Genomic DNA, 44,263 nt, shown 5'->3' with positions numbered 1-44,263 from the left:
TGCGCCAGCAGGTTGGGCTCGGCAGCAGGCGGCGCGCCCGGAGGCGGCGCGTCCTGCGGGACCGGCTCCTGCTGCGCGAACGGGGTCGCCGGCTCCGGCGGCGCCTGCGGGCGCTCGGCGGACCAGTCGGGGAACGCTTCGAGCAGGGCTTCCCGCCACCGCGCGCGGGCTTCCGCTCCGAGCGTCGGCGCCGGGTCCTGAGCGACCGCGCCGGGCACGGCGCCGGCCGAGGCGACGAGGGGGTCCGATGTCGGTGCGGTGCGCAGGCCGCCGAGGACGACGCTTCCCGAGACGAGGGCGGCGACGGCTGCGACCGAGGCCGCCCTCAGCGCGACGCGGCGCAGGCTCGCGCTCGACCGAAACCGTTGCGCCTGTGGGCCGGAGGAGGGATCTTCGACCATGCGGGCACCGCCTGTTTCCAAACGGATGCCGTCGATCCGATCCCGCGACTGCCGGACGTATCCGTGCAAGCGGGCTGATCCGCACCCTCCCGGCCCGATCGGCCGAGCGGTGAGATGGCTCAGCCCGCCCGGTTTTTGTGGGGCGGCTTTATGGTTAACCGGCGACGAATCGTGGCCGTTCTCGGCCAGGGTTCGTCGCCGTGGCGGCCTGTCCGATCGCCGAGGTCAGTCCCCGTCGATCTGCCGGCCCATCAGGGCGATGGCGCGCTGGTACACCGAGGCGGCGTTCCAGCCCTGGAGCGCGGCGAAGTTGGGCTCGCCGGGCTGGTATCCGGCGCCGGCCTGCCAGCCGTGACCCTTCAGGAAGTTCGCCGTCGAGCTGAGCGCCGCGCCGACGTTGTTGAGGTCGCCGGTGCCGTAGGTCAGCACGTTCTTGGGCAGGAACTGGGTATGCCCGATCTCGCCGTGGGCCGCGCCGCGCGTGGCGGACGTGATCAGGCCGCGGTCGACCAGGGTGAGGGCCGCGTAGAGCTGGTCGGTGAAGTAGGCCGAGCGGCGGCAATCGTAGGCTAGCGTTGCCACCGCGGACAGCGTGTTGACGTTGCCGCGCACCGCGCCGAACCCGGTCTCCATGCCCCAGATCGCCAGCAGCGGGCCGGGGGGAACGCCGTAGCGCTGCTCGATCTGCGCGAACAGCGCCGCGTTCTGGCGCTTGAGCGCCCGCCCGCGCGACACGATGGTGGTGGCGCCGCGCTTGGCCAGGAACTGGTCGAGCGAGAGCTTGAAGCTCTTCTGGCCGCGGTCGGCCGAGATGGTCGGCGTCGAGTAGGAGGTCTCCTGCAGGGCGGCGAGGCTCGCGGCACTCGCCCGGCCGCGGGCTTCCTCGGCGAACTGGGTCTTCCAGGCCTCGAAGCCGCTCGCCGAGTTGCCGCACTGGGCCGCCTCGGCGCCGCCGGCGAAACAGGCGAGCGCCACCGCGGCAACGGCCGCCAGGGAGGCGCGGCGCTTGGGGTCGGTCACGGAGATCTCCATCGACAGTCGGTTGGGTTGGGGGTTGGGTCGGGCTGGGAAACGCGGCACGGTTCGGCCAGAACGGCGCGGTGCCGGCTTCCTGCGGTCTGGCTCGCTATGTAGCGGGCGTTGCAGCCGGACATAACCCCGCGCCCGCCACCGAGGACAAGTTCATGAAGGTTGTTGCAGATCTGTGCATCGTGCCGATGGGCGTCGGCCCCTCGGTCTCGTCCTACGTCCGCGAGATCAAGACGATCCTGGAGACGAGCGGGCTCGACGCCGAGATGCATGCCAACGGCACCAACATCGAGGGCGAGCTCGCCGACATCTGCCGGCTGATCGAGCTGTGCGAGGAGCGGCTGAGCCAGATCGGCGTGCAGCGCGTGTTCTACACGATGGCGTTCTCGTCGCGCCGGGACAAGGCGCAATCGATGGCCGACAAGCTGACCGCGGTCTCGTAGCGCTCGGAGATCCCCACCGCGCGCGGCAACCGGGCCGGCTCAGAGATAGTGGCGGAACACCGTCTGGCCGACCGTCGACTCGTGCTCCGCCGACAGCAGGTCGGCGAGGCAGCGATAGGCCAGCAGCAGGCCGGTCGCGAGGGCGGCCAATGCCAGGAGGAGCGGGTTGGCGAGCGGCGTGACGGCGAAGGCCAGGGCCACGAGGACGACGGGAAGACGCAGGAGCCGGGTCGCGATGGTCATCTGTGCTGCCTCGCCGTCGTCGGGTCATCGAACGCACCCACGGTAGGCGCCGCGGGTTGCACGAATGTTTCCTGCGCCCGACGCAGCCGCTTCGGGGTGCTCCAGCGCACCTCGGCTCTCCGAAGCCGGAAATTTCGTGCCGAATGCGTCGGCGCAGCCCGTCGAGCCCTCGTCGGGCCGGCGCATCGGCAGGATGCCATCGCGACAGCTCGACCAGTCGTCGGCGTTGCTATTGCTGCCCGCCCCGCCGAGACGTTGTGGATTGCCGGTATGATGCGAGACAAACGCCACGGTCGAGAGACGCTCGAGACCGAGGGCGCCGCGCCCCGGGGGGCGGCGCAAAACCTAAAGTCAGCGGTCCGTGGCGGAGGGAGCGGGATTCGAACCCGCGATACCGTTTCCGGTATACACACTTTCCAGGCGTGCGCCTTCAACCACTCGGCCACCCCTCCGTGCCCGGCAAGCGTCGGCGCCGCGCATCGCGCGGGCGGCGGACGGTTCGACCGGGTGGCGTGCTGTACCCGCCGCGTCGCCCGGGTGCAAGCGGCTTGACCGCTCCGGTCTAGGAGCGTGCGCGGCGCGACACGAGCGTGGTGGTGGCGATGGCGAGGCCGGTCCCGAGCATCGCCGCGCCGCCCTTGACGACGAAGTCGGCGAGGCGACCGTGCCGGGTCAGGGTGAGGCCCTGCCCGAGCTCCAGGATGGCCGCGAGAGCGACGACGCCGACGAGGACGACGAGCCATCGGCGCGGATAGGCGAGGGCGAACAGCATCCCGAGCGCGCCGTAGGCGAGCGCGCGCTCGACGTTCGCGGGCGCCACGGACGGCCGCAGATCGATCGGCGACAGGGTGACGAAAACGAGCGCGGCCACCACGAGCCAGGCCGTGACGCGGAAGAAGGATTGCATCGGGTCGTGTCGCCCGAGACCGGCCTGCGGGTCAATGCAGGCGATCGATGAGCTTGGCGTGCCAACGCGAAATCAAGTCACCGCCCGTGGGCGATCGGCCGCCATGGCTGCCGAGCCTCACGGTTCCCGATGCGGGCGCCTGACGCTCCGGCCGACGCCCACGGTCGCCGGCGAGCCGCCTCGGACGTCGGTGCGGCAGAAGGGACCGTCGCGGCCGGACGCGCCGACGGTCGGCGCGCGCTCAGAACCAGGACCGCGTGGCGAAGGAGTAGTCGACCTTCAGTCCGAACAGGAACTGGTCCGGGTTGCCGAACGGGCGCCGCACCAGCGGGCTGTCGCCGGAGGAGCCGAGGATGCGCGAGTAGCCGGCGTAGCCGGTATAGGCCCAGGTCGCGTCCTGGGTGTAGGTGACCGCGCCGAGCACGCCCGCGGAGAAGAAGCTGCCGGGGTCGTAGGCGGCGACGCGACCGTTCACGGCGGCCTCGTCGGCGGTGACGCCGAAGTACTTCCGCGCGTAGGAGGCGTCGCCGATGTTCAGGCGCGGTCCGATCGAGAACTGGAAGCGGTCGACCGGCAGGATGTAGTCCGCCCCGACCGAGCCGACGGTGCCGTGGTGCCCGTACACGCCCTGCCGGACTTCCACCCGCGTGCGGATCGACGGGATCGGGTAGAACTCGATGAACAGGCCCGGCTCGACGGCGAAGCGCGCATCGCGGAAGCCGAACAGGTGCCGGCGATCGTCGCCGTAGTAGCGGCCCGGCACGAAACGCGCGGTCGGGCCGATGCGGAACACCGCGTTGTCGTAGAGCGAGAAGCTGAACCCGTCGTCCGGCGCTGAGAAGCGGCGCGGCTCGCCGGCGCGGCGCACGTCGATCGCCGGGTAGCCGATCACCGTGTAGTCCTCCGAGCCGGGATAGCGCGGCGTGAACTGGAGGTTGCCGGTCAGGGTCACGATCCAGGTGTCGGGATCGGCCTGGGCGAAGGTCGGCACCGCCCGCGGCATGATCGCGCCGAGGTCGGCGGCGAGGGCCGATCCGCCGAGGCCGATCGCGAGGGGGAGGGCGAGGAAAGCCGCACGCGGCTTCGAGGAGGGGCGAACCGCATTGCTCATGGCCGATCTTATAGACACGCCGAACCGCGCTCCGCCCGCGTTTCATCCCGTCGCGGCCGCAAAAACCCCGATTGTGTCCGCGCCGCAACGAACGCTTGCAACCGGCCGAACGGGTGATCGCGTCCGGTGCCTCTCAGGATTGCAGGGCTTCGGGTCGAAGGGTCGGGATCATGCCCCGAGCAGCGGCGGCGGCCGGCGCGAGACCCAGCCGGCCGCCGCGTCGTAGGCGGCGCCGAGCTGCAGGCAAGCCAGCTCGCCCTGGTTGGGGCCGACGATCTGGATGCCGGTCGGCAGCCCGCCGGGGCCGAACCCGGCCGGAACGTTCAGGGACGGCAGGCCGCTCATGGTCGCCGGGATCACCACCTGCATCCAGCGGTGATAGGTATCCATCGTGCGGCCGCCGACCTCTTTCGGCCAATCGAGGCCGATCGCAAACGGGAACACCTGCGCGCTCGGCATCACCAGGAAGTCGAAGCGCTCCATGAAGGTCCGCACGGCCTCGTACCAGGCGGTGCGGCCCTCCTGCGCCGACCTGATCTGGTCGGCGGTGAGGGCCAATCCCCGCTCGACCTCCCAGATCGCCTCGGGCTTGAGCAGGGCGCGGTGCGCTGGGTCGTCGTAGAGCGGGCGGAGGCTCGACGCATTCATCCAGGCGCGCAGCAGGACGTAGTCCTGCCACAGCCGCTCCATGTCGAAGGCGGGCCGGGCGTGCTCGACGCGGCAGCCGAACGCCTCGAAGGCCGATAGCGCCTCGACCCCGCATTCCAGCACCCCGGGATCGAAGGGCAGCTGCCCGTCGAGGTCGCCGAGCCACGCGATCCGCGTGCCGGAAAAATCGCGCTTCAGGTCCTCGGCGAAGATCGCCGAATCCTGCGGGATCGAGAATGGCACGCGCGGGTCGGCGCCGACCTGAACCGACAGCATCAGGCCGATATCGGCCGGCGAGCGGCCGATCGCGCCGGAGACGCCGAAGCCCGGCGTGAACACGTCCGGTGCGGCGATCGGGATCCGGCCGTAGCTGGTGCGCAGGCCGAACAGGTTGTTGAAGGCCGGCGGGTTGCGAAGGCTGCCGGCATGGTCGCTGCCGTCGGCCACCGGCTGCATGCGCAACGCCACCGATACCGCGGCGCCGCCGCTCGAGCCGCCCGCGGACCTGCTCTGGTCGTAGGCGTTGGCGGTGGCGCCGTAGACCGGGTTGAAGGTGTGCGAGCCGAGGCCGAATTCCGGGACGTTGGTCTTGCCAATGAACACGGCGCCGCCGCGGCGAAGCCGTCCCGCCATGATCGAGTCGGCCGGCGCGATCCGGTCGCGGAAGATCGGCGAGCCTTGCGTGAACGGTAGGCCGCGGACCGCATCGAAGTCCTTCACCGCCAGGGGAAACCCGTGGAGCGGGCCGGCGCTCTCGCCGCGGGCGAGGCGGGCGTCGCGTTCCGCGGCTTCCGCGATCAGGCGGCCCGGATCCTGCAGCGCGACGATCGCGTTCACCGCCGGGTTCAGCCGCGCGATCCGCGCGAGCGTGGCTTGCATCACCTCGACGCAGGACACCGCCTTCCGGTGGATCGCGGCGGACAGCGCGACCGCGCTCATTTCGAGGATGTCGGACGGCGCGCTGGATGTCATCGGAACTCCACCGGGCAAGCGGTCAGGTCAGCCGCCCTTCCTGATAGGCGTGGCAGGCGACGCCATCGATCAGCGCCGGCACCTCGGCCCGGCAGCGGTCGTCGGCGAAGGGGCAACGCGGGTTGAAGCTGCAGCCCGGCGGCGGGTCGATCGGGTTGGGGATCTCGCCGGAGACCGGCGTGCGCTGCCGCCCGGTCAGGCCGATATCGGGCACCGCGTCGAGCAGCATCCGGGTGTAGGGATGCTTCGGATGCGTGAACAGCTCGCGCCCGCCGCCGATCTCGACGACGCGGCCGAGATACATCACGCCGATCCGCGTCGCCATGTGGCGCACCACGGCGAGGTTGTGGCTGATGAACAGGTAGGTCAGCCCGAGCCGGTCCTGCAGGTCGCGCATCAGGTTGAGGATCTGTGCCTGCACCGACACGTCGAGCGCCGAGGTCGGCTCGTCGCCGACTAGGAACTCCGCTTCCGAGGCGAGCGCGCGGGCGATGGCGATGCGCTGGCGCTGCCCGCCGGAGAAGGCGTGCGGGTACTTCACCCGGTCGTCGGGATGCAGGCCGACCAGCGTGAGCAGCTCCCCGACGCGGTCGGCGATCGCCGCCTCGCCCCGGATCAGGTCGAAGGCCCGGATCGGCTCGGCGACGATCCGTCCGACACGCCAGCGCGGGTTCATCGACGCGTAGGGATCCTGGAACACCATCTGGATGCGTCGCCGCAGCCGGCGGCGGGCTGCGTTCTGCGCCGGATCGGTCATCGAGACGCCGGTGATGCGGACGTCGCCCGCGCTCGGCGGAAGCAGGCCGACCACCATGCGCGCGACCGTCGACTTGCCGGAGCCGGATTCGCCGACCAGGGCGAAGGTCTCGCCGCGCTCGATCGTGAAGGCGACGCCGTCGACCGCCTTCAGCCACTGCTTCGGCTGCCGCTCGATCATCCGGTTGAGCCACGGCTTCGACACGTCGAACAGCCGGCGCAGGCCCTCGACCTCGACGTACGGCGCGGGCGCGCTCATGCCGCCACCTCGGCGCGATCGTAGAGGTGGCAGGCGACGCGGTGCCCGCCCACCGGGATCGGGTCGGGCCGCTCGACGCGGCAGCGGTCGAACACCTTCGGGCAGCGCGGGTTGAAGGCGCAGCCGGCGGGAATCGCGGTCAGGCGCGGCATCGCACCGGGGATCTGCGCCAGCCGCCCGGTCTCCTGCGTCAGGGTCGGGATCGCGCCCATCAGGCCCTTGGCGTAGGGATGCAGAGGGTCGCCGACCACGGCGCGGACCGGGCCGATCTCGGCGATGCGGCCGGAATACATCACCGCGACCCGGTCGGCCGCCTCGGCGATCACGCCCATGTCGTGGGTGATCAGCATCACGGCGGTGCCGTGATCGCGCCCGAGGCGCTTGAGCAGGGTGATGATCTGCGCCTGCACCGAGACGTCGAGCGCCGTCGTCGGCTCGTCGGCGATGATCAGCTCAGGCTCGGCCGCCAGCGCGAGGGCGATCACCACGCGCTGGCGCATGCCGCCGGAGAACTCGTGCGGATAGCCGTCGATCCGCTGCTCGGGCGCCGGGATGCCGACCTCGGCGAGCAGGTCGATCGCCCGCGTCCGCGCGGCCTTGGCCGAGAGGTCGGTATGCGTCTGCACGGTTTCGATGATCTGCCGTCCGATGCGGTAGAGCGGGTTGAGGCTGGTCAGCGGGTCCTGGAAGATCATACCGATGCGCCGGCCCCGGATGCGACGCAGCCGCTCGGGCGGCAGGTCGTCGATGCGTTCGCCGCCGAGCCGGATCTCGCCGCCGCTGATCCGGCCGGGCGGGTCGATCAGGCCGATCACCGCCGCGCCGGTCACCGATTTCCCGGCGCCGGATTCGCCGACGACGCCGAGGATCTCGCCGCGGGCGATGTCGAAGGACACGCCGTCGATCGCCTTCAGGATGCCGCGCCGCGTCGCGAACTCGACGCGCAGGTCGCGGACGGAGAGGACGGGTTTTGTCATTGCAGCTTCGGGTTCAGCGCGTCGCGCAGCCAGTCGCCGAGCAGGTTGATCGCCAGCACCAGCCCGGCGAGCGCCAGGCCGGGGAAGGCGACGATCCACCACTCGCCGGAGAACAGGAAGCGGTTGCCGGTGCGGATCAGCGTGCCCAGCGACGGCATGGTCTCGGGCAGGCCGGTCCCGAGGAACGACAGCGTCGCCTCGGTGATGATCGCCAGCGCGAGGTTGATCGTCGCGATGACGAAGACCGGTCCCAGCACGTTCGGCAGGACATGGCGGACCATGATCACGGGCGACGACAGCCCGATCAGGCGCCCGGCCTGGACGTAGTCCTTGTTCTTCTCGACCATCACCGAGGAACGGACGGTGCGGGCGTACTGCACCCAGAACGACAGCCCGATCGAGACGACGATCAGCCCGATGGTCGCGTTGGTGTCGAGGCCGCCGCCGGCCGCGGCCTTCGCCACGCCGTCGACGACCAGCGCGATCAGGATCGCCGGGAAGGTCAGCTGCACGTCGGCGACGCGCATGATGACCGTGTCGACGAGGCCGCCGAAGTAGCCGGCGATCAGCCCGAGCGCGAGGCCGAGGCCGCCCGAGACGAGCACGCCGAGAAGGCCGACGACGAGCGAGAGGCGCAGCCCGTAGAAGACGGCCGAGAGCACGTCGCGGCCCTGGTCGTCGGTGCCGATCAGGAACGGCGCCTGCCCCTCCGCCGACCAGATTGGCGGCAGGTTCGAGTTGATCAGGTCGAGCTCGGCCGGATCGTAGGGATTCTGCGGCGAGATCCACGGCGCGGCAATGGCGAGCGCGAAGAACAGCACCGTGACTGCGAGCGCCGCCATCGCCAGCTTCGAGCGGCGGAAGCTCGCGAAGACGTCGGAATCGAGGAACCGCGCCCAGCGCGAGGGCGTCGCGGCGAGGGCGCTCATGCGGTGCGTCCCGCCAGCCGCAGGCGCGGGTCGACGATCGTGTAGAGCACGTCGACCGCGAGGTTGATCGCCACGAAGATCGCCGCGACCAGCAGCAGGTAGGCGGCCATGATCGGGATGTCGACGTTCTGCACCGCCTGCACAAAGAGCAGGCCCATGCCCGGCCACTGGAACACCGTCTCGGTGATGATCGAGAAGGCGATCACCGAGCCGAGCTGAAGCCCGGCGATGGTGATGACCGGGACGAGGGTGTTCTTCAGCGCATGCCCGAAATGGATCGAGCGGGTGGTGAGGCCGCGCGCCCGGGCGAAGCGGATGTAGTCGGCGCGCAGCACCTCCAGCATCTCGGCGCGGACGAGCCGCATGATCAGGGTCATCTGGAACAGCCCCAGGGTGATCGAGGGCAGGATCAGGGCGCGGAGCCCCGAGACCGTGAGGAAGCCGGTGGTCCACCAGCCGAGGCGCACGGTGTCGCCGCGGCCGAACGACGGCAGCCAGCCGAGCGTCACCGAGAACAGGAAGATCAGCAGGATGCCGATCAGGAAGGTCGGCAGGCTGACGCCGGCGAGCGAGATCGCCAGGAAGAGCTTGGCCAGCGCCGTCTCGCGGTGCAGCGCGCAGTAGACCCCCATCAGGATCCCGACGATGAGGGCGAAGATCGTGGCGCACAGCGCCAGCTCGAGGGTCGCGGGCATCCGCTCCGCCAGCAGGTGCGAGACCGGCTGGCGGAACTGGTACGAGATCCCGAAATCGCCTCGCAGCACGTTGGCGGCGTAGCGCGCCGCCTGCACCGCGACGGGGTCGTCGAGCCCGAGGTTCCTGCGGATCTCGGCCCGCTCCGAGACCGGGGTGTCGACGCCGACGATCTGGTTCACCGGGTCGCCGGCGAAGCGGAACATCGAGAACGCGATCACCCCGACGACGGCCAGGACCACGACCGATTGCAGCAGGCGGCGGAGGATGAAGGCGAGCATCGGGTCAACCGTTCACGCCGCGCCTCAAGGCTTCTTCGACACCCAGTAGAGCAGCAGGAGGTTGTCGGGCCGCTGCGTCAGCGTCACCGTCTTCGAGACGCCCCAGGCCAGCGCCTGCTGGTGCAGCGGGATGACGGCCCAGTCCTTCTGCAGGATCTCGAAGCCCTCCTTGATCTCGGCGTCGCGCTTGGCCTGGTCGGTCTCGCCCTCGACCTGGTCGGCGATGGCGTCGAGCTTGGTGTTGCAGTAGCCGCCGAGGTTCCAGCCGCCGCGGCTCGACTTCGGATCGGTCCGGCAGCCGACCATCTCGTAGAGGATGTTGTGGCTGTCCTGTGATGACGGCGTCCAGCCCAGCAGGTAGAACGCGGTGTCGTAGTTCGGCGCCAACACCTTTGCGAAGTACTTGGCCTTCGGCTGGGCGTTGAGGTTCACCTTCACGCCGACGCGGGCGAGCATCGACACGACCGCCTGGCAGATCGCCTCGTCGTTGACGTAGCGATCGTTCGGGCAATCCATCGGGACGGTGAAGCCGTCCGGGTAGCCGGCCTCGGCGAGCAGGGCCTTGGCCCGCTTCGCGTCCGTCGTCGGGCGCTTGAACTCGGCCGAGCGCGCATAGAGCGAGGGCGCAATCATCAGGGCGGTCGGCGTCGCCTGCCCGCGCATGACGCGCTTGGCGATCGTGTCCTCGTCGATGGCGAGGTACATTGCCTCGCGCACGCGCACGTCCTTGAACGGGTTCTTGCCCTTGATGCTCGAGTCCTTGAGCTCGTCGCGGACCTGATCCATTCCGAGGAAGATCGTGCGCAGCTCCGGCCCGGTCATCACCGTGGCGTTGCCGCTGGCGTTGACGCGCTGCTGATCCTGCAGCGGCACCGGGTCGATCCAGTCGACCTCGCCGCCGAGCAGGGCCGCGACGCGGGTGGCGTCGTTCGAGATCGTGGTGAACACCGCCTCGTCGAGGTTCGACTCGACCTTGCCCCAGTAGCCGGGGAACTTCTTGAAGATGGTGCGGACGCCGGGCTGGTGCTCGGTGATGACGAACGGGCCGGTGCCGTTCTCGTGCAGGGTGGCGTAGCTCGGCGACGCCGCGCTCACGGGCGAGGGCGCGACGGCGTTGTTCTTCTCCGCCCAGGCCCTCGACATGATGTACCAGGTCGAGAACTGGTAGACCGCGATCGGGTTGGGCTTCGACAGCACCATGTCGACGGTGTGGTCGTCGACCTTCACGAACTTGGCGTCGGACGGGATGTTGGTGGTGAAGCTCGATCCGGCGGCCCGGACCCGGTCGGCGGAGAACAGCACGTCGTCGGCGGTGAAGGGCGAGCCGTCGTGGAAGCTGACGTTCTTGCGCAGGTGGAAGCGCCAGCGCGTCGGCTCCGGCGTCTCCCACGATTCGGCGAGGCCGGGCGCGAGGTTGAGATCCTTGTCGCGGGTGATCAGCGCCTCATAGACTGCGGCGTGCATGCCGATCGTGAAGCTTTCCTTCAGCGAATACGGATCGAGGGACTTGATGTCGCCCTGGAAGGCGAAGCGGAAGACGTTGGCCGCCTGGGCCGGCGCCATCCCGAAGGCCAGGGCAAAGCCGGCGGCGGCCGCGAACGTCCGGATCCGTGACATCGACAAACGCAACTCCCTGAAGCGACCGGTCTCGGCGGGATCGACGACCCTTGGATGCCTAAGAAAACGGCACCGGGTCAACCGCCCGTCATATCATTCGGGATGATCCGTCGTTTCGGCGCCCGCCGCGAGGGCGCGCACGCATGGATCGCCATGCACCATGCGGGACTCGTGCCAGCGGTTGCGGATCGCCGACCGCGCCGGATCGATCTCGGCGGTGCATGACCTTTCCGAGGCCCCTCGACTCTCGATGCACCGTCGTCCACGGCTCTTCGCGCGCGCCGCGATCGGCGACGGGGGAGGTTGTCTTGAGAAACATCATTGCGACGACGGCGGTTCTTGGATTCCTTTTCGCAAACCCAGCATCCACCGCGTCGGCGAAGCCGTTCGAGCTGCCCGACACCAAGCCGATCGTGACGATCGACCTCCCTAACGCGTGGTCGCCCGAGGAAATCGAGAAGGGTGCCCAGGCGACGTCCCCGGATACGTCGATCTACGTCGCTTTCGAGGTGCAGAACCTTAAGAACCTCGAGAACGCCATCGTCGAAGGCGTGAAGTTCTTCGCCGAGAGCGGTGTGAAGATCGATCCGAAGTCGCAGAAGAAGTCCGAAGCCAAGATCAACGGCTTCGACGTGGTCGATCTCGGCTGGGACGGCGTCGACAAGGACGGCCCGACCAAGGTGAGCCTGTCGATCATCGTGCTGTCGGAGACCAAGGTCGGCATGCTGTCCTACTGGGGCTCGCCCGCCGGCGAGACGAAGTACGCGGCGCAGCTCAAGGCGATCGCCAACAGCATCCAGCCGCTCGGCCGATAGGCGACTCGCCGTCGCCGGGGCGGACCTAGCTCGCCGGGCCGGACCTGCCCTCGCGGCGGTCCGGCCCGGCGCCGCCGCACAGGTGCCGGGAATCGCCGAGCGTCCGGAAATCCTGCGTGCGCAGGTTGGTCGTCGTGAAGACCTTGCCGCGGTCATCGCCCTTCGGGATCGAGACCGGGCAGGTCTTCACAGGATCGCCGACCTTCGCGTCCGCGACCGCCGGGACGAAGACGTAGGACACGCTTCGACGCCGTTTCCAAGCTCGACGCCGGTGCCGTCGTCGGTGGCCTTGCTCTTGGCTCTCATCAGCGGAGCGCCGAAGCGCCTCCCGATCGCGGGAATCACCGTCGTCGCGCAGGCCCCGACCCGCCTCGGCATCGCATCGCCGGCGACGGTGGGTCCGGCAAGGCGTGCGGCGATCACGACGGCGACGGCGAGGGGCGTGGGCGTGCCCGCAGCGTATCGCCCGCGGCCATCGTGTGCAGCGGCTCCGAACGGCCGTGTCAGTGCGCCGGGATCGGGGCGAGCGCGTCGGCTTCGTCCTCGTCGGCCTCGATCTCCGCATCGGCCTCGGTCTCGTGCCCGGTCAGCCCGCCGGCCTCGGCGAGTCCCTTGGCGGCCTTGCGCAGGAGCTTGCGCAGGCGTCGCCGCTCCTTGTTGTCGAGGCCGGCGAGCAGCTCCGCTTCGACCGCGTCCCAGATGCCCTCGATCGCCTCCGCCTTGGCGAGCCCCGCCTCGGTGAGGCGCACGCGCACGATGCGGCCGTCACCGGCCTCCGCGCGCCGCTCGACGAAGCCGAGGGCGGCGAGCCGCGAGATCGTCTTCGATGCGGTCGGCGGGCGCACGCGCAAGGTCGCGGCGAGGTCGCCCATCGTCATCGTGCCGGAGGCCGCGAGCACCTGCACGACCTGCTCCTGGCCGGCGAACAGGTCGAGCGTCGCCAGCCGGTCGCCGATGCGGGCGCGATGCAGGCGCGCCGCCTGGACCAGCGCCCAGCCGACGCTCTTGGCGCCCGGCGGCTTCGATCCGGGCCGCTTCGCGACCGCCGTTTCGGGGCTCGGAGCCGGGACCTCACCGGGGCGCTCAGCCGAGGCGTCGCGGCCCTTCCGCTTGATCCGCGCCGCGTCGGGAGAGGGCCGCCCGTCCTTCCGGTTCTTCGCCTTGCCGTTCACGGGCAGCCCCGGGTTCTCGATGACCGGCGCGGCTGCCGGGATCTCGTCCGCCGCTGACATCCCATACCCCGCGCTGCACGACCGAACACGCCGAAAATCCGGCCCCGGAAACGGGACCGGCCTCGTTCGCGGCCGGCTGTGCCTCGGGCGTGTGAAGCTGGGATGACGGTCGGGGCGGCGATCCCCTGCTCAGCAGAGCATGAGGCCTCAGCAGGGCATGAGGCGGCGGAGCTGGTCGAGGATGTCCTCGCCGCTGCACGGGCGGGCGATGAAGTGCGCGCCGGCCGGCATCCGGGCCGGGTCGGGCGCGGCGCGGCCGGAGACGATCAGGATCGGCAGCTTCGGCCGCGCCTCGGCGACGGAGCTGGCGAGGTCGAAGCCGTTGGCCTTGCCCGAAAGCTCCACGTCGGTGACGAGGCCGCAGATGTCCGGCCGCGCCTGAAGGATGCTCATCGCCCGCTCGGCCGATGCGCATTGCACCGTCTCGTAGCCGCCACCCTCGAGAACGTCGCCGAGATCCATGATGGTCAGCGCCTCGTCCTCGACGAGGAGGATCACGGGCCGGTCTTCCTGGGGACTCGTCTGCTCGCTCGTCACGATATGCATCTCCAGCGTTTCGGTCCGGGAGCGTCGCCGGGACACGCCCCCCGCCGCACCCTCATCCTGGATGTCCAACGGCAGAGGGGCGTTCCGGTTGCAGCGACGCTGGCCGGTCCTCGAGGCGTCCGTGGCAGGTCGAATGCCACCGACATCGGGTCGGAAAGTCTTTCCCATGGATGACGGCCGAAGGTCGTCGCTCCGCCCTGCAACGATCCGCCGCCGATCCGGCGATGTCCCCGCTTCGTGCCGGCGACCCGCACCGCGGCGTTCGGCGACACGGGCGGCCGCGATCTCTGTCGCTAGGTAATCATTCCGTGATAATGGAGCGCCTCCGGATCGTCGATCTCGGCGCGGTTCCGGCCCCCGACCGCGACGACGGATCGGAGGATGCCATGAGACGGCGTGACCTCGAGCAACTTCTCCCCCTCGCCATTCTCAGCATTTCCACAGTGCTGGCCGTACGACACGACTCGCGGCCTGGAGCGCTGGCGACCGCCGCGAGCGCCGCTTGTTCGCCTCTGATGAAATGGTGGCTGGAAACCCGGCGAATGCCATCGGCATCCGATGACGGACGGGCGATCAGGAAGAGGCCTATCATCATCGCAGCGGGTTGGACGCTCCTCGGTACGGCGATCGCCGCGCGGCCGCTCTACGACCTCGTCGCCGCGTTCGATGGTGGAATCACGATCGGATCGGCCGTTTGCGTGGTCTGGAGCGGCACGCTGTTCTGGATCCTGAGATCGTGACGATCAGCGCGGTACCGCCCGTCCGTGCGGGTCGGCGAGATGCGACATCCGGCGCGGCCTTGAGTGGGTGGGATCCCATTCCTTCGCGAAGCACCGCCCTCCTCGCCGCAGCCCGCGTCGTGGTGCCCGTCAAATCGCCCTGTGCGACGCGACCCCCGTGGATACCGAGACGACGGATTCGATGAGGTGGTCGAGGTCGTCCCGGCCGATGGTCAGCGCCGGCGTCAGGTAGACGACGTCGCCGAACGGGCGCACCCAGACGCCGCGCTCCACGAGCCGCGCCTTGAGCGTCGCGAGGTCGGGCGGCTCGGCGAACTGCACCACGCCGATCGCGCCGAGCGTGCGGATGTCGGCGATGCCCGGCCGCCCACGGAGCGGTTCGAACCCTTCCGCGAGGCGCGTGCCGATCGCGCGGGCCTGCTCGAGCCGCGGCTCGCGCGCGAACAGGTCGAGGCTGGCATCGGCGGCCGCGCAGGCGAGCGGGTTCGCCATGAAGGTCGGGCCGTGCATCAGCGCGGCGCCGGGATCGTCCGACCAGAAGGCGGAGAACACCTCGCTGGTGGCGATCGTGGCCGCGAGCGCCATCGTGCCGCCGGTCAGCGCCTTCGACAGGCACAGGATGTCGGGCACGATGCCGGCCTGCTCGCAGGCGAACAGCGTGCCGGTGCGGCCGAAGCCGGTGAAGATCTCGTCGACGATCAGCGGCAGGCCGTGGCGGCGGGCGAGGCGCGCGATCGTCGCCAAGACATCGGGCGGATGCATCCGCATGCCGCCCGCACCCTGCACCAGCGGCTCGACGATCACCGCGGCGAGCTCGGTGCGGTGGCGCGCGAGGATGCCGTCGAGGGCGGCCGCCTCCGCCTCGGTCCGCGGCAGGTCGGAGAAGAACTGGCTCGGCAGGAAGGCGCCGAAGCGGCGGTGCATGCCCTCCTCGGGGTCGCAGACCGACATCGCCCCGACCGTGTCGCCGTGGTAGCCGCCGCGGAACGCGAGGATGCGGGTGCGGCCGGCCTCGCCGCGGTTCAGCCAGAGCTGCACCGCCATCTTCAGGGCGACCTCGACGGCGACCGAGCCGGAATCGGTGAAGAACACGTGGTTCAGGTCGCCGGGCAGCAAGCCGGCGAGCCGGCGCGCCAGACGCTCGGCCGGGGCGTGCGTCAGCCCGCCGAACATCACGTGCGGCATGGTGCCGAGCTGCTCGGAGACCGCCGCGGCGATGTGGGGATGGTTGTAGCCGTGCACCGCCGTCCACCACGAGGCGATGCCGTCGACCAGCGCCCGCCCGTCGGCGAGCACGATGCGCGAGCCGTGCGTGCGCACCGCTTCCAGCGGGGGCGCCGCATGCTTCATCTGCGTGTAGGGGCGCCACAGGGGCGCGGCGCTCGGATCGTCGGTCGGCATCCGCAGATCGATGCGGGCATGCCGCGCGACGGTCAACCGGGCGCGAAGCCGGACTTGACTCCGGCCGGCGCCGCGGGGCTTTGAGGCCCGATGTCGAGCCTCGAATCCTTCGCCCGCGACAAGCTTTCCGGCCTGGATGCCGCCGCCCTCCGCCGCCGCCTAGTGCCGACGATCCGCGCCGCCGACGCGATGGCCGAGCGCGGCGCGCGCCGGCTCGTCTCGTTCTCCTGCAACGATTATCTCGGCCTGAGCCACGACCCGCGGGTGATCGCGGCCGCGCAAGCTGCCGTCGCCGCCTACGGCGCCGGCTCCGGCGGGTCGCGGCTGGTGACCGGCAACCATCCGCTGCTGACCGCGCTCGAAGCGCGGCTCGCCGCGCACAAGGGCACCGAGGCGGCGCTGGTGTTCGGCAGCGGCTACCTCGCCAACCTCGGGATCACCCCGGCGCTGGTCGGTGCGGGCGACCTCATCCTCGTCGACGAACTCGCCCATGCCTGCATGTGGGGCGGTGCGCGGATCTCGGGCGCGACGATCCTGACGTTCCGGCACAACGACGTCGCCGACCTCGGCCGCCTGCTTTCGGCGCATCGCGCGCAGCATCGCCGGGCGATGATCCTGACCGAGCGGGTGTTCAGCATGGACGGCGACCGCGCGCCGCTCGGCGACATCCTCGGGCTCGGCGACGCCCACGACGTCTGGACGCTGGTGGACGACGCGCACGGGCTCGGCGTCGTCGAAGGCGGCCCGCGGGCGCCGCTGGAGATGGGCACCCTGTCGAAGTCGCTCGGCTCCTACGGCGGTTATCTCTGCGCGTCGCAGGCGGTGATCGACCTGCTCACCAGCCGCGCCCGCAGCTTCGTCTACACCACCGGGCTGCCGCCAGCCTCTGCGGCCGCCGCCCTCGAAGCTCTGGCGATCCTGGAGGCGGAGCCGGAGCGGGGTGCCAAGCCCCTGGCGCTCGCCCGCCGCTTCACCGCGCGGCTCGGATTGCCGGAGGCCGAAAGCGCCGTGGTGCCGGTGATGGTCGGCGAGGCGCAGGCCGCGCTCGCGCGCTCGGCCGCCCTCGAAGCGCAGGGCTTCCTCGTGGTGGCGATCCGGCCGCCGACCGTCCCGGCCGGCACCGCGCGGCTGCGGGTGGCGTTCTCGGCGGCGCACGACGCGGCGCAGGTGGACGCGCTGGCCGACGGCATCGCCGCCCTGCGCTCGGCGTGACTTGACCTAAGAGGCGACGGCACCCGATCGCGGCGAGGCGCCCCATGGATCGGCCGCGCCGCTCGCGCGCGACCGGGCGACGATCAGCTGGGACATGCGGATCGTCTGGCTCAGGCGATCGATCGAGTCGGAGACGGCTGCGCGCAGATGCACCGCCCGCACCATCTCGCGGCGCTGCGTGGCCGACGAGACGGGAAGAAGCCGACGCCTGCTTCGGAGACCCTTGCTCAGCATCTCGCGGAACGGGACGTCCATGAGCAGGAGGCCGTCGGCATCCGTGATCTCGAAGGCGTGGGGCATCGGGTCGTGGCCGGACCGTGCCAGCTCCGCCGCCATGTCGAGGATGGCGCGGCAGACCTCGAGATACGCCGCATCGAGGTCGGCGAATTCCAGCCCGATCTCGTCGCGTTCATAACCGCTCGGGCCACGTAGATGACAGTAGAAGTACGGCATCCGACGAAGTGTGACAGGTTTCGAGCGCCGGCGCCATGGGTGTTCCTCGGTCCGATGGCGGCAAAGGTCGTCATTTTCCTGTCGCTTTCACCCTACGGTCTTGGTTATCTCGGCTGTTCGCGCGGTGGTGGTCATCGCGATCCGAAACGAAGAACGCCGCGCTCTCGCGCGGCGTTCTTCGTTCGAGCAAACCTCGGGCTTCAGTTGAACAGCGAGCCGACGCCGCCCTGCACCCGGCCGAGGCCCTGGCGGGCGATCGGGTTGCTCGGGTCGATGGTGGAGGCGCGCTGGTAGTTCTCCATCGCTTCCTTCTTGCGGTTCGATTTCTCGTAGGCGAGGCCGCGATAGGCCCAGGAGGTCGCGTCCTTGTTGTTCACGTTGAGGGCCGCGTTGTAGTCCTCGATCGCCTTGTCGTACTGGTTCGTGGCGATCAGGCTCTGGCCGCGGGCGGCGTAGGGGGCGCTGACGAAGGGATTGCGGTCGATGGCGGCGTCGAAGTCGCCGATGGCGGCGGTGTTCTGGCCCTGCTTCTGCCGGACCAGGCCGCGGGCATGATACGCCTCGGCCGATTCGGGCATCAGGCGGATCGCCACGTTGAGGTCGCTCATCGCGCCATCGAGGTCGCCCTGCGCCCGCAGCACGTTGGCGCGGCCGATATAGGCGGGGCCGTAATTCGGGTCGGAGGCGATCGCCTTGGTGAAGTCCTGCAGCGCCGCGTCGTTGCGGCCGGTCTGGCGATAGGCCAGCGCGCGGTTGTTGTAGGCCGAGCCGGAATTCGGGTCGATCTGCACCGCCTTGGTGAAGTCGCCGATCGCTTCGTTGAACTGGCCCGCGCGGGCATAGGCCGCGCCGCGGGTGTTGTAGGCGGCGGCGTCGTTCGGGTTGCGCTGCACCACCTCGGTCAGCGAGGCGATGTTGACGTTGGTCGCGCCCGTGGTGTCCGCCTCGAGCACCGCGAATTGCCGCGGGCCGGCAGCGCTCCCCACGGTCTCGCAGCCGGCGAGCGCCACGCTCGCGAGCGCAGCGAGGCCGAGCAGGGCCGACCGTTGAAACCGCACGCTGTCTGACGTCATCGCCCCATTCCCCTCGGCACGGTGCTCAAGTCTGCAGCACGCCCGAACCTTGATCCACGCACCCCGAGCGGCGCGGCCGACACGGAACCGGTCCGATCCGGTCGCGTAGGCTCCGGCACGTTCGCGCATCGCGGTGAACGCCCGATTAAGCACGGGCGACGGACCCGTTGATGCGGGCCGATGTGGCGAACATATGGCTCGACTGGAAAAGACCTTGCGATCTTGGGAGCAGGGCGCACGCGAAGCATCCGCTGTTGTGCGGATGCATCGGATTTCAGGGCTCGAGGCGGGTGACGTGGCCCATCTTGCGGCCTGGCCGGGCTTCGCCCTTGCCGTAGAGATGCAGATGCGCGCCGGGCTCGGCCAGCAGCGACCGCCAGCCCGAAACCTCGTCGCCGATGAGGTTGCGCATCTCGGCGCGCAGTCCGCCGGGGCGGGACGGATCGCCGAGCGGCCAGCCGCAGACCGCGCGCACGTGCTGGGCGAACTGCGAGGTCGCGGCGCCCTCGATCGTCCAGTGCCCGGAATTGTGCACCCGCGGCGCGATCTCGTTGACGACGAGCCGCTCGCCGCCGTCGGCCTCGCGCACCAGGAACATCTCGACGGCGAGCACCCCGACGTAGTCGAGGGCGTCGGCGATCGTCCTGGCGATGGCGAAGGCGGCCTGCGCCGTCTCCGGTGCGATCCCCGGCACCGGCGCGCGGGTGACGGCCAGGATGTGGTTGCGGTGCTCGTTCTCGCACAGGTCGAAGGCGGCGAAGCTTCCGTCGGCCGAGCGCGCGGCCACCACCGAGACCTCGCGCTCGAACGCGACGAAGCCTTCGAGGATCAGCGCCGCGCCGCCGAACTCGGCGAAGATCGCGTTGCGATCCGATTCGGCCTCCGTCCGGATGATGCGCTGGCCCTTGCCGTCGTAGCCGAAGCGGCGGGTCTTCAGCACCGCCGGGCGGCCGATGGCGTCCAGCGCGCGGGCGAAGTCGTCCGGCGTGTCGACGGCGCGGAACGGCGCCGTCGGGATGCCGAGGCGGTTGATGAAGTCCTTCTCCGACAGCCGGTCCTGCGTCGTCGCCAGCGCCGAGGCGCTCGGGTGAAGCGGAGCGTGCGCCGCCAGCAGGTCGGCGGTCTCGCGCGGGATGTTCTCGAACTCGTAGGTGACCACGTCGACGCTTCGCGCGAACCGCGCCAGCGCCTCGGAGTCGTCGTAGGCCGCGCAGGTGGTCGCGGCCGCGACGTCGAAGGCCGGGCTGTCGGCGTCCGGGCAGTAGACGTGGACCTTGAGGCCGAGATTCGCCGCCGCGAGCGCGATCATGCGGCCGAGCTGGCCGCCCCCGACGATGCCGAGGGTGCTGCCGGGCGCGATGGTCTTCGTGGTCACGGGGTCTCGGTCTCCGGCCGTTCGGCGACGGATGCAGTCTGGGCCGCGCGCCACGCATCGAGGCGGGCGGCGAGGTCGTCATCGGACAGCGCGAGCACGGCGGCCGCCAGGAGCGCGGCGTTGACCGCGCCGGCCCGGCCGATCGCCAGCGTCCCCACCGGAATGCCGGCTGGCATCTGCACGATCGAGAGCAGGCTGTCCTGTCCTGACAGCGCCTTGGATTCGACCGGCACGCCGAAGACCGGAAGGCTCGTCATCGCGGCGGCCATGCCGGGCAGGTGCGCGGCACCGCCGGCGCCCGCGATCACCACCTGGAAGCCGGCCGCCTTCGCGCCCTTGGCGAAGGCCACCAGACGGTCCGGCGTGCGATGCGCCGACACGATGCGCGCGTCATGGGCGACGCCGAGCGCGTCGAGCGTCTCGGCGGCGTGCCGCATGGTCGCCCAGTCGGACTGGCTGCCCATGATGATCGCGACCGCAGGCGCCGGCACCATCCGCGTCAAACCCATTCTCTGCGCGAAGGAGGCCCGTGAGCCTGAATCCGCCGCTGGCAAGCTCGCCGCTTACAGGCGCGGGCCCGATGCGGCAAGGCGAGGCGCGGCGGCATCCACCGGCATCAGGCGATGATGTCGGGGGTGATCTGGTCTTCCACGAAGGCGATCCGGTCGCGCAGCGTGAGCTTGCGCTTCTTCAGCCGCTGGATCTGCAGCTGATCGCCGGCGACGTTGCGCTCGAGGGCGTCGATCGCGTCGTCGAGGTCGCGGTGCTCCTGCCTCAGCCGCGCCAGCTCGACGTCCAGTTCGGACTGCTCATCCGGGACCAACTCAACCGTCATCGTCGCCTTCGAAACCCGCCGCGTGCCTGGAGCGAGCATGCGTCAGGCACGCCCGAGCGGCAAGCATTCGTGAGGCATAGGCTGAGGATTGCCTTCGACAGCCGGCTCGACATGTGCGAGATTCGACCGGTCGGAACGATGACAGGAGACACGACTCATGTCGCTGCAGACGCATCTGAGCCAGCTCACCCGGAAGCACGAAGCCCTCGAACGGGAAATTCACCAGGCGACGCTGAGGCCGTCCGAGGACGACCTTCGCATCGCGGAGCTGAAGCGGCGAAAGCTTCTCCTGAAGGACGAGATCAACCGGTTGCAGGCCGACGTCGACACGCTGCACTGACGCGCCTGATCCCTAGCACGGCACCGAGGTCCGCCGCGCCGTCCCTGACGGCGCGGCTTTTTTGTGCGGTCCGCCGATCCTGCGGCGAGCGCGAGTCTGCTAGGCTCGCCCCGTAAGGCCCCCCGTGAAGAGGTCGCCCCGAGGAGCCGCCATGCCGACCGACCCCTCCGCCGATGCGCCGTCGTGCTATGCCGACGTGCACGCCGCCGCGATGCGCGATCCCGAGGGGTTCTGGCTCGACGCGGCGTGGGCGATCGATTGGGCGACCCGGCCGACGCGGGCCTTCGACGCCGCCTCCGGCCCCTACGGCCGCTGGTTCCCGGACGGATCGCTGAACGCCTGCTGGAACGCGGTCGACCGCCACGTCGCGGCCGGCCGGGCCGACCAGGTCGCGATCCGGTACGATTCGCCGGTGACCGGGACCAAGCGCGCGATCACCTACGCGGAGCTGCTCCGCGAGGTCTCCGCCCTGGCGGCGGTGCTCGGCGACCTTGGAGTGGTGCGCGGCGACCGGGTGATCCTCTACATGCCGATGGTGCCCGAAGCCCTGTTCGGCATGCTGGCCTGCGCCCGGATCGGCGCGGTGCATTCGGTGGTGTTCGGCGGGTTCGCCGCCAACGAGCTCGCCGTCCGGATCGAGGACGCGGCGCCGAAGGTGGTACTCGCCGCTTCCTGCGGCATCGAGCCGAGCCGGGTGGTCGCCTACAAGCCGCTGCTCGACGCGGCGCTCGCCGCGGCCAAGCACAAGCCCGCCGCCTGCCTGATCCTCCAGCGTCCGCAAGCGGCCGCGAGCCTCGTCGAGGGGCGCGACCGCGACTGGGCCGAGGCGGTCGCCGCGGCCTCGGGACGGTCGACGGACTGCGTCGCGATGACGGCGACCGACCCGCTCTACGTGCTCTACACCTCCGGCACGACGGGCAAGCCCAAGGGCGTGGTGCGCGACACCGGCGGCTACCTCGTGGCGCTGGCCTGGTCGATGCCGAACCTCTACGGCGTCCAGCCCGGCGAGACCTACTTCTGCGCGTCCGACATCGGCTGGGTGGTCGGGCATTCCTACATCGTCTACGCGCCGCTCCTGCACGGCTGCACCACGGTGCTCTACGAAGGCAAGCCGGTCGGCACCCCCGATCCCGGCGCGTTCTGGCGGGTCGTCGCCGAGACCGGGACCGTCTGCCTGTTCACCGCGCCGACCGCGCTGCGGGCGATCAAGAAGGAGGACCCGAAGGGCACCCACGTCGCCGGCCACGACCTCTCGCGCTTCCGCACCCTGTTCCTGGCCGGCGAGCGCGCCGACCCGGATTCGGTCGCCTGGGCCGAGCGGGTGCTCGACCGGCCCGTCATCGACCACTGGTGGCAGACCGAGACCGGCTGGCCGATCGCCGGCAACCCGGTCGGCCTCGGGATGCTGCCGGTCAAGCACGGCAGCACCTGCGTGCCGATGCCGGGGTACGACGTGCAGGTGCTCGACGAGGGCGGCAAGCCGGTGCCCGCCGGCACGATGGGCACCATCGCGATCCGCCTGCCGCTGCCGCCGGGCTGCCTGCCGACCCTGTGGGGCTCCGACGCCCGGATGCGCACGAGCTACCTCGAGACCTTCCCGGGCTGGTACGACACCTCGGACGCGGGCGTGATCGACGCCGACGGCTACATCACCGTGCTCGGGCGGACCGACGACATCATCAACGTCGCCGGCCACCGCCTCTCCACCGGCGGGATGGAGGCGGTGCTCTCCGCCCACCCCGACGTCGCCGAATGCGCCGTCATCGGCATCCGCGACGCGCTCAAGGGCGAGGCGCCCTGCGGCTTCGTCGTGCTCAAGGCCCAGGTCGCGCGCGATCCGGCGGAGATCGAGCGTGAGCTCGTCGCCAAGGTCCGCGACGAGATCGGGCCCGTGGCCGCGTTCAAGCTGGCGCTGACGGTCCAGCGGCTGCCGAAGACGCGCTCGGGCAAGATCCTGCGCGCCACGATGAAGCGCATCGCCGACCACGAGCCCTGGACCATGCCGGCGACCATCGACGATGCCGGCGTGCTCGACGAGATCGGCGAGAGCCTGAAGGCCCGCGGGATCGGGGAGGGGTGAGCCGCCCCCTGCTACGGCGCGAAGGGCCGGCATGAGGCGGCGAGCTGGCGTCCGTCCCGAGAGTGCGGCACACAGCCGATGCCCCCGCAACCCGGAGTTGCCGATGACCGCCCGCCTGTTCGAACCGCTGACGCTCGATGACATGACGCTGGAGAACCGCATCCTGATCGCGCCGATGTGCCAGTACTCGGCCCGCGACGGCGAGGCGACCGACTGGCACATGATGCATCTCGGCCAGCTCGCGATGTCGGGCGCCGGGCTGCTGACGCTGGAGGCGACGGCGGTGTCGCCCGAGGCGCGGATCACCGCGTGGGACCTTGGGCTGTACTCCGACGGCTGCGAGCGCGCGCTCGGTCGGGTTCTGGCGGCGATCCGCGAGTACGCGCCGATCCCGGTCTGCATCCAGATCGCCCATGCCGGCCGCAAGGCGTCGAGCCGGGCGCCCTGGGACGGCGGCCAGCAGATCGCGCCGGATCATCCCTACGGCTGGCGCACCGAAGCCCCGTCCGCCCTGGCACACGGCGACGGCGAGATGGCCCCGCACGCCCTCGACGGCGCGGACCTCAAGCGCATCCGCGACGACTTCGTCGCGACCGCCAAGCGCGCGGTGCGCCTCGGGATCGAGGCGTTCGAGCTGCACGGCGCCCACGGCTACCTGCTGCACCAGTTCCTCTCGCCGTTGGCCAACCAGCGCACCGACGCCTACGGCGGCAGCCTCGAGAACCGGATGCGGTTCCCGCTCGAGCTGTTCGAGGCGGTGCGGGCGGTGGTGCCCGCAGGCCACCCGGTGTGGATGCGGGTCTCGGCGACCGACTGGGTCGAGGACGGCTGGGACCTCGAGGAGACCGTGGAGCTCGGCCAGCGCCTGAAGCGCGCCGGCGCCCCCGCGATCCATGTCTCGACCGGCGGCGTCTCGCCGAAGCAGGCGATCAAGCTCGGGCCTGGCTACCAGGTGCCCTATGCCGAGCGGATCAAGGCCGAGACCGGGCTCGCCACCATCGCCGTCGGGCTGATCACCGAAGCGGACCAGGCCGAGGCGATCCTCGCCGAGGGCCGGGCGGACGCGATCTCGCTCGCGCGCGCCCTGCTCTATGATCCGCGCTGGCCCTGGCACGCGGCGGCCGCGCTCGGCGAGACGGTGCGCGCGCCCAAGCAGTACTGGCGCTCGCAGCCCCGCGAGCACAAGGACCTGTTCAAGGATCCGACCTTCGGCCAGCGTTGATCGCACCTATACCTGAGCCTGGGCCCGAGCCTCGGCCCGGGCCTCGCCTCGGGCGTGCGTTTCCGTTATCGGCTCGGGCCGCAGGCCGGCCGCGGCCTGTCCTGGATGTGCGTGATGCTGGCCATCGGCCTGACCCTGTTCCACCCGAGCCGAGACCAGGTCGACGACATCGTCCGACGCTATGCCGGCAGCCGGCATCCGGTCCTCGCCTTCGACAATGGCGGCCTCGGCCCCGTGGATCGGATGAAGCTCGAGGCGGCCGGCGTGCGCTTGCTGTCGGCCGGGAGCAACGTCGGCATCGCGGCCGCCCTCAACGGCGTCGTCGAGGCCGCGACGCGGGTCGGCGCGGACGGCGTCCTCCTGCTCGACCAGGATGCGCAGGTCGGGCCGGAGATGATCGGCGCGCTCGCCGATGCCCGCACGCGGCTCCGTGCGGAGAATCGGCCCTGCGCGGTGATCGGACCGGTGCCGGGCCGCGCAAACGCCGAGGCCAAGCCGCCGCGGTTTCGGCGCCGGCCCCGGCAGGCGGCCGTCGGCACGCTGGTGCCGGTGGAATTCCTTGCGACCTCGGGCTCGCTCGTCGACGTCGCGGCGTTCCGCGCCGTGGGGCCGTTCCGGGCGGACTACTTCATCGACGGGGTCGAGCTCGAATGGTGCTTTCGCGCCTGGGATGCGGGCTACGGCTGCTGGATGGCGCAGGACGCCGCGATCGGCCACCGCGTCGGCGGCGGCACGATCCGCGCGCTCGGCATCGAGACGCCGCGCCAGCCGCTGTTCCGCATGGCGACCTACCTGCGCAACTCCGTCTACGGCTGGCGCCTGCGGCACATCCCGCTGCCGTGGAAGTTGCGCCAGGTCGCCTACCTCCCGGTGCAGACCCTCCTGTACTGGCGCGACAGCGGCTACCGCCCGGCGGTGCTGCGGCGGCTGGCCGGGGCGGTGCTCGACGGCTTCCGCGGTCGCCTCGGCCGCCCCTTCGACGCGCCATGACGACGCCCCGCACCGATCGACCGCCCGCAATCGACGTCGTGATCGTCAACTGGAACGGCGGCGCTCTGGTGCGCGCCTGCCTCGCCAGCCTGGCCGCCGCCGGCGACGATCCCGCCACGGACGTGGTCGTGGTCGACAACGCCTCGACCGACGGCTCCGCCGACGGCCTGGAGCGGCCGGACCTGCGCCTCACCGTGATCGCGAACGCCGACAATGCCGGGTTCGGGCGCGCCTGCAACCAGGGCGCGGCGGTCGGCCGGGCGCCGGCGATCCTGTTCCTCAACCCCGACACCGAGGTCGGGCCGGATGCGCTGCGGCTGACGCTGGCGGCACTCGAAGCCGATCCGACGGTCGGCGTCGTCGGCGCACAGCTGGTCGACGAAGCCGGCCGTGTGCAGCGGATGTGCGCAAGGCGCCCGACCGTGGGCAGCCTGATCGGCCAGGAGCTTCATCTCGACCGGGTGATGCCGAGCCGGGTGCCGACGCATTTCATGACGGAGTGGGACCACGCCGCGTCCGGTCCGGTCGACCAGGTGATGGGCGCCTTCCTGCTGATCCGCCGGTCGCTGTTCGAACGGCTCGGCGGCTTCGACGAGCGCTTCCACGTCTATTACGAGGATGTCGATCTCTGCGCCCGCGCCTGGGATGCGGGCTTCACGGTGCGCCACGTCGCCGAGGCGACGGTCCGGCACGACGGCCAGGGGACGACCCGGCAGGTGAGGGCGCGGCGCCTGTTCTACATCCAGCGCAGCCGCATCCTCTACGCGGCCAAGCACCAGGGTGCGGCGACCGCCCTCGCCCTGCTGGCGGCGACCTTCGCGGTCCAGATCCCGTTGCGCCTCGCCCTGGCACTGTGTCGCCGGTCGCTGCGCGAGGCCGGGCAGGTCGTCCACGCGGCGGCGCTGCTCGGCGGCGCCGTTCCCGCCCTCTTCGCGCGGCTGCGCCGCGCCGATTGACCCGACCACAAGCGCGACGGACCGTCCCGACGCGCGCCGACGTCAGCAGGATCCATGCTTCACGGACAGAAGATCGCCGTCGTCCTCCCGGCCTACAACGCGGCCGCGACTCTTCAGAAGACGTTCGACGACATCCCCAAGGACATCGTCGACGATATCATCCTGATCGACGACGCGAGCCGCGACCGGACCGCCCTCATCGCCGAGGGCCTCGGCATCCACACCATCCGGCACGAGCGCAACCGCGGCTACGGCGGCAACCAGAAGACCTGCTACGAGGCGGCGCTGGCGCGGGGCGCCGACATCGTCGTCATGCTCCACCCCGACTACCAGTACGCGCCGCGCCTGGTCACCGCGATGGCCTCGATGATCGTCTCGGGCGAGTACGATGCGGTCCTCGCCTCCCGCATCCTCGGCAAGGGCGCCCTCGTCGGGGGCATGCCGCGGTACAAGTACGTCGCCAACCGCGTGCTGACGCTGCTGCAGAACCTCCTCATGGGCCAGAAGCTCTCGGAATATCACTCCGGCTACCGCGCCTGGAGCCGCACGGTGATCGAGACGATCCCCCTCGACCGCTGCTCGGAGGACTTCGTGTTCGACAACCAGATGCTCGCCCTGGCGATGCAGGCCGAGTTCCGGATCGGCGAGATCTCCTGCCCGACGCGGTACTTCCCCGAAGCCTCGTCGATCAATTTCCGCCGCAGCGTCGTCTACGGCTTCGGCGTGCTGCGGACGGCCTTCGCCTACCGCCTGCACCGCCTCGGGATCCGCCGGGAACCGCTCTTCGCCCGAACCGGGACGCCGCGGCGATGAACGCCGCACGTACCCGCCTCGTCCTGGCGGGCGGGGTCCTGCTGGCTGCGATCGCGGTCCCGATCGTGCTCGGAGCGGTCTTCCCCGGAACGATCCTCGACCTGCTCAACGCAGCGATGAGCGCCGATGCGGCCTTCGGCGTGGCCGGATGGGCCTGCCTCGTCCTCGCGCAGACCCTCGTCGCCACCGTCGGGATCCTGCCGGCCTCCCTCATCGGCGTGGCGGCGGGCGCGCTCTACGGGCCCGGCCTCGGTTTCGCCCTCGCGACGGCGGGGACGCTGCTCGGCGCGGGCGCGAGCTTCGCCATCGGCCGGTCGTGGCTCCGCCCGCACCTAGCGGGCTGGGTTTCGGGCGGCCGCCGGCTGGCTGCCATCGACCGGATGATCGTTGCCGACGGTTGGAAGGCGGTCGGCCTGATCCGCCTGTCGCCGATCCTGCCGTTCGCGCCGACGAGCTTCGCCCTGAGCCTCACCACCGTGCACGCGGGCGCCTACGCCATCGGCACGCTCGCAGCCTTGCCCGGCCTCTTCGTCTGCGTCCTCACGGGCGCGGCCGGGCGCAGCGGCGTCCTGGCCGCGACCGGCGGAACGGCATGGCTCTCGCCGATCCTCCTCGGGATCGGGATCGCGGCGACCCTCGGCCTGACGATGAGGCTGCGCAGCGCGCTCGGGCCGTTCGAGGGCGCCGAGCGATGACCCTCGGCTCGGTTTCCGGCCGCGCAGCCGACGACCTCCGTCTCTGGCTCGGTGCGTTCCTGCTCCTGGCGATGCCGCTCAGCCTAGCGCTGGCGCTGGCGATCCCCCTCGGCGAGGTGGCGGACGAGCCCGCCCACCTCATGCGCGCGGCGAGCCTCGTCGACGGGCAGATCATCGGGCATCGCGAGACCATCGTCGGCCCCGACGGGCGATCCGCGATGGCGGCGGGCGTCCGGGTCGATCCCGTCTGGGAAGAGCTGGCGCGCACCCGCATGCCGAACAACGCCAAGATCGCGGCGCCGCCCGTCGATCCGGCCGTCGGCACCGGGCCCTGGCGCCGGACCGGCGCCTTCGCGCCGCTCTACACGATCGCCACCTATTTCCCCGTCTTCTACCTGCCGTCGGCCGCCGGCCTCGGGATCGGTCATGCCCTCGACCTGTCGGCCCGGGCCTCCGCCCGGCTCGGGCGCCTGTTCGACGTGGCGGCCTATGCGCTGATCGGCCTCTGCGCCCTCGCGGTGGCACGCCGCGGCCGGGCCTGGCTGTTCGCCCTCCTCGCGTTGCCGATGACCCTGTCGCTCGCCGCCTCGTTCAACCAGGACGGGCTGATCGTCGCCGTCGCGATCCTGGCCGTCGCGCTGCTCACCCATGAGCCGGACGACCCGCGGGCGCGGCGACGCTTCGCCGGCGCCGCCATCCTGATCGCGCTGATCCTCCTGGCGAAGCCGCCCTACGCTCCGATCGCGCTGATCCTGCTCCTGCCGCTCCCGCGCGGAACCGGGCACCGGATCGGCGCCGGCCTGTTTTCGCGCCTGGCTGTGGTCGTGGCGGTCGTCCTGCCGGCCGTGCTCTGGACCGCATATGCCACCGCGACGATCGCGACCCCGGTTCCACGGCCGCCCTACGAGGCCGGCCCGCTCTGGCCGGGCGACCGTCCGGCCACCTTCCACGGCACCGACCCGGCGGCGCAGCTTCGGGTGCTGATCGCGGAGCCGATGCGCTTCCTGACCGTGCCGTCGCGCTTCCTGCTGACGGTGAAGCACGCCGCGACGATGACCGAGGGCGTCGTCGGCATCCTGCGCTGGCACGACCGCCACCTTCCGGCGGTGCTGCACGCGCTGTGGATTCTCGCCCTCGCGGCGGCCCTGGCCGGCACCGGGCGAGCCCCTGGAAGCGGCGCCACCCTCGCGCTGCTGGTTCTCGCCGCCGCGCTCGCCCTGTGGCTCGTCCTGATCTCGCAGTATCTCAGCTGGACCAATGTCGGCGATCCGCGCATCGACGGGCCCCAGGGACGCTACCTGCTGCCGATCCTGCCGATCTTCGCGCTGGTCCTGAGGCCGGATGCCGAGGCGGGCGCCGCGCACCCACGACGCCTCGTTCGCTACGCGGCGGTCGCCGTCGCGGCCCTCGGCCTCGTCGTGGTCCCGATCGTGGCTTTGTGAGCGGCGGCGCGGGTCAGGCCGCGCGCCAGCGCAGGGCGGCGCCGTTGCCGAAGGCGCGGCCGTAGAGGGTGCCGTAATTGGCCGCGGCATCGTCCCAGCCGAAGGTGCGCGACATCGCCGTGCGGCGCATGGCGTTCAGGCGCTTCTTCTGGCCGAAGGTGTCGAGCGCCCGGCGGACGGCCCCGGTGAAGCCCTTCGACGAGGTGTCGGCGAAGGTGAAGCCGGTGACGCCGTCCTCGACCGTGTCGGCGAGGCCGCCCGTGCGGCGCACGATCGGCAGCGAGCCGAAGCGCTGGGCGTACATCTGCGCGAGGCCGCACGGCTCGAAACGCGACGGCATCAGCAGGAAGTCGCTTCCGGCGAACATCCGCCGCGCGTCGCGCTCCTCGAACCCGACATGGACGCCGACCGAATCGGGGTGCCGCCGGGCGAGGCCGCGCAGCGCATCCTCGAACCGCGCCTCGCCCTGGCCGATGGCCACGAGCTGCCCGCCCTCCGCGACGATGGTCTCGGCCGCCTGGATCGAGAGGTCGATGCCCTTCTGGTGCACGAGCCGCGAGACGATGGCGAAGAGCGGCCCGCGCGAGACCGCGAGCCCGAACTGGCGCCGCACCGATTCCGCGTTGGCGCGCTTGCCCTTCCAATCGTCGGCCTCGAACCGCGTCGCGAGGTGCGGATCGGTGCGCGGGTCCCAGCTCTCGTCGATGCCGTTGAGGATGCCGGCGAGCCGCCCCTGCGCCGCGCGCGTGCGCAGCAGCCCGTCGAGTCCGCAGCCCAAGTCCGGCGTCAGGATCTCGCGGGCGTAGGTCTCGCTCACGGTGGTGACGTGGGTGGCGTAGTACAGGCCGGCCTTGAGGAACGAGAGCTGCCCGTAGAACTCGACGCCGTTCATGTCGAAGGCGTCCTCGGGCATGCCGAGGCGCGCCATCGTCTCGCGCGGGAACAGGCCCTGGTAGGCGAGGTTGTGGATCGTCAGCACGCTCGGCACGCGGATCCGGCGCCAGGCGAGATAGGCCGGGGCGAGGGCCGACTGCCAATCGTTGAGGTGGAGGAGATCGGCCGCCCAGGCCGGGTCGGCGCCCTGCGCGATCTCGGCGGCGGCGAGGCTCAGCCGGGCGAAGCGCAGGTCGTTGTCGGGGAAGTCGCCGTCGGCGTTGCCGTAGGGGGTCCCGTCGCGCTCGTAGAGGCTGGGGCTGAGCAGGACGTAGATGCGTAGTCCGTCGCCGGTCTCGACGAGGCCGAGGTCGCAGGGCGGGACGCCGGCGAAGCCGTCGAGCCGCGCCACGACGGGCATGTTTGGAAACGCGTCGACCACCTGCCGGTAGCCGGGGATCAGGACGCGGACGTCGTAGTGCTTGCGCAGCGCCCGCGGCAGCGCGCCGGCGACCTCGCCGAGACCGCCGGTCTTCACGAAATCGGCCATCTCCGGCGTCGCGTAGAGGATGCGGGGCTGAAGTGCGGTGCGAAGGTCGGGCAGGGCGTGCGACGGCGTCAGGATCGGCCGATCGAGGTTCGCGGCGGCCGGGTGGTACGCGTGGGGCTCGACCATCGATGGGTTTCCGCGCCGTGCGGATCGGTCCTGGCGCACCGTTCCATCCGCAGCCGATCTCGACATTGCCAACGCCCTCGTGCTCCGCCGGGTTTCCGCTGCGACGCACAATCTAGGCCAGGCAGATCGTTAATGCGCGGTTCATCGCATTGCACTGCGGCATTTAGGTTCGCGGTTTCAGCGCTTCTGCAGGATCAGCCCCTCGTCCGGCCCGAGCGCGATGGAAGCGACCGCGCCATCGCCGCCACGATGCCCGCGGGTCGAGAGAAGCACCGTCCAGGTCTCGTCGGCGGGCAGGGCCAGCATGTGCGAGGCGCCGCCGAAGTTCAGCAGGATGCGGAACGCGCCGTCATCGCCGAACCGCTCATAGGCGAACACGTCGGCCGCTTCGGTCGCGATGCCGCGATACGCGCCGACCGAAAGCGCCGCGTGCTCGCGCCGCAGCGCGAGGAGGCGCCGGTACAGGGTCAGGATCGAGGTCGGATCGTCGCGGAGCGCGTCGACGTTCCGGGTTGCCGCATCGCCGGAGAGCGGCAGCCACGGTTCCACCGTCGAGAAGCCGGCATGGACCTCGCCGTCCCACTGCATCGGCGTCCGCTCGGGATCGCGGCCGTGTCCAGGCTCGTTCCGCTCCCACGGATCGCGGACGCGGTCGGCCGGGATCGGCACGTGGGCCAAGCCGATCTCGTCGCCGTAATACAGCGTCGGCGTGCCGCGCAGCGTCAGCAGCAGCATCGCCGCGATCCGCGCCTGATCCGCCCCGACGCGGGCCGCGATGCGCGGCTGGTCGTGGTTGCCGAGCACCCAGTTCGGCCAGCCGCCGTCGGGCAGCGCGGCTTCGTAGTTCTCGACGAGGTCGGATACCGCCTCCGCGCTCCACGGCGTCTGGATCAGCTGGAAGTTGAACGGCATGTCGGCGCCGGAGAGGTCCGGGCCGTAATAGGCCATTAGCCGCTCCATCGGCAGGTAGATTTCGCCGATCAGCACCCGCTCGCCGTAGGGGCGCAGCACCGCGCGCATCTCGGCGATGACGTCGAGCACCTCGGGGCGGTCGGCGGAGTAGACCTGGGCGAAGCGGTTGATCTCCGGCTGCTCGGGCGAGAAGTCGGGATTGGCCGGATTGTCGCGGAATCCGGCATCCTTCATCAGGTGCCAGATCACGTCGACGCGGAACCCGTCGACGCCGCGCTCGAGCCAGAACCGGAGGGCGTGGTGCATCGCCGTCCGCACCGCCGGGTTGCGCCAGTTCAGGTCGGGCTGCTCCTTTAGGAAGGCGTGATAGTAGTATTGCCCGGTGGCCGGATCGAGGGTCCAGGCCGGTCCGCCGAAGTTGCTGAGCCAGTTGTTCGGCGGCCCACCATCCGGGGCCGGATCGCGCCAGATGTACCAGTCGCGCCGCGGGTTCGTGCGCGACGCGCGGCTTTCCGCGAACCAGGGATGCGTGATCGCGCTGTGGTTCGGCACGAAGTCGAGAATCACCTTCAGCCGCCGCCGATGCGCTTCCGCGACCAGGGCGTCGAAGTCGGCCAGCGTGCCGAACAGCGGATCGATCCCGCAATAGTCGGACACATCGTAGCCGTAGTCGGCCATCGGCGACGGGTAGATGGGCGAGATCCAAACCGCGTCGACCCCGAGCCAGGCGAGATGCTCGAGCCGGGCGGTGATGCCGGGCAGGTCGCCAATCCCGTCGCCGACCGTGTCCTGGAAGGAGCGCGGATAGACTTGGTAGACCGTGCCGCGCTTCCACCAGACCGTGCCGGCCATGAGCGATATCCCCGAAGTTGACAGGCTCGGCTTTAGCGTTTTCGCCGGCGGGAGGCGACGGGGGTACGGTTCACCCGGAGTTCAACACCGGCGTGACAAAGTCCTGTCGGGTTTCGGTGCGACGGTGCTTGTGTCTGAAAGGACACAAAGGCGAATCAGATCGCCGCCATCGACGGGATGGAGCCCCAGCGACGCCTCGACAAGACCGGTGAGCGACCGCAGGATCGTCGATCCGGGACAGGGGTCGATCGCCGCCGACGAACGCAAGCGGCGCTCCCGAGACGCGAAGACGCGCCGGGGCCGACGATGGGGGATTGCACGTGCTGAAAGACGCTATCTTGGCACCCGTACCCGGCGACGAGCGATCCGACGCGCCGGATCGGACGAGCACCGTGCCGTTCCGTGAACCGCAGGTGTGGGACAAGCCGGCGCAGCCCGCCTCGGGCGATGCCGTCGCCGACCTCCGCGAAGCGATCCGCGCCAAGCTCGCCTACGCGATCGGCAAGTCTGCCGAGACGGCACGGGAGCGCGACTGGTTCGCGGCCACCGCCCTCGCGCTGCGCGACCGGATCATCGACGCCTGCCAGGCCGCAGACCCGTCGGTACCGAACAAGCGGGTCTACTATCTCTCCCTCGAATTCCTGATCGGCCGGCTCCTGTCGGACGCGATGAACAATCTCGGCCTGGTCGAGACCACGCGTGCCGCCCTGCAGAGCCTGGGCGTCGACCTCGGCACCGTCGAGGGCGCCGAGCCCGACGCGGCTCTGGGCAATGGCGGCCTCGGCCGCCTCGCCGCCTGCTTCATGGAGAGCATGGCGAGCATCGGCATCCCGGCGATCGGCTACGGCATCCGCTACGACCACGGCCTGTTCCGCCAGACCTTCGAGGACGGCTGGCAGCGCGAGGCACCCGAGACCTGGCTCGCGGAGGGCAACCCCTGGGAGTTCGTGCGTCCGGACGCGACCTACGCGATCGGCTTCGGCGGCCACGTCACCATGGCGGCGGTCTCGGACGGCGTGATCCGCCGGCACTGGCATCCGGCCGAGACGGTGCTCGCGGTGGCGCACGACGTGCCCGTCGTCGGCTGGCGGGGAAAGACGGTGAACACGCTCCGCCTGTGGAAGGCCGAGAGCGAGGCGCCGGTCGATCTGGCGCAGTTCAACGGCGGCGACCACGTCGGCGCGGTCTCCAGCCGGATGCGCGCCGAGGCGATCTCGCGGGTGCTGTACCCGAGCGACTCGTCGACCGCCGGCCAGGAGCTGCGCCTGCGCCAGGAATACTTCTTCACCTCAGCCTCGCTGCAGGACCTCGTCCGGCGGCACGTGGCCGAGCGCGGAGACGTCCGCTCGCTGCACGACCACGCCGCGATCCAGCTCAACGACACGCACCCGGCCATCGCCGTGCCCGAGCTGATGCGCATCCTGCTGGAGGATCACGGGCTGCAGTGGGACGATGCCTGGCACGTCACGACCAACACGCTGAACTACACCAACCACACCCTGCTGCCGGAGGCGCTCGAGACCTGGCCGGTGGAGCTGATGGAGCGGCTGCTGCCGCGCCACATGCAGATCATCTACCTGATCAACTGGATGCACCTTGAGGAGCAGGGCCGCCACGGCCGCCACGACGCCGCCCACCTCGCCTCGGTCTCGCTGATCGACGAATCGCAGGGGCGCCGGGTGCGGATGGGGCACCTGGCCTTCCACGGCGCGCGCCGGGTGAACGGCGTCTCGGCGCTCCACACCGATCTGATGCGCTCGACGGTGTTCCGCGACCTGCACGCGCTCGACGGCGACAAGATCGTCAACAAGACCAACGGCATCACCTTCCGCCGCTGGCTGCACAACGCCAATCCCGGCCTGACCCGCCTCGCGGTGGAAGCGGTCGGGCCCGGCGTCCTCGACGATCCCGGCCTGCTGCGCGGGCTCGACGCCTTCGCCGAGGATCCGGCCTTCGTGAAGCGCTACGCGGCGGCCCGCTTCAGCCGCAAGCAGGCGCTGGCCGGGATCATCGCCGAGCGCACCGGGATCGACGTCGACCCCTCGGCGCTGTTCGACGTGCAGATCAAGCGCATCCACGAATACAAGCGCCAGCTTCTCAACGTCATCGAGACGGTGGCGCTCTACCAGGCGATCAAGGCCGAGCCCCACAAGGACTGGACGCCCCGCGTCAAGATCTTCGGCGGCAAGGCGGCGCCGAGCTACAGCCAGGCCAAGCTGATCATCAAGCTGGCGCTGGACGTGGCCAAGGCCGTCAACGACGACCCCGAGGTCGCCGACCGCCTGAAGGTGGTGTTCCTGCCGAACTACTCGGTGAGCCTCGCCGAGGCGATCATCCCGGCCGCCGACCTCTCCGAGCAGATCTCGACCGCGGGCATGGAGGCGTCGGGCACCGGCAACATGAAGCTCGCGCTCAACGGCGCGCTCACGGTCGGCACGCTCGACGGCGCCAACATCGAGATCCGCGACCATGTCGGTGCGGACAACATCTTCATCTTCGGGCTCGACGCCGCCGGCGTTCAGGCCCGCATCGCCGAGACCAACTACGCGCGCGACGCGATCCAGGCCTCGCCGCGCCTGGCCGCCGCCCTCGACATGATCGCCTCGGGCCGGTTCTCGCCGGACGAGCCGAACCGCTTCCGGCCGCTGACCGACGACCTGCGCCACCGCGACCAGTACCTGCTCACCGTCGACTTCGACGATTACTGGCGGGTCCAGCGCGAGATCGACGCCGCCTGGAAGGACCAGGCCGGCTGGTGGGCCAAGGCGATCCGCAACACGGCGCGGATGGCCTGGTTCTCGTCGGACCGGTCGATGCGGGAATACGCGCAGGAGATCTGGCGGGTGCAGGTCTAGGGGAACGCCTCTCGCCGCGGTTTTTCCCTCCCCCCGCTTAAGGGGGGAGGGAAGGGCGGGCCCCTTCAAGAGAATCGCTGCACACGCCAGCCGCTCAGACTCAGGGTGGCTCGTGTCGCAAAGCGAGAACGAGGCGGGCGCCTGGGCGATCTACGCGTCGACCAGGACCGGATAGCATCGTGCGCCGACGGCAGCCGCGAGAACCTGCACCGCGCCCACCGTCGAGCTGTCGCCGGCCACGTGCACCACGTCCGTGGCGCGCAAAGCCGGCAGGTGGGCGGTGAGCGGTCCCGGCCGCACGTCCGGCGGCCGCTGGCGGCTGCGGTCGGCGCTGAGCACGATGCGCCCGACGCCCGTGGCCCGCAGCCATTCCAGGCTCTCGCGCATGTAGAGATCCAGCGGATCGCGCGCGCCGACGACGACGCAGAGGTCGCGGGTCGGCTCGATGTAGCGGGCGGCGCGGGCGATCGACCAGATCTGCCCGAAGCCGCAGCCGGCCGAGACCAGCACGAGGCGCCCGCCGCCGGGGCGGTACTGCGCCCGTCCGACCGGGCCGCGAATCTTCACCTCGGAATGCAGCGGCAGCGAATCGGCGAGCGACCAGCCGTCCTCGTCCCGCGCGAGGTGGAACACCAGCTCGTTGAGTTCCGCCGAGCCGTCGACGCGCAGCGTCGGGCACAGGGTGCGCAGGCCGACGCCGTCGAGCGCGAGCGCGACCTGGGCGCCGGGTCCGAGCGGCAGGTCCTTGCTCACCGTGACGACGAGCTCGATCACATGCGCGGTGAGCGCGCGGACCTCGGTGACGGTGCCGGTGCGCATCGCGACCGCCGGGGCCGGCTCCTCCGCATGCGCGTGGATCGACGGGCCGGCCGGAAGCGCCAGCTTGATCGGGTCGACCCGCTCGCGGCGGCCCGGGACGCGGCGCGCCCCGGGAGTCGCTCCCTGTCCCGGAACGGCGGCGCCGTGGGTCGCCTGGGCGGTCGCGATCATGCCGTCGGCGACCGCCGCATCGAGCGGGGTGTCGCCGGTGGCGATGCGGACGGACTTGCCGTTGACGACGAGCGAGCACCGCGCGCTCATGGTCGTCTCCCGAATGTCATGAGGATGGCGGCGATCAGCGCGGGGACATCAGCAGGCGATCGACCATGCCGGCCCAGCGCTCGCGGGTGGCACGCGCCTCCGCGCCGATCGGCTCCGGCTCAACGTGCAGCGCCATGCGGGCGCGCAGGGAAGCCGCCTCGGCCCGCTCGGCCATCAGGATGGCCTTCATCACCGCCATCTCGGCCTGAAGTCGCTCGACGACGTCCTCCTCGGGCTCGCCTTCGAAGGTCTCGTCCTGGAATTCGAGGTCTTCGAGGGCCGCCATCTCGTGCTCCGAGGTGGCGAACGCGGCCTCGAGCTGGGCGTCGGCCGGCTCATAAGCCGGCATGGCGTACGCGGTCGGCGCGGCGCTGCGCGGCGCGTCGAGGCGGATCGGGCGCGCGATCAGCCGGCGTACCACATCGGATCCGCTCGTCTCGCGAAACCGCCTTGCCGCTTCGGCCATCACCGTTCTCCAGCACGCGGCAGGGGCGTCGTGCGCCCTGCCATTTCTCCACACAACCTTCCGTCGGCATGGTTAAGGGAGGCTTAAATCGCGGTTGTCACGCGCCGATTCCTCCGGGCGGCGGCGGGCGAGCATGGCGCCCGTCCGCCTCAGGAAATTCGGCTGCGCACCCGTCTTCGACCGAAATGGGTGCGCATCGTCGCGCGGAAACGCTGCGACGTCACCGATTCGGGATCGTCGCAGCGTCGATCAAGCGGCGTCAGATCGCCGGAGACAGGCCCGCGGACGTCGCGAGGCCGCGGCCGCGCGGGTCGGGGCCGAACGTGTTCGGGCCGACCGTGCCCCGCAGGAACCCGGTCTCGATAAAGTACCAGAGGTTGCCGAGCGGAATGAGCGAGAGCAGCACCCAGACGCCGGGCTTGTCGCGGTCGTGGTAGCGCTTGATCCCGAGGCAGACCGACGACCAGACGATGAAGACCGTGGTGAGGAGGTTCAGGATTACGAACGGGATCGCTGCCGGCCCATCGACCTTGAAGCCTTCCCCTGCGGCGGCCTCGTTCGGGATCATCTGGGCCAGCACGTAGTTCAGCGCGGACGCGACGATGATGGCGCCGAGCACCGAGCCTAGGATGCCCTTCCAGAAGGTCGCGCGCCCGATCCGGCCTTCGGCGGAGAAGAGAAGTTTTTTCATGATGTCGACAGCCCCATCGGCCCTCCGTCCGCGCATGGTTCTGCGGGATCGGCCGGCGATCGAGCCGTAGGGTGCCGAAAGCTTAGCTTCAACGCGAAGGGCGACCACGGGACGGGGGTGCAAGAGTTCGGGACGCCGGAGCAATCGACCTGGGGATGAAACCGCGATCAGGCGGCTTCCGGTGCCGCCCCCACGAGCTGGCGGGCCTGCAGCATCGTCATCGGCTCGCCGAAGGCGTAGCCCTGCGCGTAGTCGCAGCCGAGCTCGGCCAAGGCCTGGGCGTCGGCCTCGGACTCCGCACCCTCGGCGACGATGGCGAGGTTGAGCTCGTTGGCCATCCGCACGATCGAGCGCAGGATCGCCGTCTTGCCCGAGGCCATCTGGCGGACGAAGGACTGGTCGATCTTGATCGTGTCGAAGGGGAAGCGCTGCAGGTAGGACAGCGCCGAGTAGCCGGTGCCGAAATCGTCGAGCGAGAGCCCGGCGCCGAGATCGTGGATGCGGGTCAGCATCTGCGCGGCGTATTCGGGGTTCTCCATCACCAGGCTCTCGGTGAGCTCGAGCTTGAGCGAGCCCGGGATCACGCCGGAGCGGGCGAGCACCGTCTTCACGTCGTGCAGCAGGTCGTGCCGCAGCAGCTGGCGCGACGAGACGTTGACCGAGGCGAAGATCGGCGGGTCGACCTCGAGCGAGCGCTGCCATGCGGCGAGCTCCAGCGCGGTCCGTTCGAGGGCGAAGATCCCGAGGTTGACGACGAACCCGCTCTCTTCCGCGACCGGCATGAAGGTGGCCGGCGGGATGCGCCCGAGCTTGGGGTGATCCCAGCGCAGGATCGCCTCGAAGCCGGCCACCGTGCGGTCCTCCAGGCGGACGACCGGCTGGAACAGCACCTTCATCTCGTTGCGCTCGAGCGAGCGGCGGAGGTCGCTCTCCAGCATCAGCCGGTCCGAGCGCTCGGCGCGCATGTCGGCGCGGAACACCTCGATGCGATCGCCGCCGCCGCGCTTGGCCTGGACCATCGCGGTCTCGGCGTTCTTGAACACCTCGTCGCGCTTGAGGCTGGCGCCGGTCTCGTGCAGCGCGAGGCCGATCGAGACGGTGAGGAAGATCTCGCGGTCGGCATAGGTGATCGGCGTCGCGATGGCGCGGCGGATCATCTCCGCGAAGGCCAGGATGCGGTCCGAATCACGTTCCGACAACAGGATGACCGCGAACTCGTCGCCGGCCACGCGCGCCAGCGTGTCCTGCGGCCGCAGCAGGCGGCCGAGGCGGCGCGACAGCGTGAGCAGGATCGAGTCGCCGGCCGAGAGGCCGATCGCGTCGTTGATGCCCTTGAACCGGTCGATGTCGAGGACGATCACCGTCGGCTTCAGCCGCGGGTCCTGGCTCGCGAAGGCGATCGCGGCATCGAGACGGTCGCCGAACAGCTCGCGGTTCGGCAGGCCGGTGAGGCTGTCGTGCACGGCGTCGTGCAGGAGGCGCTCCTCGGCGGTCTTGATCTCGGTGACGTCGGCGATGGTGCCGACGATGCGGATCACCTCGCCGTCGTTGCCGATCACCGGGCGGGCCTTGAGGCGGTACCAGTAATAGGCCCCGCCCGAGGTGCGCAGGCGGAAATCGTGGACGATGCGGCCGCGCCGCTCCTCGATCATGGTGTCGAGGGTGGCCGAGTAGCGCTCGATGTCGAACGGGTGCAGCAGCCCGAGCCAGTTCGCGGCCGGCCCTTCCAATGCGCCGCGCTTGAGGCCGAGCTGGACCTCGATCTCCTGGCCGGCGAAGACCCGGTCGCCCGGCACGTCCCAGTCGAACACCACGTCGCCGGCGCCGGTGAGCGCCAGCGCCCGCCGTTCGGTGTCGGAGACGAGGGCGTGTGTGAGGCCGCCGCCGGCGAAGGCGTGCTGCATCACCGTGAAGCCGATCAGCATGACGATCAGCACGAGGCCGCCGATCAGCGCCGGCTGGGTCAGCTCGCTGCCGATCTGGCCGGTCACCGCGAAGCCGGCGGCCGTGACCCAGACGACGAGCAGCGTCCAGGTCGGGACGAGCAGGATGGCGCGGTCGTAGCCGTTATGGGCGGCGAGGTAGGCGATCAGCAGCAGCCCGACCCCGGCGACCGCGGCGATCGAGATGCGCGCGACGCCCGCCGCCACCGGCGGATCGAACAGGGCGAGGCCGACAAGCCCTGCCAGGAAGGTCAGCCAGAAGAACGCGACGTGGCTGTAGCGCACGTGCCAGCGCGAGAGGTTGAGGTAGGCGAACAGGAACACCAGCAGCGTCGCGGCCAGCACCGCCTCCGCCGAGGCGCGGTAGACCCGCTCCGCCAGCTCGGTGACCGGGAAGACCCGCTGCAGGAACCCGAAATCGATGCAGGCATAGGCGAGGACCGACCACGCAAGCGCGGCCGCCGCGGGGAAGATGATCGCGCCCTTGACCACGAAGACGATGGTGAGGAACAGCGCCAGCAGGCCGCTGATGCCGATGATGATGCCCTTGTAGAGCGTCAGGCCGGCGGCCTTCTTGCGGTAGGCGTCCTGATCCCAGAGGTGCACCTGCGGGATGTTCGGGCCGCGCAGCTCGGCGACGTAGGTGATCGTCGTGCCGGGATCGAGGGTGATGACGAACTCGTCGGCTTCCGGGTTCTCGTTGCGCTCGGGCCGGATGCCCTGGCTCGCGGTGATCGCCGCGATGCGCGAGCCGCCGAGATCGGGCCAGACCACGCCGGAATCGACCAGCCGGAAATGCGGCGCGACGAGGATGCGCTCGATCTGCTCGTCGGTGTCGTTGGTGAGCGCGAACACCATCCAGTCGGGCCGCGCGCCGGCATCGCGCGCCTTCACGACGATGCGGCGGACGATGCCGTCCTTGCCCGGTGCCGTCGAGATCTGGATCAGGTCGCCGTCCGAGCGGTAGCGCTCGATCGCCGTCGTCAGGTCGATCACCGGCGCGTCGAGGGTGACCCGCACCGCCTCCACGGCCCGAGCGGAACCGCTGAGCAGAAGGCCGCAGAAGAGTGCGAGATAAAGGGCGAGGATGCGCAACGGGCGAGTGTTCCGGCCGGGTACGGCGGCGAGTACGGCTCAGGTTCCGCGCAGTGGTAGAGGCGGGATTAACCTGGAGCAAGGCGGCAGAGGCCCGGCGGCCGGCGTCACCCACCGCTGGCATACGCGATCGTCCGGGCCGGGGATCGCCCGCTTTTGCGGCCAAAACAAGTTTTCGGTCGCAGCGCGGGCGTGTCGTCCCCGGTCTCGCTCAGGCGGCGCGCAGCACCGCCGTGATCCGGTCGAGGGACGGGAGCTTCTTGATCGGGCCGATGGCGGCGAGCGTCGGCGCCCCGGCGAGGACCGCGAGGCCGGCCGCGCGCACGTGGTCCACCGTGACGGCGTCGACCTTGGCGATCACCTCCTCGGCCGGGATCACGCGGCCCCAGGCGAGGATCTGGCGCGCGTTGCGCTCGATCCGGCCGCCGGGCGTCTCCAGCGCGGAGAGCAGCGAGACCTTCAGCTGGGCCTTGGCGCGGGCGATCTCGACGGTGTCGAGGTCGCGTGCCGCGCGCGCGGTCGCCGACAGCGTCACCTCGACAAGCTCAGGCAGGTCCGCGCCGGAGGTCGCCGCGCCGATGCCGAACAGCCCGCAATCGGAGAACGGCCAGTGAAACGCCTGGATCTCGTAGGCGAGGCCACGGGTCTCGCGCACCTCCTGCCAGAGCCGCGAGGTCAGCCCGCCGCCGAGCACCTGCGAGAACATGTGCAGCGCGTAGTAGGCGTCGTCGCGGAACGACAGGCCGGGCAGGCCGATCACCACGTTGGCCTGCTCGAGCTTCTTCGGCATGCGCCGCTCGCCGCCGGCATAGGTCCCGGGGATCGCTTCGGGCGCGCTCGACCTCGGCATGGCGCCGAAATGGCGCTCGGCCGACGCGACGAAGGCCTCGTGCTCGACGGCGCCGGCGGCGGCGACCACGAAGCGGTCGGGGGTGTATTCGCGGGCGAGGTAGGCGCGGATGCCGGCCTCGTCGAAGCTCCGGATGGTCTCGGGCCGGCCGATGATCGGGCGACCGATCGGCTGCCCGGGGAAGGCGGCCTCGGTGAAGGCGTCGTAGACCACGTCGTCCGGCGTGTCCTCGATCCCGGCATGTTCCTGCAGGATCACGCCCTTCTCGCGGGCGAGCTCACCCGCGTCGAACACGGAATCGGTCAGGATGTCGCCGAGCACGTCGAGCGCGGTGCCGACATCCTCGCCGAGCACCCGCGCGGTGTAGCTCGTGCCCTCGGCCGAGGTCGCGGCGTTGATCTCGCCGCCGAGGTTCTCGATGTCCTCGGCGATGGCCCGGGCCGAGCGCGTGCGCGTGCCCTTGAACGCCATGTGCTCGATGAGGTGGCTCAGGCCGTTCTCGTCCGGGCGCTCGTGGCGCGATCCCGCCCCGACCCAGACGCCGAGCGTCGCGGTGGCCACGCCCGGCATCGCTTCGGTCGCGACGGTGACGCCGTTGTCGAGGGTGGTGATGCGCAGGCCCGGGGAGGCGGCGTGGGTGGCGAAGTGCTGGTTCATGCGCCCCTCGTGATGCGCGCGCGGTCGCGGATCAGGGCCTCGACCGCGGCCTGGTCGTTGCCGACCCGCGTCATGCGCTCGGGCCGGTCCATCAGGTCGGCGAGATGCGGGGGGAGGGCGGGGCGAAGGCCGCCGGTGGCGCGGCTCACCGCATCGGGGAACTTGGCGGCGTGCGCGGTCGCCAGCGCCACCACCGGGGTCGCCGGGTCCTGCCGCAGCAGGCGGCGGGCGGCCCGCACGCCGATGGCGCTGTGGGGATCGAGCACGTGCCCGGTGGCGGCGTGGGTCTGGGCGATCTCGTCCATCACGTCGGGCTCCGACACGGCGGTGGCGTCGAACTCGGCACGCACCTTGGCGAGCACTCCCTCGTCGAGGCTGAAGCCGCCGGACTGCTTGAGCCCGGACATGAGGCGGCCGAGCGAGGCGGCGTCGCGATCGAGCGCCTCGAACAGCAGCCGCTCGAAGTTCGACGAGATCTGGATGTCCATCGAGGGCGAGGTCGTGGCCTGGACGCCGCGCAGCTCGTAGACGCCGTGCTCGAGCGTGCGCGCCAGGATGTCGTTGGCGTTGGTGCCGATCATCAGGCGCTTGATCGGCAGCCCCATGCGCTTGGCGACCCAGCCGGCCAGCACGTCGCCGAAGTTGCCGGTCGGCACCGCGAACGACACCTTGCGGTGCGGCGCGCCGAGCGCGACCGCGCTGGTGAAGTAGTACACGGCCTGCGCCGCGACGCGGGCCCAGTTGATCGAGTTGACGCCCGAGAGCTTCACCGCGTCGGCGAAGTCGGCGTGCTGGAACATGGCCTTCACCATGTTCTGGCAGTCGTCGAAGTTACCGTCGACCGCGAGCGCGTGGACGTTCGGCGCGTCGACCGAGGTCATCTGCCGGCGCTGCACCTCCGAGACGCGGCCGTGCGGGAACAGGATGAAGATGTCGACTTGGTCCAGCCCGCCGAAGGCCTCGACCGCGGCGCTGCCGGTGTCGCCCGAGGTCGCGCCGACGATGGTGGCGCGGCTGCCGCGGGCGCGGAGCACGTGGTCCATCAGCCGCCCGAGCAGCTGCATCGCCACGTCCTTGAACGCGAGCGTCGGGCCGTGGAAGAGCTCGAGCAGGAACAGGTTGTCGTCGAGCTGGGTCAGCGGGCAGATCGCCGGGTGGCGGAAGGTGGCGTAGGCCTCCTCGATCATCCGGTCGAGGTCGGCATCCGCGATCTCGCCGTCGATCAGGGGGCGCAGCACCAGCTTGGCGGCGTCGGCGTAGCGCTTGCCGGCCAGCCCCGCGATCTCGCTCGCGGACAAGGTCGGCCACGCCTCCGGCACGTAGAGGCCGCCGTCGCGGGCGAGCCCGGCGAGCAGGGCATCGGAGAACGAGAGCGGCGCGGCGGATCCGCGGGTCGAGACGTGCAGCACGGGGGCCTCCGGGGAAGGCGCCCCCTCTACACGATGCGGTCGGGCGTGTCGAAGACCGCCGAGGCGGGTTCAGGCGTTCGTGCCCTCGGCCTTGACCAGCCGGCAGCCGCTGATGCGCCACGCTCCGTCGGCGCCGCGCTCGAGGCTGTAGACGGCGGTCCAGTCGACGCCGTCCTCGTCCTGGATCGCCACGTCCTGCGAGAGCGCCCCGTCGCCGAGGTCCTGCATCTGCCCGAACACGAAGGTGCGGTGCCGATAGACCGGCCGGTAGTTGTTGCGCACCATGCCGAGGAACACGTCGGCGGTCGGGAACATGCCCTGGATCGCCGGGGCTGCCTGGGCGTAGGCGGTGGCGGCGTCGTCGCGCACCAGCGCCTCGGCCTGCCGGGTGATCGCCGCGCGGGCCGCCTCGCGGGCG

General features: G+C 70.7%; 41 protein-coding genes, 1 tRNA gene and 1 pseudogene. 13 read left to right on the top strand and 30 right to left on the bottom strand.

The features are described 5' to 3' along the window. Together FV230_RS04290 and FV230_RS04285 are read right to left on the bottom strand one after the other, a co-directional pair. Positions 1–401: pseudogene (locus tag FV230_RS04290) on the bottom strand (hypothetical protein); the annotation flags it as partial. A 225-nt stretch (positions 402–626) separates the two neighbouring features. Continuing rightward, positions 627–1,394, bottom strand: a complete 768-nt coding sequence (locus tag FV230_RS04285) for a lytic transglycosylase domain-containing protein (RefSeq protein WP_246694728.1) — start codon at positions 1,392–1,394, stop codon at positions 627–629. Positions 1,395–1,585: 191 nt separating this feature from the next. On the opposite strand from FV230_RS04285, the gene FV230_RS04280 reads away from it, so the two are divergent. Continuing rightward, positions 1,586–1,873 (top strand): MTH1187 family thiamine-binding protein, encoded by a 288-nt coding sequence (locus tag FV230_RS04280; RefSeq protein WP_147841395.1) that lies wholly within the window; start codon positions 1,586–1,588, stop codon positions 1,871–1,873. Between the two features lie 39 nt (positions 1,874–1,912). On the opposite strand, the gene FV230_RS04275 is transcribed toward FV230_RS04280, so the two are convergent. The 10 genes from FV230_RS04275 to FV230_RS04230 form a co-directional block, all read right to left on the bottom strand. Further along, positions 1,913–2,116: a hypothetical protein gene (locus FV230_RS04275; protein ID WP_147725574.1), complete on the bottom strand. Its 204-nt coding sequence runs from the start codon at positions 2,114–2,116 to the stop codon at positions 1,913–1,915. A 362-nt stretch (positions 2,117–2,478) separates the two neighbouring features. Next, positions 2,479–2,568: transfer RNA gene (locus FV230_RS04270), tRNA-Ser, on the bottom strand. Positions 2,569–2,678: 110 nt separating this feature from the next. Continuing rightward, positions 2,679–3,023, bottom strand: a complete 345-nt coding sequence (locus FV230_RS04265; protein ID WP_147841394.1) for a hypothetical protein — start codon at positions 3,021–3,023, stop codon at positions 2,679–2,681. 241 nt (positions 3,024–3,264) lie between these two features. Next, on the bottom strand, positions 3,265–4,134 hold the full coding sequence (locus FV230_RS04260) for a MipA/OmpV family protein (protein WP_147841393.1): 870 nt from the start codon (positions 4,132–4,134) through the stop codon (positions 3,265–3,267). 168 nt (positions 4,135–4,302) lie between these two features. Further along, entirely contained in the window at positions 4,303–5,754 is a 1,452-nt protein-coding gene (locus tag FV230_RS04255) for an amidase (RefSeq protein ID WP_147841392.1), read from the bottom strand. A gap of 22 nt (positions 5,755–5,776) precedes the next feature. After that, positions 5,777–6,769 carry an oligopeptide/dipeptide ABC transporter ATP-binding protein gene (locus FV230_RS04250; protein WP_147841391.1) on the bottom strand — a complete coding sequence of 331 codons (993 nt, stop codon included), beginning with the start codon at positions 6,767–6,769 and terminating at the stop codon, positions 5,777–5,779. Then, entirely contained in the window at positions 6,766–7,746 is a 981-nt protein-coding gene (locus FV230_RS04245; RefSeq protein WP_147841390.1) for an ABC transporter ATP-binding protein, read from the bottom strand. Before FV230_RS04245 ends, FV230_RS04250 begins: the two co-directional genes overlap by 4 nt. Further along, positions 7,743–8,675: an ABC transporter permease gene (locus FV230_RS04240; protein WP_147725568.1), complete on the bottom strand. Its 933-nt coding sequence runs from the start codon at positions 8,673–8,675 to the stop codon at positions 7,743–7,745. The genes FV230_RS04245 and FV230_RS04240 overlap by 4 nt, the downstream gene beginning before the upstream one ends. Continuing rightward, entirely contained in the window at positions 8,672–9,649 is a 978-nt protein-coding gene (locus FV230_RS04235) for an ABC transporter permease (RefSeq protein WP_147841389.1), read from the bottom strand. Before FV230_RS04235 ends, FV230_RS04240 begins: the two co-directional genes overlap by 4 nt. A gap of 24 nt (positions 9,650–9,673) precedes the next feature. Then, on the bottom strand, positions 9,674–11,266 hold the full coding sequence (locus FV230_RS04230; RefSeq protein WP_147841388.1) for an ABC transporter substrate-binding protein: 1,593 nt from the start codon (positions 11,264–11,266) through the stop codon (positions 9,674–9,676). 308 nt (positions 11,267–11,574) lie between these two features. Between FV230_RS04230 and FV230_RS04225 the strand changes: the two genes are divergently transcribed. Further along, the gene (locus FV230_RS04225) at positions 11,575–12,081 is read left to right on the top strand and encodes a hypothetical protein (RefSeq protein ID WP_147725565.1); all 507 of its coding nucleotides are present in this window, start codon (positions 11,575–11,577) and stop codon (positions 12,079–12,081) included. Positions 12,082–12,106: 25 nt separating this feature from the next. Here FV230_RS04225 and FV230_RS04220 read toward each other — a convergent pair whose 3' ends face one another. The 3 genes from FV230_RS04220 to FV230_RS04210 form a co-directional block, all read right to left on the bottom strand. After that, positions 12,107–12,322, bottom strand: coding sequence for a hypothetical protein (locus tag FV230_RS04220; RefSeq protein WP_147841387.1), 216 nt, complete (start codon positions 12,320–12,322; stop codon positions 12,107–12,109). Between the two features lie 262 nt (positions 12,323–12,584). Beyond that, positions 12,585–13,313 carry a MarR family winged helix-turn-helix transcriptional regulator gene (locus FV230_RS04215; RefSeq protein ID WP_246694726.1) on the bottom strand — a complete coding sequence of 243 codons (729 nt, stop codon included), beginning with the start codon at positions 13,311–13,313 and terminating at the stop codon, positions 12,585–12,587. A 147-nt stretch (positions 13,314–13,460) separates the two neighbouring features. Continuing rightward, positions 13,461–13,859 carry a response regulator gene (locus tag FV230_RS04210; RefSeq protein ID WP_147725563.1) on the bottom strand — a complete coding sequence of 133 codons (399 nt, stop codon included), beginning with the start codon at positions 13,857–13,859 and terminating at the stop codon, positions 13,461–13,463. A gap of 314 nt (positions 13,860–14,173) precedes the next feature. Between FV230_RS04210 and FV230_RS04205 the strand changes: the two genes are divergently transcribed. Further along, positions 14,174–14,599 (top strand): hypothetical protein, encoded by a 426-nt coding sequence (locus tag FV230_RS04205; protein WP_147841386.1) that lies wholly within the window; start codon positions 14,174–14,176, stop codon positions 14,597–14,599. Positions 14,600–14,728: 129 nt separating this feature from the next. Here FV230_RS04205 and FV230_RS04200 read toward each other — a convergent pair whose 3' ends face one another. Next, a complete protein-coding gene (locus tag FV230_RS04200; protein WP_147841385.1) occupies positions 14,729–16,000 on the bottom strand; it encodes an adenosylmethionine--8-amino-7-oxononanoate transaminase in 1,272 nt (423 codons plus the stop codon). A gap of 90 nt (positions 16,001–16,090) precedes the next feature. Here FV230_RS04200 and FV230_RS04195 point away from each other — a divergent pair, with 90 nt between their 5' ends. Further along, positions 16,091–17,212 (top strand): aminotransferase class I/II-fold pyridoxal phosphate-dependent enzyme, encoded by a 1,122-nt coding sequence (locus tag FV230_RS04195; RefSeq protein ID WP_147841384.1) that lies wholly within the window; start codon positions 16,091–16,093, stop codon positions 17,210–17,212. Between the two features lie 6 nt (positions 17,213–17,218). Here FV230_RS04195 and FV230_RS04190 read toward each other — a convergent pair whose 3' ends face one another. The 5 genes from FV230_RS04190 to FV230_RS04170 form a co-directional block, all read right to left on the bottom strand. Continuing rightward, positions 17,219–17,665: a hypothetical protein gene (locus FV230_RS04190; RefSeq protein ID WP_147841383.1), complete on the bottom strand. Its 447-nt coding sequence runs from the start codon at positions 17,663–17,665 to the stop codon at positions 17,219–17,221. 200 nt (positions 17,666–17,865) lie between these two features. Further along, the gene (locus FV230_RS04185) at positions 17,866–18,738 is read right to left on the bottom strand and encodes a tetratricopeptide repeat protein (RefSeq protein WP_147841382.1); all 873 of its coding nucleotides are present in this window, start codon (positions 18,736–18,738) and stop codon (positions 17,866–17,868) included. A 274-nt stretch (positions 18,739–19,012) separates the two neighbouring features. Beyond that, positions 19,013–20,113, bottom strand: coding sequence for a 5-(carboxyamino)imidazole ribonucleotide synthase (locus tag FV230_RS04180; protein WP_147841381.1), 1,101 nt, complete (start codon positions 20,111–20,113; stop codon positions 19,013–19,015). Next, complete coding sequence (purE, locus tag FV230_RS04175) at positions 20,110–20,607, bottom strand: 5-(carboxyamino)imidazole ribonucleotide mutase (RefSeq protein WP_147841380.1); 498 nt, start codon at positions 20,605–20,607, stop codon at positions 20,110–20,112. Before purE ends, FV230_RS04180 begins: the two co-directional genes overlap by 4 nt. Before the next feature lie 122 nt (positions 20,608–20,729). Beyond that, complete coding sequence (locus FV230_RS04170) at positions 20,730–20,948, bottom strand: DUF465 domain-containing protein (RefSeq protein ID WP_147725555.1); 219 nt, start codon at positions 20,946–20,948, stop codon at positions 20,730–20,732. A gap of 157 nt (positions 20,949–21,105) precedes the next feature. Between FV230_RS04170 and FV230_RS04165 the strand changes: the two genes are divergently transcribed. The 8 genes from FV230_RS04165 (at position 21,106) to FV230_RS04130 (ending at position 29,486) form a co-directional block, all read left to right on the top strand. Beyond that, complete coding sequence (locus FV230_RS04165; RefSeq protein WP_147725554.1) at positions 21,106–21,288, top strand: DUF465 domain-containing protein; 183 nt, start codon at positions 21,106–21,108, stop codon at positions 21,286–21,288. A gap of 151 nt (positions 21,289–21,439) precedes the next feature. Further along, entirely contained in the window at positions 21,440–23,368 is a 1,929-nt protein-coding gene (locus FV230_RS04160) for an AMP-binding protein (RefSeq protein ID WP_147841379.1), read from the top strand. Positions 23,369–23,471: 103 nt separating this feature from the next. Beyond that, on the top strand, positions 23,472–24,590 hold the full coding sequence (locus tag FV230_RS04155) for an NADH:flavin oxidoreductase/NADH oxidase (protein ID WP_147841378.1): 1,119 nt from the start codon (positions 23,472–23,474) through the stop codon (positions 24,588–24,590). 114 nt (positions 24,591–24,704) lie between these two features. After that, the gene (locus FV230_RS04150; protein ID WP_246694725.1) at positions 24,705–25,580 is read left to right on the top strand and encodes a glycosyltransferase family 2 protein; all 876 of its coding nucleotides are present in this window, start codon (positions 24,705–24,707) and stop codon (positions 25,578–25,580) included. Then, complete coding sequence (locus tag FV230_RS04145; RefSeq protein WP_147841377.1) at positions 25,577–26,536, top strand: glycosyltransferase family 2 protein; 960 nt, start codon at positions 25,577–25,579, stop codon at positions 26,534–26,536. The genes FV230_RS04150 and FV230_RS04145 overlap by 4 nt, the downstream gene beginning before the upstream one ends. A 54-nt stretch (positions 26,537–26,590) precedes the next feature. Further along, complete coding sequence (locus FV230_RS04140; protein ID WP_147841376.1) at positions 26,591–27,349, top strand: glycosyltransferase family 2 protein; 759 nt, start codon at positions 26,591–26,593, stop codon at positions 27,347–27,349. Next, on the top strand, positions 27,346–28,044 hold the full coding sequence (locus FV230_RS04135) for a VTT domain-containing protein (RefSeq protein ID WP_147841375.1): 699 nt from the start codon (positions 27,346–27,348) through the stop codon (positions 28,042–28,044). Before FV230_RS04140 ends, FV230_RS04135 begins: the two co-directional genes overlap by 4 nt. Further along, complete coding sequence (locus FV230_RS04130) at positions 28,041–29,486, top strand: DUF2142 domain-containing protein (RefSeq protein WP_187275381.1); 1,446 nt, start codon at positions 28,041–28,043, stop codon at positions 29,484–29,486. Before FV230_RS04135 ends, FV230_RS04130 begins: the two co-directional genes overlap by 4 nt. Before the next feature lie 13 nt (positions 29,487–29,499). Here the strand turns inward: FV230_RS04130 and glgA are convergent, their stop codons facing one another. After that, positions 29,500–31,035 carry a glycogen synthase GlgA gene (glgA, locus tag FV230_RS04125; RefSeq protein WP_147841373.1) on the bottom strand — a complete coding sequence of 512 codons (1,536 nt, stop codon included), beginning with the start codon at positions 31,033–31,035 and terminating at the stop codon, positions 29,500–29,502. Between the two features lie 177 nt (positions 31,036–31,212). Continuing rightward, positions 31,213–32,799, bottom strand: coding sequence for an alpha-amylase family glycosyl hydrolase (locus FV230_RS04120; protein WP_147841372.1), 1,587 nt, complete (start codon positions 32,797–32,799; stop codon positions 31,213–31,215). Between the two features lie 392 nt (positions 32,800–33,191). Between FV230_RS04120 and FV230_RS04115 the strand changes: the two genes are divergently transcribed. Beyond that, positions 33,192–35,654: a glycogen/starch/alpha-glucan phosphorylase gene (locus FV230_RS04115; RefSeq protein WP_246694727.1), complete on the top strand. Its 2,463-nt coding sequence runs from the start codon at positions 33,192–33,194 to the stop codon at positions 35,652–35,654. Between the two features lie 150 nt (positions 35,655–35,804). Here the strand turns inward: FV230_RS04115 and FV230_RS04110 are convergent, their stop codons facing one another. The 7 genes from FV230_RS04110 to FV230_RS04080 form a co-directional block, all read right to left on the bottom strand. After that, positions 35,805–36,734: a ferredoxin--NAD(+) reductase gene (locus FV230_RS04110; protein WP_187274634.1), complete on the bottom strand. Its 930-nt coding sequence runs from the start codon at positions 36,732–36,734 to the stop codon at positions 35,805–35,807. A 34-nt stretch (positions 36,735–36,768) separates the two neighbouring features. Beyond that, positions 36,769–37,155 (bottom strand): hypothetical protein, encoded by a 387-nt coding sequence (locus FV230_RS04105; RefSeq protein ID WP_147841371.1) that lies wholly within the window; start codon positions 37,153–37,155, stop codon positions 36,769–36,771. Between the two features lie 304 nt (positions 37,156–37,459). Next, positions 37,460–37,891: a DUF805 domain-containing protein gene (locus FV230_RS04100; protein ID WP_187275379.1), complete on the bottom strand. Its 432-nt coding sequence runs from the start codon at positions 37,889–37,891 to the stop codon at positions 37,460–37,462. 167 nt (positions 37,892–38,058) lie between these two features. Then, positions 38,059–40,929, bottom strand: a complete 2,871-nt coding sequence (locus FV230_RS04095) for an EAL domain-containing protein (RefSeq protein WP_147725207.1) — start codon at positions 40,927–40,929, stop codon at positions 38,059–38,061. 211 nt (positions 40,930–41,140) lie between these two features. Then, a complete protein-coding gene (locus tag FV230_RS04090; RefSeq protein WP_147841369.1) occupies positions 41,141–42,436 on the bottom strand; it encodes a pitrilysin family protein in 1,296 nt (431 codons plus the stop codon). Then, on the bottom strand, positions 42,433–43,845 hold the full coding sequence (thrC, locus tag FV230_RS04085; protein WP_147841368.1) for a threonine synthase: 1,413 nt from the start codon (positions 43,843–43,845) through the stop codon (positions 42,433–42,435). The genes FV230_RS04090 and thrC overlap by 4 nt, the downstream gene beginning before the upstream one ends. 69 nt (positions 43,846–43,914) lie before the next feature. Next, positions 43,915–44,263, bottom strand: a 349-nt coding sequence (locus tag FV230_RS04080; RefSeq protein ID WP_147841367.1) for a DUF4864 domain-containing protein, incomplete at its 5' end; no start/stop codon positions are given.

It is taken from the genome of Methylobacterium sp. WL6, assembly GCF_008040095.1.
Taxonomy (GTDB): Bacteria; Pseudomonadota; Alphaproteobacteria; order Rhizobiales; family Beijerinckiaceae; genus Methylobacterium.
This window is presented reverse-complemented; position numbering and strand designations above follow the sequence as displayed.

Bases quoted from the DNA above. Each gene is read 5' to 3' on its own strand.
- FV230_RS04280 (WP_147841395.1), top strand. From the start codon at position 1,586: ATGAAGGTTGTTGCAGATCTGTGCATCGTGCCGATGGGCGTCGGCCCC.
- FV230_RS04275 (WP_147725574.1), bottom strand. From the start codon at position 2,116: ATGACCATCGCGACCCGGCTCCTGCGTCTTCCCGTCGTCCTCGTGGCC.
- FV230_RS04265 (WP_147841394.1), bottom strand. From the start codon at position 3,023: ATGCAATCCTTCTTCCGCGTCACGGCCTGGCTCGTGGTGGCCGCGCTC.
- FV230_RS04260 (WP_147841393.1), bottom strand. From the start codon at position 4,134: ATGAGCAATGCGGTTCGCCCCTCCTCGAAGCCGCGTGCGGCTTTCCTC.
- FV230_RS04255 (WP_147841392.1), bottom strand. From the start codon at position 5,754: ATGACATCCAGCGCGCCGTCCGACATCCTCGAAATGAGCGCGGTCGCG.
- FV230_RS04250 (WP_147841391.1), bottom strand. From the start codon at position 6,769: ATGAGCGCGCCCGCGCCGTACGTCGAGGTCGAGGGCCTGCGCCGGCTG.
- FV230_RS04245 (WP_147841390.1), bottom strand. From the start codon at position 7,746: ATGACAAAACCCGTCCTCTCCGTCCGCGACCTGCGCGTCGAGTTCGCG.
- FV230_RS04240 (WP_147725568.1), bottom strand. From the start codon at position 8,675: ATGAGCGCCCTCGCCGCGACGCCCTCGCGCTGGGCGCGGTTCCTCGAT.
- FV230_RS04235 (WP_147841389.1), bottom strand. From the start codon at position 9,649: ATGCTCGCCTTCATCCTCCGCCGCCTGCTGCAATCGGTCGTGGTCCTG.
- FV230_RS04230 (WP_147841388.1), bottom strand. From the start codon at position 11,266: ATGTCACGGATCCGGACGTTCGCGGCCGCCGCCGGCTTTGCCCTGGCC.
- FV230_RS04215 (WP_246694726.1), bottom strand. From the start codon at position 13,313: ATGTCAGCGGCGGACGAGATCCCGGCAGCCGCGCCGGTCATCGAGAAC.
- FV230_RS04210 (WP_147725563.1), bottom strand. From the start codon at position 13,859: ATGCATATCGTGACGAGCGAGCAGACGAGTCCCCAGGAAGACCGGCCC.
- FV230_RS04205 (WP_147841386.1), top strand. From the start codon at position 14,174: ATGGAGCGCCTCCGGATCGTCGATCTCGGCGCGGTTCCGGCCCCCGAC.
- FV230_RS04200 (WP_147841385.1), bottom strand. From the start codon at position 16,000: ATGCCGACCGACGATCCGAGCGCCGCGCCCCTGTGGCGCCCCTACACG.
- FV230_RS04195 (WP_147841384.1), top strand. From the start codon at position 16,091: ATGTCGAGCCTCGAATCCTTCGCCCGCGACAAGCTTTCCGGCCTGGAT.
- FV230_RS04190 (WP_147841383.1), bottom strand. From the start codon at position 17,665: ATGCCGTACTTCTACTGTCATCTACGTGGCCCGAGCGGTTATGAACGC.
- FV230_RS04185 (WP_147841382.1), bottom strand. From the start codon at position 18,738: ATGACGTCAGACAGCGTGCGGTTTCAACGGTCGGCCCTGCTCGGCCTC.
- purE (WP_147841380.1), bottom strand. From the start codon at position 20,607: ATGGTGCCGGCGCCTGCGGTCGCGATCATCATGGGCAGCCAGTCCGAC.
- FV230_RS04170 (WP_147725555.1), bottom strand. From the start codon at position 20,948: ATGACGGTTGAGTTGGTCCCGGATGAGCAGTCCGAACTGGACGTCGAG.
- FV230_RS04165 (WP_147725554.1), top strand. From the start codon at position 21,106: ATGTCGCTGCAGACGCATCTGAGCCAGCTCACCCGGAAGCACGAAGCC.
- FV230_RS04160 (WP_147841379.1), top strand. From the start codon at position 21,440: ATGCCGACCGACCCCTCCGCCGATGCGCCGTCGTGCTATGCCGACGTG.
- FV230_RS04155 (WP_147841378.1), top strand. From the start codon at position 23,472: ATGACCGCCCGCCTGTTCGAACCGCTGACGCTCGATGACATGACGCTG.
- FV230_RS04150 (WP_246694725.1), top strand. From the start codon at position 24,705: ATGCTGGCCATCGGCCTGACCCTGTTCCACCCGAGCCGAGACCAGGTC.
- FV230_RS04145 (WP_147841377.1), top strand. From the start codon at position 25,577: ATGACGACGCCCCGCACCGATCGACCGCCCGCAATCGACGTCGTGATC.
- FV230_RS04140 (WP_147841376.1), top strand. From the start codon at position 26,591: ATGCTTCACGGACAGAAGATCGCCGTCGTCCTCCCGGCCTACAACGCG.
- FV230_RS04135 (WP_147841375.1), top strand. From the start codon at position 27,346: ATGAACGCCGCACGTACCCGCCTCGTCCTGGCGGGCGGGGTCCTGCTG.
- FV230_RS04130 (WP_187275381.1), top strand. From the start codon at position 28,041: ATGACCCTCGGCTCGGTTTCCGGCCGCGCAGCCGACGACCTCCGTCTC.
- glgA (WP_147841373.1), bottom strand. From the start codon at position 31,035: ATGGTCGAGCCCCACGCGTACCACCCGGCCGCCGCGAACCTCGATCGG.
- FV230_RS04120 (WP_147841372.1), bottom strand. From the start codon at position 32,799: ATGGCCGGCACGGTCTGGTGGAAGCGCGGCACGGTCTACCAAGTCTAT.
- FV230_RS04110 (WP_187274634.1), bottom strand. From the start codon at position 36,734: ATGAGCGCGCGGTGCTCGCTCGTCGTCAACGGCAAGTCCGTCCGCATC.
- FV230_RS04100 (WP_187275379.1), bottom strand. From the start codon at position 37,891: ATGAAAAAACTTCTCTTCTCCGCCGAAGGCCGGATCGGGCGCGCGACC.
- FV230_RS04090 (WP_147841369.1), bottom strand. From the start codon at position 42,436: ATGAACCAGCACTTCGCCACCCACGCCGCCTCCCCGGGCCTGCGCATC.